Source organism: Paenibacillus sp. ATY16 (genome assembly GCF_003399985.2).
Taxonomy (GTDB): Bacteria; Bacillota; Bacilli; order Paenibacillales; family Paenibacillaceae; genus Pristimantibacillus; species Pristimantibacillus glycanilyticus.
Window position 1 is genome coordinate 1 of sequence record NZ_NMOK02000001.1, and the last position, 56,788, is coordinate 56,788.

A 56,788-nucleotide genomic window follows, 5' to 3' on the forward strand; every position below is an offset into this window, starting at 1 on the left:
TCATTATTTCGCATCCAGTTTTCAAGGCGCAAATCTTGAATACAAGGCCCGTTGGTCAAGGGGTTAAGACACCTCCCTTTCACGGAGGTAACAGGGGTTCGAATCCCCTACGGGTCACCAATATTTACCCTAGGGGTAAAAAAGTATGGAGGCTTAGCTCAGCTGGGAGAGCATCTGCCTTACAAGCAGAGGGTCGGGGGTTCGATCCCCTCAGCCTCCACCATACGAGTTTTGTAATGCCGCGAGGTGGAGCAGTCCGGTAGCTCGTCGGGCTCATAACCCGAAGGTCACAGGTTCAAATCCTGTCTTCGCAACCAATTTTTTTTTCGGATCTTATCCGAAAGTAGCATGGAGCTGTGGTGTAGAGGCCTAACATGCCTGCCTGTCACGCAGGAGACCGCGGGTTCGAATCCCGTCAGCTCCGCCATTTTCACAAAGTTTTATGCCGGTGTAGCTCAGTTGGTAGAGCAACTGACTTGTAATCAGTAGGTCGTGGGTTCGACTCCTATCGCCGGCACCATCTTTACAACACAATATGCATGCGGTCGTGGCGGAATTGGCAGACGCGCTAGATTCAGGTTCTAGTGGTGTAACAGCCGTGGAGGTTCGAGTCCTCTCGACCGCACCATATGCGGAAGTGGCTCAGCGGTAGAGCATCGCCTTGCCAAGGCGAGGGTCGCGGGTTCGATTCCCGTCTTCCGCTCCATAATTTTTTTGCGGCCTTAGCTCAGCTGGATAGAGCGTTTGACTACGAATCAAAAGGTCAGGAGTTCGAATCTCTTAGGCCGCGCCATTTTTTCTTAATTGAATAACGGGATGTAGCTCAGCTTGGTAGAGCACCTGGTTTGGGACCAGGGGGTCGCATGTTCAAATCGTGTCATCCCGACCATTTCAATTCATTGGAGTCAGCAGACGTACTTGGTACGTAGGGCGGGCTTTTTTTAGTTTATGGACAATTATGGACAACTTAAAGATGAAGAGGTGAATTCTTATGCTGCGTATTGGGATTATTGGCTCTAACTTTATTACGGAAACGTTTATGAATGCAGCACGCCAGGTAGATAAGGTTGAAGTAACGGCGCTATATTCGCGTACGGAGGAGCGTGCAAAGGCTTATGCGGATGCACAGGGCATTCCTCATACCTTCACGGATCTGGAAGAGATGGCGCAAAGCAATCTGATTGACGCAATTTACATAGCAAGCCCGAATTCGCTTCATGCCGAGTATGCAATTACATTTATGAAGCATGGGAAGCATGTGCTTTGCGAGAAACCTCTAGCATCAAATGCTGCTGAAGTGCAAGCCATGTTCGAAGCGGCGCGGGAGAATAAGGTGCTGCTGATGGAAGCCATGAAGTCGACAGTGATGCCTAACTTTGAAGCGGTTCGCGAGAACCTCCACAAGATTGGCAAGGTACGTACTTTCTTTGCTTTGTTCTGCCAGTACTCTTCCCGCTATGACAAATACAAAGCAGGAGAAGTGCTTAATGCTTTCCTGCCGGAATTGTCGAACGGCTCCTTGATGGATATCGGAACATATTGTATATACCCGCTTGTCGTGCTGTTTGGCAAGCCGGATAGCGTCAAGGCTAGTGCGGTTATGCTGGAGTCCGGGGTGGACGGCAAGGGCAGTCTGATCCTGAATTACGGGGATATGGAAGCCGTCCTGCTGCACTCGAAGATCTCGAATTCGAATATGCCTGCTGAAATTCAGGGCGAAGAAGGCAATATGGTTATCGAGAGAATCAGTCAGCCGGCCAGCGTTCGGATCCAATACCGTGACGGGCGTCCTGAAGAAAACATCAGCAGACAGCAAGCGGATAATTCCATGGTATACGAGATTCAAGCTTTTGCCGAGCTTATTGAACGCGGCAAGCTTGAATCGCCGGTTAACTCCTATGCCAACTCTCTTGTTGTCATGGAGATTATGGACGAGGCACGCCGCCAGATCGGGCTTGCATACCCTGCGGACAAGAAGTAAGCTCATAAAAAAAGCAGGCTGTTCCGGATGAAAAGTCCGAAACAGCCTGTTCGATTATGGAGCAACCGCTTCCGGGGTCGGCTCGTTTTGCTCCAGCTGCTGCATAAGGAAGCCGGAAAGCTCCTGATAACGCTTGGTGATCGTAGCAGCGGATACTTCATATTTTTCGGCAAGATCGTTTTTGCTCTTACCGGATTCGGTAACCTCACAGACCATATATTCCAACGCCGCACAGAATGCGCCGGATTTGCGATACGATGGTTTCGTCATATTCGTGAAATCATGCCAGATCATAACCGCCATTGCGATATGGTTAGGCTTGTAATCCTGTTTCATGGAAGCAATAAGTTCATGCGCCAGTTCTGCATATTGCGGATTAGCCCACGTGGATTCGTGGTCAACCAAGTGAACCAGTTCAGCTTCTGTAAAATGACGAATTGCATTGGAGGCTTTGCTTGTTCTAGCCGATTGTTCGTCCTTCGACATGCAGCACTTTTTATATTTCAAGCCGCTGCCGCAGTGACATTGTTCATTTCTACCTAGTTTAGACATAAGAGCTCCTTCGTGCGAAAATCTTTTATGCAAGAGTACATTCCTATATAATAACATAAAAAGAGATATGGAAAAACGAAAAACCTTCATTTTCCATTCTTTTCGTCCGGGGTAATAATTTTCATACGCCCGGGACAAGAAGCAAAGAATAGTCATTATACATATTTAGAAAGGTGTGAATGAGCGATGACAAACGTTGCATTCGTTAACAATTTAACCAAGTACGCTGAACTAATCGTACGAGTAGGCGTTAATGTACAAAAGAACCAGGAGGTATTTATTACAGGGGCTATCGATCAAGCTGACCTTGTACGGCTTGTCGCCGAGCAGGCCTATTTGGCCGGAGCAAGCAATGTCCATGTCGATTGGACGGATGACAGCTTGTCGCGCCTCAAATACGAGAAGGCTGCCGATGAGGTATTTACCCGTTTCCCGGAATGGGAGACCGCCAAACGGAATTCCTTCGTTGAGCGTAATGCCGTATTTATCTCCATCGTTTCTTCCAGCCCGGATCTGCTGTCGGGCATTGACTCGCAGCGAATTGCCAACTTCCAAAAGGCTGCTGGCCAAGGTCTGCAAGCATTCCGCAGAGCGGTTCAATCCGATAAAGTGAGCTGGACCGTTGTAGCCGCGGCCGGTAAAGCATGGGCTTCCAAAGTATTCCCGAGCGTTAACGAAGAAGAAGCTGTCAACCAGCTGTGGGAAGCGATCTTCAAGGCGGTTCGTCTCCACTCGGAAGACCCGGTGAAAGCATGGGAAGAGCATAACGCTACGCTTCATTCCAAAGCGCAGGCGCTCGATGAGAATCGTTTTGTAAAGCTGCATTATACGGCTCCTGGTACGGATATGACGATCGAGCTTTCGGATAAGCATATTTGGGTTGCCGCAGGCAGCGAAAACCAGAACCATGTTTCCTTCATGGCTAACATGCCGACGGAGGAAGTATTTACGGTACCGCAAAAGACCGGGGTTAACGGTTATGTGTCCAGCACGAAACCACTCAGCTACGGCGGCAATATTATCGATAACTTCAAGATTACGTTTGAAGCCGGCCGGATCGTGAAGGTAGAAGCAGAGCAAGGCCAGGAAACTCTTCAAAAGCTTGTTGATACAGACGAAGGCTCGCATTACTTGGGCGAAGTTGCGCTTGTGCCGCATGAGTCGCCGATTTCGCAATCGAATATTCTGTTCTATAATACTTTGTTTGACGAGAATGCATCGAACCATCTGGCAATTGGCAGCGGTTATGCGTTTAATATCGACGGCGGGAAACAAATGTCTCCGGAAGAGCTGGCCGAGAACGGCGTAAATGCCAGCATCACGCATGTTGATTTTATGATCGGATCCGCTGAGATGGATATTGACGGCATCAAAGCCGATGGAACAATCGTGCCGATCTTCCGCAAAGGGAACTGGGCATTTTAAGAACGGTAGGTGAGGATGAAATGGCGAAGAAGAAAAGAACGGCACCTGCAGCGAGCCACAGGGCGAATACAAGCCCTCAGCAGGAGCAGGGGACAACGTTAAAGGATATGCTTAGCGCAGACGTACTGCAGAAGCTTAAAGCCCAATCTGACGAGATGAAGGCGGCTGAGGAGCAGCGGAAGCAGAAAGCGCGGACGGAAGCCGAGGAGGCCCGCAAGAAGGAACAGAAGCGCCTGGAGAGCGATATGGGCTATCTGCTGGAGAACAGCAAGCTGGATTGGCGAAAATATAAATAAGAGCAGGGAAGAGGCCTCTAAGCCGCGAGACATCGCGGTTTAGGGGCCTTTTCTTTTTTTGGGTAAGGCAGAATCGTGCTTGTCATCATATAACTATTAATAATAATATACAACTCCTTTCGCATAGGCATGGTATAGAAGATCGGGATTTTGGCGATTGCTGAGAGAAAGGGCTGAAATGTACATTGTACAGGTGACGACGATGAGAAAAAATTTATCGGGTAACAAGCTCCTTCTTCCGGAAGAGCTGCGGTTCCAGAACGTGACGGAGAGCAGGCTTACGATTCATGAGGTGTACGATCGCATATTGAATTTTATGGCGAGTGATCCAAGGGCGGCTTATCATTTTGTCATTGGGACAGACAGCCAAGGTTTTAACGGATATACGAAGTTCGTAACAGGCATCATTATCCGGCGGATGGGGAAGGGCGCTTGGGCTTGTTACAGGCAGGTTGTTGTCCCGCGGGAGCTGACCTCCCTGAAGGAGAAGCTGACGATGGAAACGGCTTTGTCCCAGGAGGTTGCCTATTATTTCGTGGATGGCGCTATCCAGCGGATGGAAGAAGTGCTGCTACCATTCGTTTACCAGGGAGCTTCGCTTGATTTATTTATCGATATCGACGCAGGCACGGAGCCAACCGTTAATAAGACATCGCTTTATGTAGAAGAGATGATCGACCGGGTAAAAGGGATGGGAACGTATCTGGCAAGGGTGAAGCCGGATTCCTACGCTGCATCGGCTTATGCCAACCGCCATACGAAGAAGCCTGTCCGATTCAAAAAGCGCCAGGGTCTTGTGTAAGTAGACGGCGTTTCTTTTTTTGCAACAATAATGAACAAGGTTTAGCTTAATTCATAGCAGGACAAGTTCTTAAGCAGCCGCAGGCCTTATGGCCTGCGGCTTTTTTGCGTTTCGGAAGGTTTTTTTTCGATAGCTGTAGAATGAAATACGTATAGGGGAAGGATGGGATGTCATGGGAAAGGAAAGGACGCTAGTCATTAGCGATATTCATGGTTGTTACGATGCTTTTAACCGGCTGCTCGAGCGGGTTAATTACGAGCCGGTAAAAGATCAGCTCATATTGCTAGGAGATTTCGTCAGCAAGGGGCCGGACAGCAAGATGGTTGTTGAACAATCGGCTAGCCTGGTCCGGGAGCATGGTGCCATTGCGGTTCAAGGCAATCACGACGAGCGCTTCGTGGATATTGTCCGCAACAAAACCAAAGAGGCAAGGGAGAAGTTCTTCCGCCATGGCGGCCGTCAGACCGTGTACAGCTATCTGAAGGGAAGCGATATGACGGGCAGCGAGGAGGATCTGCTGAACAGGCTCAGAGAGACGGTTCTCGAGCGTTATCCTTACCACGCGGATTTCCTCGAGCAGCTTCCTTATTACTACGAGGATAAGCATTTCATCTATGTGCATGCGGGACTGAATCCGAAGTACCCGAACTGGAAGGAACAGCCGAAGAGGGATTTCTTATACATTAAGGATTCGTTCCACAGGGCGGATACGGTCGTTGATAAAGTAGTCGTGTTCGGCCATACGAAAACCGTTGATCTGCATGGCAGAGCGGATGTCTGGTACGGCAAAGGCAAGATTGGAATCGACGGAGGCTGTGCCAGCGGCCTTCAATTGAACGCGCTTGAGATTATCGGCGAAGAGGTACGGTCATTCTCGGTGCCTGCAAGAAAAGCAGCGATATCATAGTAACAATCTGGAGCGGATATTCCGCTCCTTTTATTTTTAAGATTTTTAATATATAAGAGAAAGGTGAAGGATATAATCGAAAAATGTCGAACTTATGAGTAATAAGAACTATTTTCCAATATTTGAGGTGTAAAGATGAAGGCCATTCTGAAGTATACGATTTTCATTTTATTATCTATAGCAGTCATCACTTCAATAAGCCCCACGATCACCTTTGCGAATACAGAAGAATCAGCGTCGAAAATACGAATTACAGAGTGGCAGCTTCATCCGGGGAATGATGAGGATAACAAGATACCGCCTGCCGATGGCTGGATTACCGTGAAGGAAAACGAGAAGGAGCCGGTGTTGCCGAAAGGGACAAGTTCCATGTGGGTTAAAATTCAGCTGCCAGCTGAATTCGATTCACATGCAGGGCTGCTTGTTAATAAAGCTTATGCGCAAAATGTTTTTGCTTATATAAATGGATCGATGGTTTATGAATCGATCAGAGATCACTACTATGATGTAAATAAATTTGTAATTCCTTTGGATGGCCCAACAAATGAAACCCTTTACATCCATTTGGTAAACGAAACGGGGAACATAGGAATTAACGGTTTTGTTTTTGGCGATTATACGAATTTATATCGTAATATGGTTTTACAAGATTTACCTGATATTATTTTAGGAGCGGCATTTATTTTTGTAGCTGCCATTATGTTCTTTTGCATGATTTTTTTAAAAAAGGTTCATGTATCAGGATGGAAATCACTTAGCCTAATTATTTTATCCTTAGGCTGCTTACTGATTCTATATTCACCATTTTTATATTCAGTTTATGAGGAATATGGTTTTCTGTTTGCAACAGGAACCGACTTGTCCATTAATGTTTTATTTCCAGCCCTATTCTTCTTTTTGGAAACGATTTTTGGAAAAGGGAAATTCGCACTTGTACGTATTATAAAGTATTACGCAATGAGTCTTATTACCTTATCAACTATTGGGCTAGGTATAAATATTGCTACCGATAATGCTTACTATTCGATTTATTATTTAGTAACAACAACTTTATTTGCAATCGGAGTAATTGGTGGAGGTATTATTTTTGTCGGTTTGCTTGTCATTCATAGTTTAAAGAAACAGAAAGATGCAATTATTGTTTCTATTGGTTTTGGCATATTCATATTACTTGCGGTATTTGATATGTTCAAATATTATGCGGCTTCAAGAAACTATGAGTTTCTTTATTGGAAGTGGGGCATTGTATGCTTCATACTTTCTTTAGTTATCACGCTTGGGAGGCAGATTGTATTAAGTTTTGAGAAGGTCGTCACCTATTCAAAACAGCTAGAGATTTTTAATAATGAGCTTCAGCGCTCAGAGAAAATGGATATGATAAGTCAGCTTGCAGCTTCAGTAGCACATGAAGTTCGAAATCCCTTACAAGTAACACGTGGTTTTTTACAGCTTCTTGAGGAAAAAAGTATAAGCAACAAAGAAAAAAATTATATGGTCCTAGCTATTAATGAACTAGATCGTGCTTCTGAAATTATCACCGATTTTCTTACATTTGCGAAACCTCAGCTAGAACATGTTACATTACTTAATATAGCGAATGAGTTTAAGCATATAGGCAGTATGCTAATACCTTTGGCGAATTTACAAGGTGGAAAGCTTAAATTGAATATTCCAGATCATCTACAGATACAAGGGAATTCATCGAAATTTAAGCAAGCTTTTATTAACATGATTAAAAATAGTATTGAAGCATTAGAGGGTGATGGAGAAATCGAAATAAAAGGATACCGAGAAGATAATAGGGTTGTTGTTCAAATAAAAGACAATGGAATTGGGATGACCGAAAGCGAGCTTGCAAAGTTAGGTGAGCCTTATTATTCAAATAAAACTAAAGGTACTGGGCTAGGTCTTATGGTGACTTTTAGTATTATTGAAGTAATGCAAGGAAATATTGTATTTAAAAGCAGCAAAGGCATTGGAACTGAAGTTTATATTTCTTTTCCAGCAGCATAATAGAAGAACCCCTCCAAACTTTCGGAGGGGTTCTCTTGTATGTTCAATTACCAAGTGGGAATCTCTTCATTTGAAGCAGCTTTCATCATAGAAGGTTTCGGAGGGAGGACAAGATAGAAATGCTCTGGCGATTCTTCTACTACACTGATTTCAAAATTTTCTGGAATCTCAACGCCAAAGACATCTTTGATAGCTGCTTTAGGATCTGTCAACAACTGCTGTTTAAAAGCGTCGTCTTCCCAAGCCTTTTGAATAATTTGATCGCGAGTAACCTGATTCGACAAAATAACCCCTCCAAAATATGTAGTAATACCACTTTAGTACTAGAATTATAACATAATAGTTAGATAAATTATACTGAAATTTGTGAATTTTCGACAAAATATAATAAAATATGACTAGTCTATTAGACTGTGTTGTTAATTGATTAAATAACTGCTACTGAGTGGGAAAACAAAAAAGGAGCCAACATCAAAATTCGATGTTGGCTCCTTTTTGTTTATAAATTACCAGCTTGGAAATTCTTTAACGTCTTGTTGTTTCATTTCGGATGGCTTAGGCGGGATAACGAAGAAATATTCGTCGGACGATTCCTCTACTACTTTGATTTGCGCAGTAGTAGGAAGTTCGATACCAAATGCTTCTTTAACAGCAAGCTTAGGGTTAGCTATGAATTGTTGTTTGAAAGCTTCGTCCTCCCAGACCTTTTGAATGATTTGGTTACGAATAGCTTGAGGAGAAGTAGTGCGTGTATTAGGCGTCTCGAATTTGTCGAACAGTACAAATGGAGCAGGTGTTTGTTTCAATGCGATGTTTTTCATTTCTAAATCCCTCCATAATATATGTAATAATTTATATGTTCAAATAAATTATATCATATAAAATAGGCACATTATACTATTATCTAGGTATTATTCGACAGAATATAGTCGAATCCGCCAGACAACAATGCGGTTTTTGTCTCATCTACTTGTTTGGCAAAATGATAAAGATCTTCATAGATGGAGTAACTAAAGTGCAGTAGATGCTTTAATTGCAGGGTGTGATTGGCTATGAAACTGATATGTTCATGACAACTATTTGTATAGTCGAGCAAGATACTTCGATCGTAGATATAGGATTCAACTTCCAACACTTCGAGTGGCGCTTCTTGTTTTTTTATGGCTTTAATCATAGACAAGAGACAATTATAGTTATTATCTTGCAAATCTTCCTTCCAGTCTGCCAAATCATCTGCGAGCTGTAGGAGAACAAGACTATGGTCAACAAGCTGCTCCACTTCTTCGATTTTCTCCGGTTGATTTGCTAATAACAGGGCTCCTGTACTAGCTAGCTTAAGAGGAGAAGCTTTTTTGGCGATCATTAGATTATCCGACATGAAGTAGTCTTCTTTATTTTCGTTTACAACAGTTACTGCCCACTCGTTAACGTATTTCTGCCGATAGTTCCAGAATGGAGATGCTGCTTCAAACATTTCACGAAGAATAAACTCGAACTCGGAATGGAGAAGCTGCGCAAGAGCAAGTTGTTCTTTCCATGCGATAGGAGTCTCATCCATTACGTCGTCTTGCAGGAAGTAATAAAGCATATTGAATACGTTCGCCAATGAAAACTTACGACATTGTTCAACGGTTATGTTAGTGATCTCATTCATCCAATAGGGCAGCAGATAACATATATAGTTTTTTGCACTTTCCTTTTGAAAAACATCAAACTTGTCCAGATATACTAATCCCTTTTGATTAAATGGAGAAGGAAACTTATTGATTCTTACACGAGCTTCGGAAAAGACTTCTAATAATTCTTCCTTGAATGAATCTAAGTAGTTCCTAGTCATGATGCCCTCCATTAGTTAGTTCATTATTCATCACGCTTCATAACCTCCATCAAAGCAACAATCTTGACGGAGTTGAACTCCTCCGGAGAAAGGCGCGAGAGAAGAGTTTCCTTAATGGACTGCTTCTCTTCCGGCGTCAGGCCGTCCTTTGCTTTATCGGCGAGTCCGGTTAATTCCTTCATGGAGAACTTGCTGAGCAGAAGCTGGGCCGCTTCATCCTTATTCTTCACAACAAGCTGTCCGCCTGTGGACGGCTTGTCCGCCGGCTTTGTATCTTCCTTACCGCCGCTTGCCGCATTGCCAGAACTAGAACCTGATTTATCCGGCTTTTCCTCACTTGTACCTTCGGCTTTACCGCCGTTGCCGGCATCGGTAGAGATAGAGCCTTGCAGGGCTTCTACAGCCTTTTTATCGAAATATTTGGAGTTATCGGCAATGATCTGCTGAACGGCGGGATCCTTCTTGAACGACTCGATTTCATCGGTGGTCAGGATTTGATCGGCCATTTCATTCATCATTTTGTTGGATAAGTAGTGGAGCCCGATCTTGTAACCGGCAAATCCGACGACGCCAACGATGACGATCACGGTCAGCAGTCTGGTCCATATAACCGTGCTTTTCTTTAATGGCTTTCGGGAGCCGCCGGGATACTTGATCCAGGCTCTGCCGTCCTTGCTTTTGTACTTTTGAATACCTACGAGACGGAGGGGCGTATTCACCTTTTTGAATTCCATTTGTATCGAAATCTCCTTTTGTATCCCAGCTGTAATATGGCTTATTATACCATATATAAGTAGATTACTAGAAACCGATCTAGTCCCAATTCCTCACCTGCTCATTCGAAAGAACTAGCGGTAAACTAATTTACACTTTCCTGACTATTTGTTAAGTTTTGATTGAGAAATACTAATACTTCCATTAAGATAAGAGAAACGCTAGGTAAATTTTCCAGAACAGGACCAAGGTCGTGGATAGGACTGTACCTCAGCAGGTTAATGAAACCATGGCTCCTGCATTAAAGTTAGATGAGAAGCGTTACTTCTTTAATGTGGAGGTTGTCGGGCATGACAAGAGAGCTGGAGGTTTACGTTGTCTTAACGGACACGGGAACATTATTTACGAGAACGATTAAGTGGTTTACGAAGGATCCGCTTAATCATGCGTCGATCGCGTTTGACAGCGGGCTAAACGAAGTGTACAGCTTCGGCCGGAAAAACCCGCAGAATCCGTTCTTCGCCGGCTTTGTGAGGGAGAATATGCGCGGGCAGTTATTCGCCGAAGCCAGATGCGCCTTGTACCGCTGCCGCATACAACCGGCTGCTTACGCCAAGATGCGCGGCGTTATTGCGGAGATGGAACGGAATAGGGAGCTGTACCGGTATAATCTGATCGGGGTTATCGGACTGCTGTTTAACACTAGGATCATTAAGAGGGATTACGCCTATTTTTGCTCGGAATTTGTGGCATCGGTATTTGAGAAGAGTGGGGTCCATCTTGTAAATAAATCTTCGTTTCTTGTAACGCCGGGGGATCTAGAGAATACATCGAAGCTGGAGCTTGTGTACGAGGGCAGGCTGCAGGACTTATTAGATAAATGCATAAACGAGGAAGCTGGAAAACGCCTTGCGTAATAGACGCAAGGCGTTTTTGCTTTTTTTAACCGTTTACAACTTCGCCGCCGTTAATGTGGATGAATTGGCCGGTCACATAGCTGGAATCCTGGGAGGCCAGATATACGTAAGCCGGGGCAAGCTCATACGGCTGTCCGGCCCGTTTCATTGGCGTATCCGATCCAAAGGTGGATACGGATTGCTCATCGAAGGTGGACGGGATAAGCGGAGTCCAGATTGGACCGGGAGCAATGCCGTTGATCCTTATGCCGCGTCCGGCCAGGTTGGTTGCAAGCGCTCTTGTAAAAGAGACGATGGCGCCTTTGGTAGCGGAATAATCAATTAAGGTCGGATTGCCTTTATAGGCGGTGATCGATGCCGTATTAATGACGGATGCGCCTTGCTTCAGATGAGGAAGGGCGGCTCTCGTCATAAAGAACATGCCAAACACGTTAGTCCGGAACGTCTTCTCAAGCTGCTTCGCCGTAATATCTTCAAGCCGCTGCTGCACATGCTGCTCGGCTGCATTATTCACAAGAATGTCCAGCTTGCCAAAGGTCATCACCGTCTGCTCAACGGCATTCCGGCAAAATGCTTCATCCCCGATATCTCCGGGAATTAACAGGCAGCGTCTTCCGGCTTGCTCGATCTCCTGTTGAACAAGCTTGGCGTCTTCATGCTCATTGTAGTACACGATGCTTACGTCGCAGCCTTCGAGGGCGAACGCCACCGCAACCGCACGGCCGATACCGCTGTCTCCACCGGTAATAATGGCAGCTTTATTCTCAAGCTTGTTTGCCGCTTTATATTGATCGGTTTTATAGACTGGAAGCGGGTTCATCTCGGATTCTATGCCTGGCTGATGATTCTGATGCTGGGGCGGGAAAACCGCGGTCTTGTTGCTTGATGATTGTGACACAGGGTAAAGCCTCCTTTTCTGGATATCCGTTCTTGTCTATTAGTGTGGGAAGTTGGAAGGCCTGCTATACACTATGCTTGAGCGGAGGCGGAGGAATAGGCGAAAGCCTGTCTATATGCGACAAGTGTCTAATAAAGGGTTAGTGCTAAAAATGCTAATTGACAATGATTATCATTGTGAATATACTCATTGGTAGTTCATTACGGAATTATATATTAAATGGATGAGGGGTTAAGGATTCATGAAAATCAAGGTAGCTGCGGTAGTGCTGGCAAGCGCGGTCGTATTTGCGGGATGCGGCTCGAACAATAACAATGCGGATAATGCTAAAGAGGCTGCCGCGAATACTACAACAAATACAGAACAATCGGCGGCGCCGAAGGTGGAGAACTGGGATGAGATTACCGGCCAATACCGCCAGTATGCTCTCGATCAAACCGATAAGCTGGTTGCCGAAACCGATAAATTCGTTCAAGCGGTGAAGTCCGGCGATGTAGAGACGGCGAAGTCGCTGTACGCGCCAACCCGGATGTATTACGAGAGAATCGAGCCTATCGCGGAAGCTCTTGGCGATCTGGACCCTAATATCGATGCACGCGAAAATGATGTGGAGGAGAAAGACTGGCGCGGTTTCCACCGCATCGAGCAGGCGCTTTGGGTGAACAACGCAACTGCAGGCGCGGAAGATTATGCTTCCCGGTTACTTGACGATACGAAGACGCTTCGTGCCTTGATCGAAACGGTAGACGTAGAACCTAGCCTGCTCGTAACGGGAGCGGTTGAGCTGCTAAACGAGGTATCCTCTTCGAAGGTAACCGGCGAGGAAGAGCGCTATTCGCATACGGACCTGTATGATTTTGCGGCTAACGTGGAAGGCGCGAAAAAAATCTACGAGCTGCTGAAAGCCGAGCTGAACAAGCAGGACGCTGAATTGGAAGCGCAAATCGGCACAAGCTTTGACAACCTGGAGCAAGCACTCGCAGCGTATAAGAGCGGGGACGGATACGTTTCCTATACCGATCTGAAAGAGGAAGATACCAAGAAGTTGAGCCAATTGCTTGACGCATTAGCTGAACCGTTGTCCCATATGGGAACGATTCTGGGAGCGTAATGAGATGACAACAGACAACAAGAATAATCAAGCTGGAGACAGCATCTTGGAGAAACCGATCAGCCGCCGGGATATATTGCGGCTGGCCGGTGTTGGAGGCGCCGGGCTATTGCTTGGCGCTTCAGGCGTTGGAGCGATTTTCGGAGCAAAAGGCAGCTCCGCCTCGGTTGCGGCCAAGGCAAGCAGCGAGGGCAGGATAGAATTTTACGGCAAGCATCAGGCCGGCATAACGACACCCGCGCAGGATTTTCTGATGTTCGCTGCCTTTGATCTGACAACGAATTCGATTGATGACGTGCGCAAGCTGTTCAAGGCTTGGACGGAAGCTTCCGCATCCATGGCAAAGGGCGAAATGATTGGGGAGGTCAATGATAATCCGAATCTTCCTCCTGCCGATACGGGCGAAGCCGCGGGATTGAATCCTTCAAAAACAACGATTACGTTCGGCGTAGGACCGTCCTTCTTTGACGCGAGATTTGGGCTTGCCTCCAAACGGCCGGCTGCGCTTGTGGATTTGCCGGCCTTTGGCGGCGATGAGCTGCGCGAGGAATGGTGCGGCGGCGACATTGGGGTTCAGGTGAATGCCAACGACATGCAGACGGCCTTCCATGCGATCCGCAATCTGGCCCGCATCGCAAGGGGCAAGGCGGTGCTGCGCTGGACGCAGGAGGGGTTCCAGCGGACCGGCGGCGCCGATCCGAAGGGAGCAACTCCGCGAAACCTAATGGGCTTTAAGGACGGTACCGGCAATCCGGATACGAAGGACGAAGCGTTGATGAACGACGTCGTATGGGCGCAGAGCGGTGACGGCACGCCTTGGATGGCAGGCGGCAGCTATATGGTTGTCCGCCGCATCCGGATTCGGGTGGAAGTATGGGACCGTTCAACCCTTGGCGATCAGGAAGCGACATTTGGCCGGCATCGCGACAGCGGTGCGCCAATCGGCTCCAAGAACGAGTTCGATTCGGTGGACCTCGCCAAGAAGGATGAGAAAGGGAAGCCGCTTATCCCGGTAAATTCCCATGTTGCGCTGGCGCGGGGGAACGGCTCGGTCAAAATCCTCCGGCGATCCTATTCCTATTCGAGCGGCATGGATAACCGGACAGGGCAGTTTGATGCAGGACTCTTATTTATTTGTTATAACCGCGATACAAGAAAGCAGTTTATTCCGATGCAGCAGAAGCTTGGACAGATGGATGCCCTGAATGAATATATCGTTCACAACGGCAGCGCCGTATTTGCCTGCTTCCCTGGCGTACGCGAAGGCGGTTATATCGGCGATACGTTATTGTAGAAGGGAGAATGACTTGACATGACCGGGCAACATCAACCTAAAGCTTTAATCTCCCGAGTATTGCTGGTTCTAGTTGCGGTGTGGATCGGGACGTTTGCCGCAGCTTCAACGATTAGCCTCGGCAACACCGCTTATGCTGCGGATGCGTCGTCATCCGAACAGCTCGACAAGCTGCTGCCGCTTGTTGGCGGCGCTCTTGCCGCGGCGGGCGAAGGTGATTGGCAGGATGCCAAGGATCATATCCGGCAGGCGAACGAGAGCTGGGAGCAGCTAAAGACCGGGGCGAAGGCAGACTCTGCCGATGTATCCTCGGCCATTGCTCACGCCACGGAAGCGTTGGATCAGGCGGCTGATAAGCCGGATGAGGCGAAGGCGGCTTTATCGGCGTTAGCGAAAGCGATCAATACGTTTGTGAAGAGCGAGAAAGCAGCCGAAGTGCCGGCGCTGTCCGGGAAAGACGCTGCAGTAAGCCTGCTGCCTCTGGCGGAGAAGCTGCTCGGCAGCATTGAGGCCGGACAATGGGAGCAGGCGAATGCCGCATACAAGCAAATCAACGACGGTTGGCCGCCGATTGAGCAATCCATCCGCAGCGAGAATTTTACCGTGTATGGCAAGCTGGAGACGAGCATGAGCATGATCCGGATTGCCCTGCAGGCTGAACCTCCTCGTGCCGAGGATGCCAAGACTTATACAACAAACCTGATTACTCTTATCAACGACTATAAAGACGGGAAAATCGCAGCTGCAAGCACGGATTCGGAAGGCCTGACCATTGCGGATTTAATCGCGATATTAAATCAGGCATCGAAGGATATTGCAGCGAACCATTATGCCGAAGCAAACGGTCAAATGCAATCCTTCATCAGCAGCTGGCCTGCCGTTGAGGGCCAGGTGTCAATTCGGTCCGCCGCGGTTTATCAGAACATCGAGATCAAGATGACCGATGTGTCCAAATATCTGCTGGCCGCAAATCCGGTACCGGATAAGGCGGAGGCGGTTATCCAAGAGATCCGCGGTCAGCTCGAACCGATGACGTCGGAGGCCAAATATACGGCATGGGATGCCGGAATGATTTTGCTGCGGGAAGGACTCGAGGCGATTCTTGTTCTTGCGGCATTGCTTGCTTATTTGAAACGCACGGACAATCAGTCCAAAAATGTCTGGGTATGGTCGGGCGTATGGACGGGATTGCTCTTGAGTATTGCCTTGGCCGTACTGTTGACTACGGTCATTGCGGAAGCAACCGCGGGCAGCGCGCGGGAAGCGATGGAAGGGATTACGGGACTTGTATCCGTGCTTCTGATGCTTTCCGTGGGCAACTGGCTGCATAAGAAATCGAATCTGCAGGCTTGGAACAAATTTATCGATGACCGGATGGGCAATGCGCTTGCCAAGGGAAGCTTGTGGTCCCTATTTATCGTTTCGGGTCTCGCGATTTTGCGGGAAGGCGCGGAGACGACAATCTTCTATATCGGCATGGCGGGCTCCATCGATCCCGTTCAGATGATCCTCGGAATCGGAGTCACGCTCCTCCTGCTCTTGATTATCGGCTTTGCGATCATCCGCTTTAGCGCGAAGCTGCCGATCCGTCCGTTTTTCCTAACGGCTTCGGCTCTCATCTATTACCTGGTAGTCCGTTTCCTGGGGGAAAGCATTCATTCGCTTCAGGTCGCTTCATGGCTTCCGGCCCATTCTTCGGGATCTCTTGCCACCATTGGTTTCCTGGGCGTATACCCGACATGGGAGACAACGATTCCGCAGTTGTTCGTTCTTGCGGTTATATTAACAAGAATCGGAATTGTGCAACTTCGCAAAGTCCCGGCCAGGGGGCTTGCCGATTGACGTTTCACTTGATATGCTGAGTACATTAAAGTGAGGTGATCATATGTCCGCCAATGAACATAATGAGGTTCAAGCTGAGGCGCCAGCGCAAGCTAAGCCGCTTACACAAGCTGAACGCGCGAAGCAGCTTCTTGCTCAGAAGAAGCAAGGGCAAAACGGAGCAGCCGGTCAGAAGCATCAATCGACTTCCACGCAGGCTATGAAGAGCCAGAATACGAAGAAAGTAAACAACCAGCGCAAAAAAATGGGTGTTTAATAAAAACATGCAGGGGCTGTCTTTAACTAGTCTATTCGGGACTAGGCAAAGGCAGCCTTTTTTCATAGCGATAGCCCCGCCCGAATACGTATAAATGCCGCCTCTTTGCCTCATCCTTGGAATAGAGAAGAGGAGGAGGTTCCCCTGCTGAGCTATTGGTTAACGCATCGCCGCAAGCTGCCCGGCCTGATGCTCGTCTGCGCTCTCATCGTCATGCTGGAAGGGGCGGAAAGCGCTGCTAGAAAACAACATCCGCTTGCTAATCCAAGCACCTATGCGGCTGCCGTTCAAGTGGAAGAGGCACGTTATTCGGAGTGGACCATTCATGTCTCATCCTCGCATCCGAATTATCGGCTGGCGAAAGCCGAGCCGGTGTCCGGAGCCTATCTAGGTGCCTATGTGCTGCAGAACTCAACCATCCATAATAGCATGGCGGAGTTCAATAACTTAGCAGGGAAGCAGCATGCCAGCTTTTTTAAATATGTCGGTTACGGAGAGCCGTTCCCGTCCGAGTGGGTGTCTGAAGTAAAGGAAGCGGGCGCATTCCCCCACATTGCATGGGAGCCTAACGACGGGCTGGCCAAGGTGAAGGACGATGCTTACCTGCGGACATTTGCCGATGCGGCGCGCAAGGCCGATGTGCCCATTTTTCTGCGTTTCGCATCCGAAATGAACGGAACCTGGACGAATTACAGCGGAGACCCGGATCTCTATATCAAGACCTGGAGAATGGTTCATGACGTATTCGAGAAAATAGCCCCGAAAACGGCCATGGTCTGGACCGTGCTTAATGTGCCGGAGCGTCCGATTGAAGCCTATTATCCGGGTGACAATTACGTAGATTGGGTAGGAATCAACGTCTATAACGTAAGATATCATAACGGAGATATCCGGCAGCCTTCCGATTTCGAAGATCCGCTTCAGATGCTTGATTACGTGTATAACCGGTTCAGCAGGACAAAGCCGATTCAGCTGTCGGAGTATGGCGTTACCCATTATACGGTGACCGACGGTGTGAAGGATAACGCATTTGCCATTGCGAAAATCAACCGTCTGTATTCCAACCTTCCCCGGCTTTATCCAAGGGTTAAGGCTGTCTTTTATTTTGATGTGAACAATCTTGCGGAATATAATGAGGTACGGCGTATTAATGATTACTCCATCACGAATGAACCCCGGATCCTTGAAGCCTACAGACGGGCCACAGCCAGTCCTTATTATTTGAGCCGTTTAGAGGAGGACTTTGGAAGCGGGACTTCCGCAATCGTAAACCAGTCGTTTACCTACCGCGGTCATATATTCAAGTTGGACGGAGAACTGTATGCGGACGAGGAATTCTTCAGCCGGATCCTTCTGGCGGACGTAAAGACGATGGAGGACGGGACGACCCAGCTAATCCGATGGGACAACGGAATACCTAGAATGGCGCAGGTTCCGTTCGTTTCGCATAAAATATGGAGCGGTTACAAATTGAACGGCGTCACACCGTTATGGAGGGACATAAAAGCTCTCCCCCTTGTTCTGGCAGCCAAGGAGCTTGGCTACCGGATCAGCTGGAATGGAATTCACATCTACATGGAGGAATGAAACCGCTTATCCCCCCGCATAATGAAAGTACACAATTCCATTAACACAGCATGAACGGAGGGATGAATCATGACAGCGATCAGCGGCTCGCCTATACGGATTTACTTGCTGGCTGGCGTTGCTACAACCAAAGGCTATTTTGACGAATGCAGGAATCAGCTTGACCGGATATTTCGGGCGGATGGCCGCGAGCCAATCATTCATATTCTGCACCCGTATGGAGATGTAAGTCGTAATCTGTACCGGCAAATTGTTGAAGTCGGCACGGATCTTACCAACCGCTTGTCCATTGGCCGGATCGGCGGGCGTGCGGCATTCCAGCAAGTGAAGGAAACGATGAAGAGCGAGGAGGAGCCGATCCTTTTTATCGGACATAGCGGGGGGGGGGCAGCAGCCTATCAGGCGGGGAAAATGCTGCATCAGCAGCGTCTGAACCGGAATTTCCGGATTGTTCAGGTGGGCTCGCCTCGCATTCCGATTCATCCGGAGCTGCGGGATAAAGTATGCTTTCTTCACTCCGTTGATACGGAAGGAAAACTCACCGATCCGATCAGCCGGATCGGTACTTGGGGAGGATGGTCGGCGGAAGGGGCATCGGTGCCTCGCTGGAACCGGTTCAAATATTCCCCGTCTATTGTGGAAGGGATTCCGTTAATCGGCGGACATGCTCATTATTTCTGTCATCAGACTCCTTACGTGGATCAGAATTCGGTATGCAATTTGGATAAGACCATTAACCGGGTACGGAACTGGCTCCTTCAATCCTGGACCTGAAAACGATAAAAAAACTCCGCAGCTTTGCGGAGTTTTTTGTTCAAGTTAGCGGGCACCAGCCCGGCGGCTCCGAGCAAATCGCTTCGGCGAACTGCGGCTCCTCGCCGCATAAGTCGGCAAAATAGCTGCTCAGAATATGATTGCCGGAGACCGAGCCCATCCGGAAGGCGCGTTTTACCTCGCCTTTGACATGCATATAGAAATACGTTTTCTTCGTATCCGGAGACTGATAAACAAGCGGAGGCAGATGGGGAACGATATCGTATTCGTTTTGGAGGCGCCAATGCGTCTCTACCGTATTGTTGTATAGCTTGACGAAGCGAGTATCCCCGACTCTTGGAGCGCCAAAGGTATAGACGATGGGCGCGGTAAACGGCGTATTGACGGCGATATCGAGGGCAGCTAAGGTAGCCAACGCTCCGCCTAAACTATGGCCGGTAATAAATAACGGTTTTTCTACCGGCAGCTGCTCGATCAGATCAAGCACCTGCGAGCGGGTGGATGTATAAATGTCGGTAAAGCCTTTGTGGGTTTGGCCGGCATTTTTAACGGGACGGTATGTCGTCTGTTGGGCAATAAAATCCGATACCCAGTCCACGGCTGAACCGGAGCCCCGGAAGGCCAGAACGGAAGAACGGTCCGATTGCAAAACAAAGCCAAAGCGTTCCTCGGTATCATCATAAGCTTTGGCAGAGAAAGCCCCCACTAGTTCATACCCTCGGGGGACAAGGAAAAGGCCGTCCTTATTCTCGAATTGTGAGTAAGTCTGTCCAGCAATACCGGCAAGAAACAGGGCGATGCGGAGATCAAATGGCTGCGGCTGGCCTTGTCTCATTGGCCTTGGCAACGCCGTCGTCGTATTAGAATTGGACCTTCTCGTTGTTTTTGCCATATACGGATCCCTCCGCTCTTATCTTGGGCTGGTTATGTATACTATGTCTGGGCGCTTGTATGGGGAACTGATTCCTCTTGACTTTTTGAAATAAAACATTGTAACATAATAGAAATTTCATACGAAGGCCATGACCAAAGACATGATCTCCTTCCCTATATCCGCCCAGAGAGAGAAGCCCCGGCTGAAAGCTTCTTCGGTGAAAGATCGGGATTACCGCTTTGCAGCCGTCACCTGGAACCCGCAATTGCGACAGTACACGTAACCGACTGATCCCCGTTAACGGATTCCAATGAGCATCGTCGCGCCGATTACGCGCGGGATGGAATTAGGGTGGAACCACGAGCTGAACGCACTCGTCCCTTGCAGGGAGAGCTGCGTTTTTTTGCGTTCAAAAAATAAGGAAGAATTGGAGGAGCAAAAATGGAGATTCAAGCTGTTTGGCCAGACGGAAGCATAAGGAGGGTATTGCAAGGCACGACCATTGCGCAGGTAGCGGAATCAATGGATGCCGATTGGAAGAAAACGATAATAGCGGGGGCAATCGACGGCACGATGACCGATCTTGATGAGCCGTTTGGCGATGGCAGCCGAATCGACATGATTGCTCTGGACAGCCCGGAAGGGCTTTATATTTCCCGGCATAGCACCGCGCATGTGCTTGCGCAGGCGATCAAACGGCTGTACGGCAGCGAAGCGGTAAAGCTGGGCATCGGACCGGTAATCGAGGACGGCTTTTATTACGATGTAGACCTTGCCCATACGCTTTCGACCAAGGATCTGGAAGCCATAGAAAAGGAAATGCGGAGCATCGTCAAGGAAAACTTGCCGATCAGGCGGAGGGTTGTATCGCGGAAGGAAGCGCTGGCTCTTTTCGAAGAAAGAGGGGAGCCGCTCAAGCTGGAGCTGATCCGGGATTTGCCGGAAGGCGAAGTAATCCGTATTTACGAGCAAGGGGAGTTTGCTGACCTGTGCCGCGGGCCTCATTTGCCTTCAACCGGGCGCATCAAAGCCTTCAAGCTGCTTCACGTGGCAGGCGCTTATTGGAGGGGCAATTCCGACAATAAGATGCTTCAGCGCATCTATGGTACAGCATTCCTCAACAAGACGGAGCTAGCCGACTATTTGTACCAGCTGGAGGAAGCGAAGAAGCGGGACCACCGCAAGCTGGGCAAAGAGCTGGAGCTGTTCATGTTCTCGGAGGAAGCGCCGGGGATGCCGTTTTACCTGCCCAAGGGAATGGCGATAAGGACTGCGCTGGAAAGCTTCTCCCGGGAGCTGCTTAACCAGAACGATTATGAAGAGGTCCGCACGCCGTTTATGATGAACAAGCGGATGTGGGAGCAGTCGGGACATTGGGATCATTACAAGGACAACATGTATTTCACTAAAGTTGACGAGTCCGAATTCGCGTTAAAGCCAATGAACTGCCCGGGGCATATGCTGATCTTCAAGAACAGCTTGCGCTCCTATCGGGAGCTCCCGGTACGACTGGCGGAGTTCGGCCAGGTACACCGGCATGAGCTGTCGGGGGCATTAGGCGGCATGATGAGGGTACGCACGTTCTGCCAGGATGATGCCCATCTGTTTGTCCGTCCGGATCAGATTGAAGCGGAAATCGGCAAGGTCATGCATTTGATCGGTGAGGTGTACAAGGTATTCGGGTTTGCTTATACCGTCGAGCTGTCGACCCGGCCTGCCGATTATATGGGCTCGGATGAGCTGTGGGATGAAGCCGAGCAGTCTCTAAAGAATGTGTTGGATGCACAGGGAGTGAACTATCGCGTTAATGAAGGAGACGGTGCCTTTTACGGACCGAAAATCGACTTTCATATCGTGGACGCCCTGAAGAGAAGCTGGCAGTGCGGAACCATCCAGCTTGATTTCCAGATGCCGGAGAAATTTGATCTGTCTTATATCGGCGAAGACAATAAGAAGCAGCGGCCGGTTGTTATCCACCGCGCGGTTTACGGCTCTCTCGACCGGTTCATCGGTATTCTGATCGAGCATTACAGCGGGGCATTCCCGATCTGGCTGGCCCCGGTGCAGGCCAAGGTAATACCGGTATCGGAGCATGAGCTGGATTACGCGCTTCAAATCAAATCGCAGCTTATTCAAGCGGGAATTCGGGTAGAAGTGGACGCCCGCAGCGAAAAGCTCGGCAATAAAATAAGGAAGGCCCAGCTTGAGAAGGTTCCTTATATGCTTGTCGTCGGGAAAAACGAGCGTCTAAGCGGAAGCGTATCGGTCCGCAAACGAGGCGAGGCGGAAGGATCCGTGCAGCAGCCGGAAGAGATCGCCGGAGCGATTATAGAGGAACTCCACAGCCGGAGATAGGCATGCAAAAAAGGCGCTTCCCGACGATTTTAGATCGTCTTGGAGCGCCTTTTGCGTGACAGCTGGGACAGGTTCGGTTCCGTCTCCATGCTTTCGCTTCTATCGGTTAACTGTTCTTCGAGCATCACGGCCTGCTTTTTACTTTTCTTGTTTTTATTGGAATCCCGTCCCGTGAGCAAATCGCCGGTCCAGCCCTTTTGCCATAACCAGACATAAATCAGGATGGTGATTACAAGGATAACGACGCACATCCCCGCAAAGCCCAATTGATGAGTATCCCAAGGAAGCGGTTTGAAGTTTGTTCCCCATAGGGCACCTATAACGGTAGCAGGCGTAAAGATAACGGTGAAGATGGTCAGCGTCTTCATAATATCGTTGCCGCGGAAGCTGGAGAGCGCGTCATCCATCGAAATCAGCGTATCGATCTCGAGCGCGTAATGCTTCAGCAGAGAATCAATCCGGTCCAGCTTGTAGGTGGTGCGTTTGAATACTTCCGTCTCGGTAAGCGTGTCCATAAAAGCCTCCTGGGCAGCACCGTACAGCTCGCGGATAGGGATAAAAAGATGGCTCCAATGCAATAAATCATAGCGGCGTTCAAAGATAACGTCGAGGAGCCCCGTTCTATTCGAGATCCGCATGGCCTGCTCAAGCTCGCCCAGCCTTTTTTCAAACCCGTCAAGTCCCGTATGGAACGGTCCAAGCAGCTGCCCCAGCATAATAAAAAACGCTTCGGGAGCGGATGCGCAGTCTTTGAGCCTGGAAGTAACCGAATCATCCTGCAATCGAATCATGAGTCGCAGGTCCGTATGCAGGGTAACAAGCTTATCCACGGTAAGCCAGAAGTGAAAAGGCTGCACATCGGTCATTTCCTCCGACGCCTGCAGCATCAAGGTGCCAGATACGATTGTACCGTGATCGGCATAATGCGCCACGGTAACCTTATTGACCTGTCTGCCCCAGCACTCGTCCAGCCAGCTTGAGCATTCGGGAAGGAGGCGCTTGCATGCCAATTGTTCTTCCATGTCGTCGTCTGTTACAGGAGGTGCTGTAAATGTCATAGATGCCTTAGACGTTTCCGTTTTTTTTCGATTGTCTTTGCGCTTTGGCAGTTCCTCGGTCGTCTCCATAGGAGGCCGTTCCAGCTGAAGCACATGCCATTCCCAGTCGTCGGGATAGCGAAGCATCCGGTGAATCATTTTTTACCTCCTGTTCGTTCCTGTCTAAATTCCGATTTCCATGTCGCTTACTCTTCATCATAACCTGAACGGCTTTCTTGCACAACCTTCCTATAACCGAGATTAAACGAGATTGATTGCGGGTGAAACAGGGTATAACTACCTTGAAGGAAGAAGAGGAGGATGATGGACAATGGCTAAAATAATTGGATCATTCGCTACACAGCAGCAGGTAATCGATACTATTCATTCCCTTGAGCAAGCCGGTTTCGTCCAAGGGGAAATGAAGATCCTCGCAAAGGATAGCGAGCATTCCCGGCGAATTGAAGCCGAGAGCGACATCCACGTCGACGAATTGACGGAGCTGGCGCAGACGGCAAACGAAGCGGAGAGGGACGAAAGCCGCGGAAGGGCTTGGACGGGAGCAGCTTTTATCCCGGCCATCGGTCTGACGGGAGGCGGCTCATGGAACCCGGGATTTGCGGCTGCGGGGCTGACGGCGATGGGCAATACGCTGACCGGCGATTATATTTTCGGCGATGAGGATCATATCGAAGGGGCTATGATGGCGCTTGGACTCGAGGAGCAGGAAGCGGCCTCCTGCCGCGATTCCATTCGGGAAGGCGCAACCTTAGTCATAATCGAGACGGAAGAGAGCAAATCCTTGCTGGATAAGGATGGCGGCCCGGATTTGTCGCGTCTGGGCATTGCGGAAGGCATTTACAGGGAGCACGGAGCGAAACGGATTTTCCACGGCTCCTGACCTCTCTCCGGATATAGAAGAAGGGATTCGGCTCTTGGCTGAATCCCTTTTTGCGTGCTGCTGCGTCGCAACCGACTTATGCTTGAAGGGTTGACCGCTTCAGCCCTACGATATCGACGAGCGGATGATGCCCCTCTTTGATGAGAGCAAGCAGGATATTAGAAGCCATCATGCTGTACACCGTACCGTTTCCGCCGTACCCCAGGCAATAATAAACACCGGGCATAGCGGGATCCTCCCCTATAAAAGGCAGATTATCGACCGATTCTCCGAAGGTCGCGCTCCATTCGTATTCGAACGGGGCATCCAGCATCGGGAAGTGTGCGGTCAGCTTGTCATACAGCTTATCGATACGCTTGCTGCGCTCTTGCTCGCCGTCAATGGGATGCTCGGTCGGTTCATCCAGTCCTCCAATGATCACTCGTCCGTCCATAGTCGTTCTCATATATAAGTAAGGTCTGTCGGTTTCCCAGATCAGCATCTGTTTATGCCAATGAAGCAGCTTGTTCTTGTCTTGCACGGCAGTTACGGCGGCAAAGGAACGGTTCAAGACGGGCTTGACTAGCTGCCCCCGCAGCTCCTCGGGTTCATATCCAACGGCGTATACGACTTTGTCCGCCACAACGACATGTCCGCTGGCGGTTGCAAGCCGATGCTTGCCGTCTGCTGTACTCTCATGAGACACCACATCCGTATGCTCGAATATGCGCGCGCCGTTTGCCGTTGCGGCTTCTGCCATTCCGTGAACGAACCGGAACGGATTAATTTCGGCATCGCCGTTCGTAATAATTGCTCCGGAGCGGCGGAAGGGGAAATGCTTCGAAATCGTATCCGCTTCCCAAAAATCGACATCAAAGCCGTTCTGCCTCAGGGTCTCGTACTCCTTCCGAAGCTTCGGAAGATCCTGCTCCGAGCTGGCGTAATAAAGGCTGCTTCGCGGCACGAAATGGGGATTGGCAGACAGCTTGCCCGAAATTTTGCCAATCTGCGCAACGGCATCCTTGCAGGCAGCATAGAAGCTTACGGCAGCTTGTTTTCCGATCTGCCCGATCAATTCGCATAGCATAATGTCATTGGAAAATTGCAATAATCCCGTATTGGCGGAAGTGCTTCCGCCCGCAATCGTCTCTCTCTCCATAATGGCGACGTTGATGCCGCTATTCTGCAACGCATAGGCACACATGGACCCGGACATTCCGCCCCCGATAATGGCTACCTGCACTTGTATGTCTTCCGACAGGGCGGAATATTCCTTGTATTGCTCCTCGGTTGTCGGCCAGAACAACCGTCCGCTGTGCAGCTCCTTCATAAAGATCACCTCGCCCGTTAATATACCCAATTATGGGCTAACCTTGAATACCCGTTACGACTTCATTTGACGCATGGATTCGCGGTAGGCCGAGGGGGATAAGCCGTAGAATCGGCGGAATTGCTTGGAGAAATACAAGGAGTCCTGAAGCCCGACGGACGCCGCTATCTGCTCGATAGTAAGTCCTTCGCGTTCCCGGATCATTTGCCGGGCCTTGTCGATCCGGAGCTTGAGCAGGAACGTAATCGGCGATTCGCCTGTATAACGTTTGAATACCCGAGAAAGATAAGCGCGGTTATAGCCGAAGGACTCGGCCATCTGCTCGATCGATACGGGCTGGGCGTATTGGGTTGATAAATAATGAATCATTTGCTGGATCAGCTTATCGGTGTCATCTACATCCGTCATAGCTCCGTTATCTTCAGCCAATTGATGAACCGTGCAGAATTCAGCCAGCAGCAGCTGCAAATAACCGGCGGCTTTCAGATGGGCTGCAGGATCGTTTTTGCGAAAAATACTGAAAATGTGGTTGTACAGGACGCCTAGGCGCCTTATCCCAGCCGTCCCGGCGACGGGATTGGCCACGGAGAAGCCAGCCGCCTGCACAAGCTCCGCTGCCTGCGGGCCGTTAAAGGCGACCCAGCGGTAAAGCCAAGGCTCGTTGGCATCGGACACATAGCTGACAAGCGCCTCGGGTTCGATCAGGAAGGTATCCCCAGCCCGAAGAAGATAGCTTTTTCCTCCGCAGGTGAATTCTCCTTTCCCTTCAAGCACCGTATGCATGAGGTAAAAATCATATACTTTAGGTCCCCGCTGATGAGACGGTTTGGTTTGGCTCTCGCCTGCAAACAATACATTCATGTGCTCGTTGTACGTAATGACGGGATTGGAGGCTACCTTATAAGTATCTTGCCTCATCTTTAACGGCACCTGCCTTCCGGTGTTGGATTTACAATAATCCCATATTATCATGCCAAGAAGCTTGCTAAAAGTCACATAAATCCATGTAAAAAGCACTTTGCGCCATTTTGCTCGGGCAATCGCTTGCGTTATACTGAAAACAGAACAAAGGCTTCAAAAATTATACAAAAAAGGACTGTTGCAAGCATATGGCCTCTATCGAGCAGCTTACACAACAATTTATACAGCAATTCGGCGGAGAAGCCGCTGAGATCAAAGCTTTTCACGCACCGGGACGCGTTAATCTGATTGGCGAGCATACCGACTATAACGGCGGTTACGTATTCCCGGCAGCACTTACGTTCGGCACAACCTTGCTGATCCGCAAGCGCGATGACCGTCAGCTTGGACTCGCGACGACAAATTTCCCTTCCTCCAAATCGCTTGACATCGACAACATCGCATACGACGAAGCGGATGACTGGATGAACTATCCGAAAGGGATCGTTTACGAACTGGAGCAAAAGGGTATCAAATTCAGCAACGGTTACGATCTGCTTTTCCACGGCGAGATTCCAAACGGCGCGGGCTTGTCCTCTTCCGCATCGATTGAAGTCGTAACGGCTTACGCTTTGCTTACGTTGGAAGGCCAGCCTACGGATACGGTTCAAATTGCCCTTCTGTCCCAGAAATCGGAGAACGAATTCAACGGCGTGCAATGCGGCATCATGGACCAATTCGCCGTAGCTAACGGCAAGAAGGACCATGCGATTCTGCTGATGTGCGATACGCTGGAGTACGAACTCGTTCCGTTCCAATCCGGCGCTTACAAGCTTGTCATCGGCAACACGAACAAACGCCGCGGCCTGGTAGATTCCGCGTACAACGAACGCCGCGCTCAATGCGAGCAGGCCGTTGTTGACCTGCAGGCGGCATTCCCTGAGCTGAAGCTTCTGGGCCAAATCAACCTGGAGCAGTTCAACGCAAACAAACATCTGATCAAGGATGAGATTGTCCGCAACCGTGCACAGCACGTAGTCGAAGAGATCGACCGCGTTCTTCGCTCGATGGATGCCCTGAAAGCCAATGATCTCGAAGCGTTTGGCCAATACATGAACGGCTCGCATGATTCGCTCCGCGATTTGTACGAAGTGACGGGTCCCGAGCTTGACGCGATGGTTGCGGCTGCACGCCAGGTTCCGGGTGTGCTTGGCTCCCGCATGACGGGCGCGGGCTTCGGCGGCTGTACCGTATCGCTTGTTCACGAAGACAGCATCGAACGCTTCAAGGAAGAAGTAGGACGCAAATATACGGAAGCAACGGGACTAACTCCGGACTTCTACGTTTGCAGCATCGGCAATGGTGTAGAACAGCTTCAATAATATAAAACATAGAGAAAGTGGGATGAGGAGTATGGCAGTATTGGTAACCGGAGGAGCGGGCTATATCGGTTCGCACGCCGTGGCTGCTCTTGCAGAACGCGGAGAAGAAATCGTGGTAGTCGATAATCTGCAGCAAGGCCACCGCGAGGCGGTTGTTGGAGGCAAGCTGTACGTAGGCGACCTTCGCGATGCGGAATTTATGGATACGGTGTTTAAAGAAAACAAGATTGACGCGGTTATTCACTTCGCGGCAAACTCGCTGGTTGGCGAGAGCATGACAAACCCTGCGAAATATTATCATAACAATGTATACGGTACGCTCTGTCTGCTGGAAAAAATGATCGAGCATGACGTAAAGAAAATCGTCTTCTCTTCGACGGCGGCCACTTACGGCGAGCCCGAGAATGTGCCGATCGACGAATTCGACCGCACGCTTCCAACGAACACTTACGGCGAAACGAAGCTGGCGATGGAAAAAATGATGAAGTGGTTCGATGTCGCTCATGGCCTCAAATACGTATCGCTTCGTTACTTCAACGCGGCGGGCGCTCACGCCAGCGGCAAAATCGGCGAAGATCATAGCCCGGAAACCCATCTGATTCCGATCGTGCTCCAGGCTGCGCTTGGCCAACGTCCTCATATCTCGGTATTCGGCGATGATTACGCAACTCCGGACGGCACTTGCATCCGCGACTATATCCATGTGAGCGACCTCGCCGACGCCCATGTCCTTGCCGTAGATAAGCTTCGTCAAGGCTCGGACAGCGCGATTTACAACCTTGGCAACGGCCAAGGCTTTTCCGTCAAAGAAGTGATTGAGATTGCCCGCAAGGTAACCGAGCGCGAGATCAAAGCGGTTATCGAGCCTCGCCGCGCAGGCGACCCGGCTACGCTTGTTGCATCTTCCGCACGTGCCCGCAAGGAGCTGGGCTGGAACCCATCCCGCGCAAATCTCGAGGACATTATTCGCAGCGCCTGGAACTGGCACGTCAATCACCCTAACGGCTACAGCAACTAAGCAGCCGCTTAGGAACGGAAAGGAGCTTTTTACATCATGACAGTCAAAGAAAACACGACCGTTACCGCAGCGGAAGCGCTTGTCCTGATCGACAGGCTTGTCCAATTTGCCCTTCGCCAAGGGATGATTGAGCCGCTTGACGTAAACTATTCCCGTAATGCGCTGCTGGATCTGTTCAAGTTCACGGAGCCGCATGAAGGCGAGATTCCGGAGGAAGAGCTGGACAGCCCGGTATCTCTGCTGGAGCCTTTGCTCGATTACGGTTATTCCGTCGGCCTGATCGAAGACAACATTTTGACTTACCGCGATTTGCTGGATGCCCGCATTATGGGGCTGCTTATGCCGCGCCCTTCCGAGGCTGCGGCTGCGTTCCGCAAGACAACGGCAGAGGCCGGCATCAAGGCGGCAACGGACGCTTTTTACAAGCTGAGCATCGATTCCAACTATATCCGGATGGACCGCATCCGGAAAAATAAATACTGGCTGCACGAAACCGAATACGGCGAACTGGAAATTACGATCAATCTGTCGAAGCCGGAGAAGGATCCGAAGGAAATTGCGCTGCTCAAAACCTTGCCGCAGGCGCATTACCCGAAATGCCTGCTCTGCGAGCAGAACGTTGGGTACGCCGGCCGCGCGGATCATCCGGCACGCCAGAACCTGCGCGTGCTGCCGCTGACGCTGGATAACCAGCAGTGGTACTTCCAGTATTCGCCGTACGTGTACTATAACGAGCACAGCATCGTATTCAAAGGCGCCCATGAGCCTATGGTAATCTCGCATGGCACCTTCAAGCGCCTGCTGGACTTCGTGGAGCAGTTCTCGCACTATTTCATCGGCTCCAATGCCGATCTGCCGATCGTTGGCGGCTCGATCCTAAGCCATGACCACTTCCAGGCTGGACGCCATACCTTCCCGATGGAGAAGGCTAAGCCGGTAGCTTCGTTTACCGATCCGTCCTTGCCGGGCGTACGCTTCAGCATCGTGAATTGGCCGATGTCGGTTGTCCGCGTAAACGGCGCTTCCAAGGACGATGTCCTGCAGGCAGCCTGCCGGATGCTCGATACATGGCGCGGCTACAGCGACGAAGCGGTCGACGTGCTTGCTTTTACGGCTAACGGCGACGGATCGCTTACTCCGCATAATACGATTACTCCGATTGCAAGGCTGCTTGATGACGGTGCTTACGAGATTGATCTCGTGCTCCGCAACAACCGGACCAGCGAAGAGCATCCGATGGGGATTTTCCATCCGCATCAGCACTTGCATCATATCAAGAAGGAAAATATCGGCCTGATTGAGGTTATGGGTCTAGCCGTGCTTCCCGGCCGCCTGAAGGCTGAGCTTGAACAGATTGCCGGTTATCTGACCGGCAAGACCAAAGCGCTCCATAGCGAGCTGCACAGCGCGGACCATCCGCTCCGTCTTCACGCGGAATGGATTGAATCGCTGGTAGCCCGCTATGGGACTTCCAATACGGATGAACAGGCGCAAGCTATCGTGGAAGGCGAGACAGGCGCCAAATTCTCCGAAGTATTGAAGGACGCTGGCGTGTTTAAGCAAACCGAAGAAGGCCATGCCGCATTCCAGCGTTTCCTCGCTGCATTCGGCCTGAAACAAGCCTAATATTGTAGGTCTAAAGCCGTCGTATTGCCCTTGGGACATATACGACGGTTTTTTCATATGAGGAATGTGCAATAATACAAATCTGTAAAGAAATTAATTTGTAAATCGAAAAAAATTATGGTATTTTTTATATGAAAATATAAACTATTCGCATTGTTATATTTTTATGAAAGATACGTGTTCTTTTTTGATAAAGGGGAAAGTCAACGCTTATCTGAGCATTTATTTCAGGTTAACGGAGGGGTCAAAATGCCGGAAGCAATTATGCCTTTAGATGATTTCTTGCAGCTGAACGCCGAGGAGCAGATCGAAAAGCTGAAGCGCTGGAAGATGGATTATACGCTTAAGGATATTCGGGAAGCTTGGAATTTCAAGCATTCGGCGCAATATTATATGCTGCTCAAGAAGCTGCGGATTTACGAGCGTGTGGTGAATAAATCAGATAAGTTTTACCCGATGCAGGACCAGCTGCTGGTTCAACAGGGCGGAGCGAAGGAACGCGCCTGGAGAGGTCGCAGCACTTATGCCCAGCAGGACGAACAGCCGGCAGACCATTTCAACTACCAGTTGAATACAACGCTTACAGGCACGGAGCTGGCGGAAAAGCTCGAGCGTCTGGCGTTCTTCCTGAAGGGGGAGCAGAAGCCGGTGCAGATCAGCTTGACCATCGAATCGGCTGAGGCGGGGGCTTCTATGGTAGCCGAGGAAACAAACGAATAAGAGACAGCAAAAAGGGGAGCTCCGATTGGGATAGGAGCTCCCCTTTTTTTATCTACAATTGGTTATTGAACATCTGTCTAAAAAAATCTAGTTAATGGCTGTTAGTGGTAAAGATTGTAATAAATAATGTTACTTTCAGAGTACGGCTAACATAAAGCTAGGCCATAAGACTTCGTTCCGAAGTCTTATGGGTAAAGGAAAGCACCGACAGGTGTTGAACGCCTGCCGGTGCTTTCTTTAATGACGCTATTTGCCGCGCAGCTTGCCCAGCTCCGATACCAGAGCTTCAACCTCGCTGATGCTGAATTTCTCCTTCGAAGCAACAACTTCGTACAAATCGCGGATATCCTCGTATTGATCAATGCTGAAGTGGGAAGCCTGCATCGCTGCCGCTGTCGCCATTCTTAGCTTTGTTTTGATGGTCTCGATCATAAATTCCACGTTCTGCTGGGTTTGTTCTTCCAGATTCACCATGATTAGTCCCCTTTCCGTACAACTTGTCATTATTCTCGCCATTGTAACATATTTCACGCATCTCATGCCTGTAAATTGAACCATACCGCGTAATTCGGGTACAATGAAAGAAACTACCATTTGTACGAACAACATAAAGCAGGTGTATTCATGTCAGGGAAGACAATCGTTCAAGCGGATAACGGGGTGGAGGGTCTTCAGGCATTTCTGGCTCATGTTGCGGAAAGGCATCCCGACCGCAGCCGGGTCGTATTCCTATGTATCGGTACGGACCGCTCCACCGGAGACAGCTTTGGCCCATTGGTAGGCACCAAGCTGGAAGAGCGGGGTTGGCAACATGTCTTCGGAACATTAAAGCAGCCCTGTGACGCAAAACGGTTCGCGGAAGCGCTGGAACAATCGGCAGAGCGGGAGAATGCCGTGATTATTGCGGTTGATGCCTGTCTTGGCAAGCCGCTGTCCGTTGGAAAGTATATTACGGCGGAAGGACCGCTCACGCCCGGTCAAGCAACGGGGGCCAGGCTGCCGGCCGTTGGCGATTACAGCATTGCGGGTGTCGTTAATGCCAGCAGCCATAAGCCGTATATGACGCTTCAAACGACCTCGCTGTATACCGTCATGCAAATGGCTGAGACGGTTGCGGAGCTGGTGGATCAGGCCTGGAAGCAAGCTTCCGGCTAGGCTGGACAAATAACTTTGTTGAAGGAGTAGACGAATGACTCAACTTACCATCGCCAATCACACGATCACGCTGCCAAGCGGCATCTCGTTAGCTTATTACGATTCTCAGACGGATGAAAAGCCGGTTGTGGTGCTGCTGCACGGCTATTGCGGAAGCTCCGCCTATTGGGAGCGGGTTGCAGAGCCGCTTGCCCGCCAAGCCCGCATTATTGCGCTCGATCTTCGCGGACATGGACGCTCATCCGCAGAGACAGGACCGGAAGAGACGAATTCTATGGAATTGTATGCGGACGATCTGGCAGCCATGCTGGAGCAATTGAAAATAAACAAGGCATGCGTTCTCGGCCATTCGCTTGGAGGATATATTACGCTTGCGTTTGCCGAGCGCTTTGAAGAGAAGCTGTCCGCTTTCGGGCTGGTTCATTCCACTCCGCTGCCCGACGGCGATGCGGCGAAGGAAAACAGGGATAATGCCGTAGCCGCGATTAAAAAGGACGGCGTAAGCGCATTTGTGGAGGGACTTGTTCCGAAGCTTTATTCCCCGGACAATAAATCGGCGATGCCGGATCAGGTAGAACGTTCCATCGCCATTGGCAGAGGCACAAGCGCGGCTGGCGCGATTGGCGCGGCCAAAGGGATGAAAGATCGTCCCGACCGAACGGAGGTGCTGAAGCGGACAACGCTTCCGGTGCTGCTGCTCGCTGGCGAGCAGGATCAAATTATTCCCGCGGAACGCACCTTTGTTGTCGACGGGGCTAACGTTACCCGCGAGAAGCTTGCGGATGCCGGACATATGGGCATGGTGGAGCGCCCTGAAGCTTTCGCGGAAGCCGTGCTGCGTTTCATAAATAAGCTTAATTAGCCATTAGGGGAGGGGAACAGGTTGTTTCGTCGCGACTACTTAATGAACATGATCGAACAGATGACGGAGGCCGTCGGGCAAATCTTGCAGTTGAAGCGGGAGCTTAAGCATCAGGACGCCTTGCTCGTGATCGATGAGCTGCTGGATAAACGGTTTGGACTTAGCGGCAAGCTGATCCGTTCCTTGTCCGACAAGGATTTGATGGCGGTGCTGACTACAAACGGCGTTATGGAGACGGACAAAATACAGGCGATAGCCGTAACCTTGAAGCAGGAGTCGGAGCTGCATGCCGAGCTCGGCAACGAAGATGCCAGCTTTGCGTCCGGTTTAAAGGCGCTGCAGCTCTTTATGAGGCTGTCGTTAGTTGACGCCGAGCCTACGCTTGCGAACCCGTCGAAGGAAGCGGGAGAGCTGCTTGAGCAGTTAAAAGCGTATGAGCTTCCGGACCATGTCAAGCAGCTGCAAGCCGAATGGCTGGAGGGGGAAGGACAGTTCGCGGGGGCAGAGGATGTCCTGTATGAGCTAATGGAAGATGGAGCAGTAACCGGCGAAGAGGTCGAAGCCTTCTACCGCCGCTTGTTATATTGCGATGACGAGAAGCTGGAAGCCGGCGGATTGCCCCGCGAGGAAGTTCAATACGGGCTTGATTCGTTAGCGGCAAATAAATAAAAGCAAAGATCCATAGGAGTGACTTTTCAATATGACAGAAGAATGGCAGCAGTCCATACAAAAAATCGTAGAAGCAGGAGAACTGCTGCAGGGAACGCTAAGCCAGTTGCGCCGCAAGGATGGCGCGGCTGCTCCCAAAACGGTGGTGAGGCCGGTTCAATTGAAGAACGGGCTCCATCTGCAGTTCGAATACCATTACAGCAATAAAGTAACCCATGATAACGTAAAGCCGGAGCTGGCGGGCGCCAGAATCGTCGAGCTGCTCGAAGGCGATTACAAGCAGGCATTGTTCAAGACGCCAACGGAGGATCTCCAGCTGCTGTTCAGCAAGAAAGGAAAGGCAACGATTCTCAGCAAGCCGCCGACCGGAACGGTAAAGGCTTCGGCAGAGCTGCAGCATAACCGCCAGAAAAACCGGATTCTGGCCGAAGGAACCGCCGCGCCTTTTCTCGTGGAGCTTGGCATTATGTCGAAGGACGGAGCCGTGCATGCAAAGAAACAGGACAAGTACAGACAGATCAACCGTTTCCTGGAGATGGTGACGGATGTGCTGCCCAGCCTTCCGGCGGACAAGCCGCTTACGATTGTCGATTTTGGCTGCGGCAAATCGTATCTGACCTTTGCCTTGTACCACTTGCTGGCTGTCGAGCAGAAGCGGGAGATTTCGATAATCGGCCTGGACCTGAAGGCGGACGTGATCGCTTTTTGCCAGGAGCTTGCGGACCGGCTTCACTATGACAAGCTGAAGTTTCTGGTAGGGGACATCGCTGATTACGAGGAGCTAAACGAGGCCGACATGGTCGTTACTCTGCATGCCTGCGATACGGCCACGGATGCCGCGCTTGCCAAGGCAGTTAAATGGGGAGCTTCGGTCATTATGTCCGTGCCATGCTGCCAGCATGAGTTGTTCAGGCAGGTGGAGAGCGACGCGTTGTCTCCGATTCTGTCGCAGGGACTTCTGAAGGAGCGCTTCTCGGCTCTTGCTACGGACGCGGCCAGGGGTACCTTGCTGGAGGTGCTTGGCTACAAAGTACAGATGCTGGAGTTTGTAGATCCGGAGCATACCCCTAAAAATCTGCTCATTCGAGCTGTCCGCAGCGGGCAGAAAGGGTCGGCGGAAAAATGGGAGCAGTACGAGCGCTTCCGCAGCTTCCTGCACATTTCTCCGTCTTTGGAACATATGCTGGCGGACCTTTGGCCTACCTATTCCGGAAAATAATACGTAGGAAGTCCTATGGAAAGAATTGTCGATTGAAATAACATTTGCTACAATGGCAATAGATGGATAGACAATGGATGGGTGAACCGTATTGGAATCGATGATGTGGCTGGATTTTAGCATGTTCCTCGTACTGCTCGGTTTGTTTTTCTACGTGTTTGCTGTCGGTACCATTACCGTGCTGCACAAAATTTATTTCGCGCTGCATTTGGTGTTGATGGTTTGGCCGCTTACTCAATTTATTGCTCAAACGATGCCTGGTTCTCCATACAGGCTTTTTTATCTTTTGGCTTCATACTCCGGATTGTCCTTGGTAGGCGTAGGGTGGTTTATCTTTGTTGTTTTTATGACGGGACAAGCCCAGTTGATACGTACGCGGCGGCTTATTATGCTGTCGGTCCCGGCGCTGATCTCCGTTGCGTTTGTCGTCGTAAATCCGGATCGGCTGTTCCTCTCCATTAACGAACAGTTGACGGACAAGCAGCTTCAGAGCGGACCGTTATACTGGTATATGATCGTTCAGCTGTTCTCTTATATTCTCGTTTCCCTGGTGATCATAGGTTATACGCTCCGCCGCGGCGTGTCCGTCCGGCAGCAAATGCTTGTCCGAACGGCTATGAACGGGGTATTCGTGCTTGTTTTGTTCGGATTAGGCGATTTTTTCGTCAATATTGTCCTTATTAACTATTTTTCCTCTTATTTCTCGATCTTCTCCGTAGGGATTACTTTGTCCGCGGTGTATCTTGTGCACGCGATTACGAGACACCGGGTCTTCGACATCATTCAAATCGTACAGCGCGATGTGATGAACACGATCTCGACTGGTATCATCGTCCTGGATGAGAGCGGGGTCGTGCTGGAGTTTAACAAGGCGATGAAGCCGATCTTGAAGCTGAAGATTGGCGAGCGGTTTTCTCCGGAGGCGCTTGCGGTCCATCTTCCCAAGTCGCTTCGGAAGCAGTTCAACCAGTTCCTGCAGGAGCAGAAGCTGTGGCCGATGGAACGTCAGGAGCTGGAGATCTCGCTGCATAATAACGGCCATTACCGTTATATCGTTGTGCAGGCCGCCCCTATTCTGAGCCAGAAGAAGAAGGAGCTGCTCGGCCGCCTTTTGACCTTCCACGACGTGACGGAGCTGCGTCTGCTGGTGGATGAGACCAATACGCAGAACGAGCTGCTTCAGGACAGGAACCGCGAGCTGCTAATCATGCAGGACGAGCTGTTCCAAGCCAACAAGAAGCTGGAGCATATGGCGATTACGGACGGATTAACCGGCTGCTATAACCGGAGATATTTGCTGCAGCAGCTGGAGCATGAGATTGCGGTAAACGTGCAATACGGCATTCCTTTTTCGATCTTCCTCTTCGATATCGATTTATTCAAGGCTATTAACGATCAATATGGCCATCTAGTAGGAGACGAAGTGATCTGCTCGACGGTCGAAGCGGTGAAAAACACGCTGCGTTCCGCCGATATTCTCGCCAGGTACGGCGGTGAAGAATTCACGGTCTACCTGCCTCATACGACCCGCGACCAGGCGGATATTATCGCCGACATGGTTAAGGAATCGGTAGAGCAGAATGTCGTCAGGACGGGCCTAGGCAGTCAGTCGGTCAGAGTAACAATCAGTATGGGAGTCGTTTCGGTAGAGCAGTTTGACAAGCGGGCTTTGGACGATCCGAAGGCGTTCCTGAGAGAATTGCTTGCCCAGGCTGACGCGGCATTATACGAAGCGAAATACAGCGGTCGCAACCGTATCGTCAAGCGTAAGCTGGCTTGATGGCAGACTCGGCAAACTAAGGGGTAACAGACCTGGTATGCCGAGTTTTTTGTCATTATTTTAAGAATCAATGATAGATATCCTTCCATGATGGTCAGCCCAACGTATATCTGATAAAATAGCTTCGTACTGTTGATTGAGTATGGATCGAAAGAGGTATGAGCGATGAGAAAAGTGCAAATTGGATCGGTCAAACCTGGGGACAAGCTTGCAAAACCGATATTTCAAGATAATGGACGGGTTCTGCTTGGCGAAGGCGTAGAGCTGAATGATCGTTATATAAATCGGCTTCAAAATTTAGGCGTGGATATTGTTTATATTGAAGACGGCATGACAGAGGATCTTATTCCCGAGGATACGCTCAGGGACGAGACCCGCCGGCAGGCGGTGGAAGCGATCTATAAGACGATGAATTCCTTCAAGGACCAGTCGGTTGTAATGAAGGGCAGGGCTATTGCCCCGGATTTGGGACGTACCTTTCGCAACGTGTTTGGCCAGATTATGACGGATTTGACGGCTAGGCCCAACATGATGGTCAATCTGACGAATATTCATGTCGCCGACGCTTATTTGTTCCATCATTCGGTGAATGTCGCAATGCTTGCCGGAGTGATGGGAATTGCGAAGGGTTATAACCGCAACCAGCTGGAGGAGCTTGGCATCGGCGCGCTCCTGTTCGATATCGGAATGACCAAGATCCCGCAAAAGCTGATTGAGAAGGTAGGACCACTGACAGCCGAAGAACGGGTAGTGATGGAGAGTCATACCAAGGAAGGCTTTGATATTTTACGCAAATATCATGACATCTCGGTCGTATCGGCGCATTGCGCGCTTCAGCATCACGAACGTTATGACGGCTCCGGATATCCGCGCCGACTGAAGCGGGACGAGATTCATATGTATGCACAGATCGTGGGAATTGCGGATGTCTATGATGCGCTAACCTCGCCGCGGCCTCACCGCAAGCGGTATACACCTTCCGAGGCGATTGAATTCCTGTTTGCCGCAGGCAATACTTACTTTGATTTTGATCTGATCAAGCTGTTCTGCAAGCATATATCCATATATCCGGTATCAACGACGGTACTGCTCAGCTCGGGACAGGTTGGGGTTGTGTCTCTTAACAGCGAGCTTGCCCTGCATCGGCCAAGAGTCCGGATTATCCGGGAAGCGGACGGCAAGGAACCCGCTTCGCCGTATGATCTGGAATTGAAGGACGAGCTGCATCTGACAATCATCAAGGAATTGTAATTTTGGACGGACGTGCATAGGATTCTATCCATACCAAGCTATCACTCTCTGAATATCCTAATAAAGAATTAGGAGGGAGGGTGACAAATGGCTGCTAGAATAAGACCGACTTTAAAAAGTCCTTCCAAAGGCAAGGGAAAAGTAATTAAAAGAACGGCCCAATTAGCACCTCAGCAATCAGGCCCGATTTTTAGCAGATTGACAATCGTTTGGGTAAACGAGGAAGGGATTCCGTTTAACACTACCGGCTTTTTTGCTAGATTATCCAGAGGGAACACGGTTGTTTCCACCGCGAATTTCGACCGCTTTGGCGTAATTCGCTTCAATAATATTACGACTCTAACAAATGCAACGTTTACGCTCCGGATCTTCCGAAGCGCCGACGGAGCCTTATTCCGTACTAGAACGATTCCATCCGGCGTAGAGACATTTGCCGTTATCGGTTAATTCAATGAACTAGATTCAAAGCGGCTGTGCTAGTTATAACGTGCACAGCCGCTTTTTTATTTCTAATAGGTTAATGTGGCGACCGGAAACATTCAATTAAACATTCAAATGCGTGGTTTGCTTCTTAACCTGACATCCTATGGGACAAGTTTCGAGGTGGATTGCTATATTCTGCGCAGGCCGGTCTTTGAATATCTTGTTTATTAAGGTAAAATAATCGTAATTAGCGAGTTCGGGGGGAGGAACAAGCTACATATGACGGGACATGCACAGCACTTAAAGCTGCCTAAGCTGGAGCTGCTTCGCAGGATTTTGTTTATCACGCTGGGAGCGGCTCTTGTTTCAGTAGGATTGGAGATTTTTTTGGTCCCCAATCACATTATTGACGGCGGGATCGTCGGGATATCGATTATCGTATCCCACCTGACGGGACTGCCCCTGGGTATTTTCCTATTCCTTCTTAACCTGCCTTTTTTGGTGCTTGGCTACAAGCAGATTGGCAAAACGTTCGCGATGTCGACCCTGTACGGGGTAAGCGTGATGTCGCTTGGCACCTTCCTGCTTCATCCCGTTCCGCCTTTGACGGAGGAATATTTTCTTGCCTCGATATTTGGCGGCGTGATTCTGGGGATTGGAGTCGGTATCGTTATCCGTTTCGGCGGATCGCTCGACGGCACGGAGATTATCGCTATTTTGTTTAACAAGCGTCTGCCTTTTTCGGTTGGCGAGATTGTGATGTTTTTTAATTTGTTTATTCTCGGAAGCGCGGGCTTTGTGTTTGGCTGGGACCGCGCGATGTATTCGCTCGTCGCCTATTACATTGCCTACAAGATGATTGATATTACGATGGAAGGCTTCGAAGAATCCAAAGCGGTCTGGATCATCAGCGATGAGGCCAGAGAGATTGGCTCGGCCGTTATGGACCGACTTGGGCGCGGCGTGACGTATCTGCATGGGGAAGGCGGTTTTTCCGGCGGGCAGAAGCGGATTATTTTCTGCGTCATAACCCGTCTGGAGGAAGCGAAGATGAAGTCCATCGTGCAAGAGCTGGATCCTTCGGCGTTTCTTGCGGTTGGCAATATTCACGATGTGAAGGGCGGCAGATTCAAGAAGCGGGATATTCACTAAAGGATAGTTGGGAGAAAAGGGCAGTGGACGAATTTGCAAGCATCCGCCATTGGACTTCGGGGCGGCAAAGCGACAGCTGGCAGCGGGAACGCGGAGTCCGGCTTGGCATTGGAGACGATGCGGCGCTTGTTGACCCTGCCGCTCCGATTGCCGGCGTAGCTTCGCCGTATGAATTCATCATGGCGATGGATACGATGGTAGAGACGGTGCATTTTAACGAGGTAACGATGTCCTGCGAGGATATCGGCTATAAAGCGCTCGCTTCCAACGTGAGCGATATAGCTGCCATGGGCGGCGTGCCGCTTCAGGCGCTTGTTTCGGTAAGCGTGCCGAGGCAGCTAGGGCCGGAGCAGATGCGCCGGCTCTATGATGGATTGTACGCTTGCGCCGAGCAATATGGCGTAGCGGTGATTGGCGGCGATACCACCTCGTCGCCGCAGCATCTTGTTGTCGCGGTGACGGTGATAGGCGCCGTCGAAGCGGGCAAAGCGCTGCGCCGGTCGGGTGCAAAGCCCGGCGACGCGGTTGTATTGACCGGGCCCGTCGGCAAGTCGGCGGCCGGGCTGCATTTCCTGCTCGCGCAGCATGAACGCGGCGCGGACACGCTTGCGGGTGAACGCGCGGCCCAGCTTGTGCAGGCGCACCGCCGCCCGTCTCCGTCGGTACGGGCGGGACGTTTGCTGCTGGCGCGGGGTACTTGCCATTCGCTTAACGACGTAAGCGACGGTCTTGCCAGCGAGGCTTGGGAGATCGCTGAAGCGTCGGGGCTTGCCGTATCTTTATTCGAGCGGCAGTTGCCTCGAAGCGGCAGTATGGCCGCTTATGCAGGCGCGGCTGGCATCGATCCGCTGGAATGGATGCTGTACGGCGGAGAGGATTATGTGCTGCTCGGGACGATGGAGTATGGCGATGCGGCAGCGGCACAGGCGGCTTTCCATTCGGAAGGGCTGCCCTTTTACATCATTGGGGAGACGTCGGCAGGAGAGCCGGCGGTCGAATTAATCCGCGCGACGGACAGAGGCGAGCTGAGGCAGCCGCTGGTTAAACGGGGCTATAATCATTTTGAGCAATAAGCAGGTGAAGAAGATGACGATCGAAGGACAAGTTGTGCTTAACGTATGGAGCGAGCAGGAAACGGCCTTGCTTGCGCAGCGGATTGCGGGGCTTGCGAAACCGGGCACGGTGCTTGCGTTGGACGGAGACCTTGGAGCCGGCAAGACAACCTTTTCGCAAAAATTCGCGAAAGCCATAGGCGTAACGGATATCGTAAACAGTCCGACGTTTACGATTATTAAAGAATACGAGGGGGCTGCGATGCCCTTTTATCATATGGATGTGTACCGTTTGTCTCTGGAAGAGGCCGACGAGCTGGGGCTGGACGATTATTTCTTCGGCGACGGGGTTACGATCGTGGAATGGGCAAGCTTGATTGAAGAGCTGCTGCCGCCGGAGCGACTGGAAATATATATTGCGCATAAGGGCGGCGAGGAGCGCCAGTTCCGGATCTCCGGAATCGGCGAGCCGTATGCCTCTTGGAGCGATGCGTTTTCGAATGAGATGGGAGCAGGGAATAACGATGACTGAACGAATGGATGGACCGGTATTAGCGTTTGATACTTCAACCGCTGCTTTTGCTGCAGCGATCTTGGATAAAGGCCGTATTTTGGGGGATATGCAGTCGCTTGCGGAAAGAAACCATTCCGTGCACGTCATTACCCATATCAAGCAGCTGATGGAACAATGCGGCGTAACGTCCAAGGATGTAGCCGCAATCGCGGTTGGCAGCGGGCCGGGGTCTTATACGGGGATGCGGATTGCGGTTGCTGCGGCAAAAACGCTCGCTTGGGTATGGGGCAAGCCTTTGATCGGCGTATCCAGCCTTGAGGCGATCGCCTACGGTGGCTGGCATCAAGCGTCAGGCAGTCCGCTTGGTGCAGCTTCTGCTTCCGGAGCCGGCACAGGCGAAGACTGGGTACTTCCGATTATGGATGCCCGGCGCGGACAAGTCTACACGGGCGGCTACGCGATGTCGGCAGATGGCGAGTGGAGCGGCTTTGCGGCGGACGGCGTAAGACTCATGCATGACTGGGTGGACCGGATTGCCGGAGAAGCGGCACGGCAGCAGGGGCAAATAAAACAGATTTGGGTGATTGGCGATCTGGCGCTGCACCGGGAAGAAGCAGAACGGCTTCAGGCATTATGCGTGGCAAATCAGTCCGGAACGGAAGTGCATCTGCTGCCGTATGAACTGGAAGGCCGCGCGGTAGCCTGGCTTGGCCGGGAGCGTCTGCTAAAAGGAGAGATTGCGGATACGCATGGATTGACGCCTAACTATACCCAGCTGGCTGAAGCGGAAGTAAATCTTCGCGCCAAGCAGCAGGGGGAGGCGAAGTCCTGATGCTGTCCGAACTTGTTTTTCGTTCCATGACGGTGGCGGATATCCCGTCTATCGTTGCGATTGAACATGAGGCGTTTGCCACTCCGTGGACGCCGGAAGCGTTCAAAAACGAGCTGACGAGCAATATGTTTGCGCGTTATATGGTGATGGAGCATGACGGCCAAATTATCGGCTACGGCGGGATGTGGGTTATTGTGGACGAGGCGCATGTCACTAACATTGCCGTGCGCGCCGATCATAGGGGCCAAGGGCTTGGAGAGCGGCTTTTAACCGAGCTGCAGCGGACGGCGGCTTTTTTCGGCGCCAACAAAATGACGCTGGAAGTACGCGTGTCCAACGAGATTGCGCAGGGCTTGTACCGGAAGCTGGGCTTTAAGCCTTCCGGCATCCGTCCGGCTTATTATTCCGATAATAACGAGGACGCGTTAATTATGTGGGCGGATCTCAATTCCTATCAGCCTGCAACAGAGGAGCAAGAATGGTGAGCACAACAAATCAGGATGCCGTCATACTGGCGATCGAAACAAGCTGTGACGAAACTTCGGTCGCTGTCGTACGCGGCGGTAAACATATACTATCCAACGTGATCTCGAGCCAGATCGAGATTCATAAACAATTCGGCGGCGTTGTCCCCGAGATCGCATCGCGCAAGCATGTCGAAGTCATTACGCTTATGATCGAGCAGGCTATAGAGGAGTCCGGCCTTACGCTTCAGGATATTTCAGCGGTAGCCGTCACGCAGGGTCCGGGGCTTGTAGGGGCTTTGCTGGTTGGGATCGTTGCGGCCAAAAGCCTTGCGATGGCGCTGGACGTGCCTTTTATCGGGACGCATCATATCGCGGGTCATATTTATGCCAATCAGCTTGTTCATGAGCTGGAATACCCGTGTATGGCGCTTGTCGTTTCCGGCGGGCATACGGAGCTTGTTCTGCTGGAGAGCGAAGGCAGCTTCCGCATGATTGGCCGTACCCGCGACGATGCGGTTGGCGAGGCTTACGACAAAGTAGCAAGAGCTTTGAAATTTCCATATCCCGGCGGACCTCATATCGACAGGCTTGCTTCGGAAGCGGAGGCGGTCATTGAGCTGCCGCGCGCATGGCTGGAGCCAGATTCTTATGATTTCAGCTTCAGCGGCTTGAAGTCTGCCGTCCTTGCGGTTATCAATCAGACGAACATGAAGGGCGAAACGCTGGATGCCGGCGCTCTTGCACGCGGATTCCAGGAGTCGGTGACCGAGGTGCTCGTCGAAAAAGCGCTTCGCGCCGTCCGCGCCTTTGGCGTCAAGCAGCTGCTCTTATGCGGCGGCGTAGCGGCGAATAAAGGGCTGCGCACAGCACTCGCTTCGCGCTGCGACAAGGAAGGCGTGCCGCTCTTGGTTCCGCCGCACAAGCTCTGCACGGACAATGCGGCCATGATTGGCGCCGCGGCCTTTTTGAAATGGCAGAAGGGTGAATTCACTTCGCTGGATATGAAGGCGGAGCCTAATTTCTCGCTGGAGGGCTGGGCTAAGCCATCCGTCTCTTAATAAATATTTTTGTTTTTATTTTAATTCTTGGAATTGACAGAATATTTGTTGGAGAATATAATGGGTACCAATAGTTCAAACTTCATACTGTGCAAACGCTAAGAACAGGAGTAGTAAGGCTAATCCGGGTTTAGAGAGCTGCGGGAAGGTGCAACGCAGTCGAAGGATACCTGAAACTCGCCTGGGAGCGGAGCAGCGGATAAGCGCGGCCGGCCATGGATAGCCCGCAAGTACGTTGCTACGGTTAACCCCCGTAACAGGGTGCGCATTCGTCAACATCCGGAGTTGGCAATGTGCCTAAGGTGGACATTCAAAGCTGTTTAACTTTGCAGCAGTAGATGTCAACAAGGGTGGTACCGCGCAGGTTAATGATAGCCTGTCGTCTCTTGATTTCAAGAGGCGACAGGCTTTTTGGTGTCTTTGAACTAGGATTGGGAAGTTTTCAAGTTACGCACAGACGAATAAACATACGCTATTTCATATACAAAACGCTGGGAACAGGATCAGTAAAGCAATAGAGCGGGTACACAGCGCAATTGAGGAATCAGGCAGAGCCTGATCGAAGCAATTGCCGCTGCAGAGAGCTGCGGGGTGGTGCGACGCAGTCGAAGCTTAAGCTTGAACTCGCCTGGGAGCGGAATGATGGAGGCCGGCCGGCTGCTTAATAGCAGCAAGAGCTTATGGCGAGTACATCGTTACGGTAAACCTCCGTCATCGGGTGTTCAAGCGGGTCGGACCCGCATGAAGCTTAAGTTTAGCCAGCACGGCTCGGCTGCTTCATGAAGGTTCCGGCCAATGAGAGTGGTACCACGGCAGCTCAATTACGGGCCTGTCGTCTCTTACACAGAGACGGCAGGCTTTTTTTGTTCCCCAAAAAACACATAACGGAGGGTATTCCCATGAAAAAAATTCAAATCTTCGATACAACTTTACGCGATGGCGAGCAGTCGCCTGGAGCTTCTATTGAGCCTGAACGCAAAATCATTATCGCCCGCCAGCTGGCGAAGCTGGGCGTTGATATTATCGAGCCGGGCTTTGCGATCTCCAGCCCCGGGGAATTTGCGGCTATCCAGCAAATTTCCCGCGAACTGCAAAACGTAGAGATCTGCGGCTTTGCTCGCGCGGTGAAGGTCGACATCGATGCCGCCGTCAAGGCGACGCAGGATGCGGTTAAGCGGCGCCTGCATCTGTTCATCTCTTCCTCGGATATCCATCTGAGCCATCAGATCCGCAAGACGCGGTCGGAAGTCGTTCAGATTGCAAGGGATATGATTTCTTATGCGAAGCAGTTTGTTGACGAGATTCAATTTGCCGCAATGGACTCCACCCGTTCGGACCGTGATTTCGTCATTGAGCTGGTCGAAGCGGCAATTGAATCGGGAGCTACGATTATTAACCTGCCCGACACGCTCGGTTATGCTCTGCCAAATGAAATGGTCGATCTGTTCACGTCGGTACGCCGGCAGGCGCGAGGCGGAGACAAGGTTCGCTACAGCACGCATAATCATAACGATCTGGGCATGGCGGTCGCGAACAGCCTGGCAGCCGTGCAAGCGGGGGCAACGCAGGTTGAGGTTACCGTAAACGGCGTTGGCGAACGGGCCGGCAACTGCTCGCTGGAAGAGCTGGCGATGCTGATCGAGACGCGCAAATCGGCGCTGCAGATCGAGACCAATATCGAGCAAAGCGAGATTTATACGACCTCTCATATGGTCAGCCGCGCGATGCATTATCCGATCGCCTATAATAAACCGATTGTTGGCCGCAACGCCTTCCAGCATGAATCCGGCATTCACCAGGACGGCTTGCTGAAGGACCGCAGCACCTACGAGATCATGGATCCGGAAGCCATGGGAATCTCCCGCAGCATGATCATTCTGGGCCGCCATTCCGGCCGCCATGCCATCAAGCACCGTTTGTCGGAATACGGCATTGCGGTAGCGGACAACGAATTGAACGATGTGTATAACAAATTCAAACAAGTTGCCGACGAGAAAAAGATCGTCACCGATGACGAGCTGATCCGCATTGCAGGCGAAGCGACCGAGACGCAGCCGGATCCATACAAGCTGATGGACCTGCAGGTATTGGCCGGCAGCCAGAAGTCCCGCATTGCTTCGGTTACTATTCGGGACGGAGAGGACGGCCAGGAGCGTTCCTACTCCGGTATGGGCGAAGGGCCATTGGAGGCGGTAATCCACTGTATCCAGCAGGCGATTCCCGTAGCCGCCCAATTCGAGGACCTGGAGCTGCATTCGTTATCGACGGGAGAGGATGCCCACGGCGAAGCGGTTGTAAGCATTATTATCGAAGGCGAACGCTTCCGTGGCACGTCCATTCATAAGGACATCATTTACGCGGCTGCCCAAGCTTATGTCGCGGCCTGCAATCAGGCGGTTATGACAAGCAGAAAACAGGTCATAGAAGAAAATGTCGGTTAATTGGAATAGTTATCCACAAAATCGCGACTGTTGTGCATAAGAGGAAAAAAACGGATAAATACAACGTTTTTCCTGTGCATAAAATTGCGTGCAAGTCGTGGATAGTTTTTACACAGCCTGCCTGTGGATAATGTGTATAACGTGGATAGTCGCAGGGATAAGGAAGCTTTTGTAAGTAATTAGTGACATTAACCTTTACAAATCACGCTTTGTTATCGACAGAATTAACTAACAATTCACGTTTTATTGTGGATAAACCTGTGGAAAAGGTGGACATTTCCCCGAAAGCACGAATTTTGTGCTCTCGGGGCTTTTTTTGTCCATTGCGCCCCCGCAAACCATGCCGCAAAAAAATTGCGTGAATCTGCAGCATGGTTTTCGGTGAAAACACTTTCAGATTCAGGTAAGGTTAAATTACTAGATCACGTTACGGCGAGTAGGTATTCCGGCCTGAATGGAGGAGAACTGCAGTGAACTTAGAGACGGTCATTCAAGTAAACTCGATTTGCAAATGCTATGGTCCGTACAACGCTTTAAATGAAGTCTCCTTTGAAGTAAACAGAGGCGAGCTGTTCGGCATTATCGGGACAAGCGGGGCAGGCAAAACAACCCTGCTGGAGATGCTCATGGGACTTCGCCGACCTGATCAGGGAACGATTGAAGTACTTGGCATGGATGCCATTATGGAAGCCAAGCAGCTGAAGGAATATATCGGAATGCATATGTACAGCAATTCGCTCGTAGACAACCTAACGGTTCGCGAAGCGCTGGAATTGTTTCAATCGTTTTATATCAAACAAAATGACATCGATCGGATTATTGCGGATCTGGAGCTGGAGCCGTACGTGAACAAGCCGGTGAAACGGCTGTCCGGCGGCTGGCAGCAGCGCATCGCGCTTGCTTTCGCGCTGGTGAACGATCCTGAAATCATATTTCTCGATGAGCCGACAACCGGGCTTGATAAGCAGGCGAGAGCCGATTACTGGGCACTGCTTATGAAGCTGAAGAGTCAAGGCAAAACGATCGTTATGGCATCCCATGACATGGGGGAAATGCAAAGGAATTGCGATCGCATTGCGGTGCTGCGCAAAGGAGATATTGTCAGATGCGATTCTCCGCAGCAGCTCATCTCCCAAATTCCAGAGGGCTGTTTTTCGATGGAAGGCGTATACGTTCATTTCGCTTACGCGGGAATGTAGCCTTGCCTAGATGATCCGGCCTAGTTTGAAGGAGGACTTTTGCGCATATGGAGCCTAGAAACGACACCAACGAAAGTCCGTCCGTTCATCGAAGCCAGGTGATAGAGAAGCGCATGGAGATGATTGCCGTGCTGCTCGATAAATTAAATGGGGAGGAGATCGTCCAACAATCCAAAACCAAGAAGCAACCTCAAAAGCGAAAGGGGCGAAATAACGACAAGCTGATGCAAATAGTTGGCGGCATATTCTTTCATCGTATAAGATAAGGATGACACTACCGTGACGGAGGTCAGAGGATGGAAGAACTAGTGCCTATGATCGGGCATGAGATGCTGCGGATTTCCGATAAGTATTTCACTACGGAGCCGCTTCGCGGATATGCCCGTGCTTTTATACGGGAAAAGCAGGCCGAATCGATGAGATTCGGTCTTTTGACCGTGCTTCATTACCGGATGTTCGGAGGGGATTCGGGGCAAATCTATCAGGCGGCCGCGGCTGTGGAACTATTTATTCTTGCTTCGGATATTCTGGATGATTTGCAGGATGGGGACGCGCCGCATCAAGCTTGGTCCCAGGTGCCGCCGGCGGCTGCGATGCAGGCGGCGGCCTCCTTCTTGGTGCTTTCGCAGCAGGCGATGCTGGAGCTGGAGTTCGATCAAGTCTTGCTGCTCCGGGTGGCCCGTATGATGAACGGCCAATTGCTGAAGGCGGCAAACGGGCAAATGCTGGATTTGATAAATGCCGTGACGGACGAGGATTCCTATCTCGCCATGGTTCAGCATAAATCGGCGGCGCTTATCGTATTCGCCTGCATGGCGGGGGTCATGCTGGCAGGCCGGGAATGGCATCCCGTCGTTGCGGAATATGCCGAGGAAGTAGGAATGGCGGCCCAAATTAAAAATGATATTAAGGACCTGCTTCGCTGGGATGACAAGAATGATTTCATTTTGCGCAAAAAGACCCTTCTTACCCTGTTCCTTTTGGAGGAACTGGCAGAAGGGGATCGATGGATTTTGGACTATTTCGAAGGCAGGCTGCAGTCGGAGGATGTCGCAGGCAGGCAGCAAATGCTGGAAGAAGCGTGCGACCGGACAGGGGCGGCATTATACGGCTCGGTGCGCATGAGGATGCATTTTAACCGGTTCCAGGAACTGCTCGAAGAGGTACCGGAGACCGCCTCGGCTAAGGACAAGCTCCTAGAGATTTTCTCCAGCTAGAGCCTTTCTTCACAAACCGCAATGACGATTGCGGAAAATACGGGACATGTTGGCGTTTGCTGTCGAAAGATTTCCTGCTATAGTAGAATCAGAATTTGATTCTACTATAGCAGAGGAGGAATTTTAAATGTTGAAAGATGCTATTCGTTCGCTTGCTGCAAGCAAAGAGAAAATGTCGATGGTGATGGGTGGACAGCTGCAATTGGCTGGCGTATCCGCAGCTGAGCACAAAGCACTCCAAGATGCGCTGAAGAATCAAGACGAGAAAAAAGGTAATTACACGCTGGCTGTTTGGGGCTAATATAGTCATAAAACGACTTCATGCGAGTGCAGGAGGAGATACGATGTTTAGACCAACTCTTAGAATTTCAGCACCTCTCTTCCTGATTACATTCCTCGTCATTTTGCTCTATTTGACCCTTACGATCATCAAGGAGCCTTTTATAGGCGTCGAGCTAGTGCAAGGTTCAAAGGGAGATTATTTCGTGAAAGCTCTCGAGCCTGCCGGACAAGCGATTAGCAAAGGCATCTTGGTCGGCGATAAAATTATTTCCGTGAACGACGCGCCGGCAGGTCAATATAGTAATGTGAAGAAGTTTTTCTCCATTGAGAAATCAGATTCCGTGCTGGTCGAGCACAGTAATAAGGAACAGCAGTTAATAGAGTTTAACCGGGGCTGGTATGGGGATCATTCCAGTTGGGAATGGTTCATTCAGCTGTACATACCGCTTATTTCGCTGATCCTGTTCGCAGGGTTTTCTTCTTTTCTGTATTCGAAAAGGAAAAATGACAGCGCGGCATTGATGCTTATGCTGTTTTTTGCCACGATTGGGTTATGCTATTACTCCTCGGCGGCATCCTATCGAAGCGATCCTGTCGGATTTTCGATTATCTATTTCGTACTCCCTTCAGTGCCGATTATTTTCCTGCAGTTTATGAATCAGTACATGAAGCGGTATAATGTCGTCTTCATCAGCAAAGCCGGATTAATCGGAATGCTGAGCACGTTTGGCGCAGTCGAGTTGGGCATGCTGCTGTATGTCTGGACGGACCTGGTGTCGAACGGCGCGTTTGTCTACATACGGATGTTGTATTACGGTACCTTGCTTATCGGGAATTTCATCTGCATCTATCAGCTCGTTAGAAAGTTTCTGCAGTACCGCAAGACGAAGTTTAATTCGTTATTCAAAATCACGCTGGTATCGCATATCGTGGCGTTTACGCCGTTTACGGCAATGAACCTGCTGCCGCTCTTTATAGGCGGGGGACAGATTTTGCCGGCTGCTTTTACTTCGTTATTTTTGTTTGTGCTGCCGATCGTTTATTTCTATCTGCTCACATCCAATCAGCTCTTTGACATTGACTTTATCCTGACAAGGTTTAAATATTATACGCTTCTGTCCGCACTGCCGGCTCTTCTGCTGACGCTTGCGATTATCGGAGTGCTAAACGGAAAGGCAGACGTATCCTGGATTGGTTACATTCAAATTTTCTTGACTACTTATGTTGTGATGACTCTCTTCTTGTACGTGAAGGAGCAGATCGATCATAAGTTCCGGCCGAAGCTGTTCAAAGCCATGTACAGCTATCAGGACAGCCTGGACCGATTCTCCCGCAAGGTTGCAACCGTGATGAAGAGAGCGGATTTGGAGGCTGTGCTGAAGCAAGAGATCAGCGACCTGCTTCCGGTTAACCGGATTGATTTTGTCCTTGTGGATCAGGCAGACGGCTCCGTGCACAAGCTGGGTGAATCCGACGAGGAAAAAGGAACGTCCTTGTTTCTGCTTCAGGTGGCGGAGTCGCTGCAGGTTGGCGAAATGGTGGAGCTGCCGCATGGCATAGGGCTTGTAATCGGCCGTCAGCGTTCCAAGTACCATGTCGTCTGGATCGGTTCGAAGACGAACCATACCCGGTTCAACTCGGACGAGCTGCGCTGGTTAAAGACGCTCGCGAATTATTCCAGTATTGTCTTTGAGAATCTATACCTGATCGAAGGCCTGATTGAGGACCTGGAATCGGAAGTGCGCAAGGAGCAGACTACCGCCCCTTGGGTTCTGCGGTTGTTGTTCTGTCTGTCGGAGAACGAACGCAGGAAGCTGGCGGCCGATCTTCACGATTCCGCGCTGCAGGACCAGTTAATCTGGTACCGCAAGCTGGAAGGATTGATGAACGATTATCCCATCTCGGACAATCTCAGCGATGAGCTGAACGAGATCAAGGAAGGCTTGCTGGACGTTATTCACCAGATCCGGGAGACCTGCAATGAACTGCGGCCGCCGCTTCTGAAAGAGATGGGCGTCATTGAAGCGGTTGAATCCATCGTGGAGCACTCGCAGATGCGCGATAATTTCGCCGTTGATTTCAGGCCGAAGCCGTTTGCCCATCCGCTTAACGAAGAGCAAATTACAGCCATTTACCGGATCGTGCAGGAATTGCTCAGGAACGCTGCCAAGCATGCGCAGGCGAACCGGGTTACCCTGGAGCTTGAACAGCGGAAAGGAAAAATCTACTTCCGCTACAAGGATGACGGTATCGGGATGGATGTTGATTATATGAAAGCCTCCTTTGAGCATATGGGGCTGTCCGGCATTAAAGAGCGGGTAGCGAGCCTTGAAGGGGAGATTACGTTCCGGTCGAAACGCGGCAGCGGGCTGGAGGTTGTAATCAACTTGCCGGAGACAATGACAACCGGTCGTTCGGAAAGGGGATTATTGCGTGATTCGTATCTTATTAGTTGATGATCATCCTTCCGTTGGCGAAGGAACTAAAACCATGATCGAACAGGATCCTGAAATGAAGGTAACCGTCGTGCTATCCGCCATGGAAGCGCTCGATGCCGTCAATCATGACCCCTTTGATATTATATTGTGTGACCTGAATATGCCGGGAATCAGCGGTCTTGAGCTTACGAAGCGGCTCATTCAGCAAGATCCCGACCGCCGGGTTCTTATCTATACCGGCTATGAGATCAGAACCCATTACAACCTGCTGATTGAATGCGGAGTCTCCGGGTTTATATCCAAGACGGTATCGAGGGAGCAGCTTCATAACAACATCCGCTGCGCGATGCGGGGGGAAGCGGTTATTCCGATAACCCTGCTGAAGCAGCTGCGGCGTAATGAAGTGAAAATTACCCGCGCGGAGAAAGCGATCGAAGAGGTCTCGATTAATGAACGGGACCAGGATATTTTGCAGGAAGTGGCTAACGGCAGCAGCAATAAGGATATCGCTGCCAAGCTTCATATGAGCCAGCGGACGGTAGAGTACAACTTAACCCGTATTTTCGAGAAGCTGAGCGTGCGTTCAAGATCCGAAGCGATCGTAGAAGCCAAACGGCTTGGCCTCATTCGCATGGAGCAATTTTTAACCTAATTGATGCTTACCCCGACTTCTCGCGATTCACCGCCGGTGAGCGTGAAAGTCTTCCTATATGGGATAGCTGCGGCGGAAGCTGCGGAAACGTATCCCCATGATTTGTCTATGTAAGACCACCCTAACTTTTGGTTTCCCTCTCAATGCTTACGCCTATATGGCGTAAGCATCTTTTTTATATAAAACAAAGTATAATTGTATCCATAAGGATTGCAGCGTACATATGAGTGCAGGGTGGAGGCAAAGCAATGAAATATATATGGTTATGGGTGGTCTATATTATCCTCTTTACGATGGCTGCTATCGGTCTGGAACTATGGGAGGGAAACAAGATTACGACGACGGAATATTACGGGCTGCGCAACATGGGCAGCATCTTCGTTATGTTTTGCTTGCTTAGCAGCATTATTCTATACGCGGTGACTTTCTTTCCGTTAACTTTGCTTCTTACGAGGTTCGTAAAGCTGTTACCTGCGAGAATCGTCTTATATTCCATTGCCGGAGGGATAGTCGGAATATGGGTGTTTGATCAATTTTATGATTTGGGCGACGACTATTACGTGAAGGGATACGGTCTTAACGTAAATAGTGCCCTTATTCTGTTTGGGCTGGCAGGATTCCTCTACTCCATCATGGACAAGCTTTTGGAGAGAAAAAAGATATAAAAAAACCTCCTCAGCGCCATCACGGGGATGCGCGGGGAGGTCTTGGCGCTTATTCGCTTAATTGTTCCCACTGCTCATAAGCGGCGTTAAGCGATGTGCGTTTCCCTTCAATTTTGGCTTGAATCTCTTGGATGGCCATATAGTCGTTAAAGATAGCCGGATCGGTTAATTGAACCTCGTATTCGGCTATCTGCTCCTCCAGCGAAGCGATCTCCTGCTCAAGCTGCTCCAGCTTGCGAAGGCGGCTCCGCTCTTCCCGTTTGGCTTGCTTATCCATTTCGTAGGAAGTTGGAGCTTCCGCAATAGGCTGGTTGGACTTGCTGGCCAGCTTTGCCGCTGCTTCGAGGCGGGCTTCTTCCAGCTCGGCTTTCTTCTCGATCATGTCATCATAATTTCCTAGGAAATGCTCGGTTCCTGTCGGAGTCAGTTCGACGATACGTTCCGCCATTTTGTTAAGAAAATAACGGTCATGGGAGATAAAGAGCAAGGTTCCCTCGTAATCGAGCAAGGCGGACTCAAGCACCTCTTTGCTGAACAGGTCCAGATGGTTGGTAGGTTCGTCCAGAATGAGGACGTTTGCCTGCTCCAGCATCAGCTTGGCAAGCGAGACGCGCGCCTTTTCCCCGCCGCTGAGGGAGGAAATGCGCTTTAGGACATCCTCGCCGCTGAACAGGAAGTTGCCAAGCACGGTACGCACGCGGGCTTCCTCCATATGCGGGTATGTGCCCCACACTTCCTCTAGCACCGTATTGGACGGTGTTAGCCCGGTCTGCTCCTGGTCATAGTAACCAAGCTTGACGTTTGAGCCCCAACGGACGGTGCCTGTCTGCGGCTGTCTTTGTCCAACCAATACCTTTAGCAGCGTTGACTTGCCAATCCCGTTTGGTCCGATGAGGGCAACCGTTTCGCTGCGGGACAGCTTGAAGGATACGTGCTGGAACAGCTGGCGGTCCTTCTCCGGAAACTTGACGGACAGGTCGGCGACATCCAATACGTCTTTGCCCGTCTGGCGCTCGATCTCGAACGTAAAGCGGGCTTTCTTCAAGTCGCCAAGCGGCTTGTCGAGCACATCCATTTTATCGAGCGCTTTACGTCGGCTTTGAGCCCGCTTGGTTGTGGAAGCGCGGACGATATTGCGCTGAATGAACTGCTCCATCTTGGAGATTTCTTCCTGCTGCTTCTCGTATTGCTTCATGTCGGCCTCGTATTCGGCAGCCTTCAGCTCTATGTACCGGCTGTAGTTGCCCGTGTAGCGTCTGGCGGCATGCCGTTCGATCTCTACGATGGTCGTAACAAGGGCATCGAGGAAGTAACGGTCATGGGAGACGACCAGAATAGCGCCGGAATAGCCTCGGAGATAACCCTCGAGCCAGGTCAGCGTAGGAATGTCCAGATAGTTGGTAGGCTCGTCGAGCATGAGCAGATCCGGTGCCTGCAGCAGAATGCGGGCAAGCGCAAGACGGGTCTTCTGACCGCCGCTTAAAGTGCTGATCAGCGTGTCCGGCGGGAAGCTTCCGAACCCCATCCCGTGAAGGACGCTGTTAATGCGGGTGTTGATCTCGAAGCCGCCTTGCTCGCGGAACCAGTCGGACTTGCGGGAATAACGGTCGAGGACATCCTCGTAACGCTTGGGATTGTCGTGAAGAGCCGGGTCAGCGATTTGCTGCTCCAGCTCGCGAAGCTCTTGTTCAGCTTCGATCAGATGGGAGAATACGGCGCGCATTTCCTCAATGATCGTGCGGTTCGATTGAAGACCGCTGTTCTGGGCCAGATAGCCGATCCGCGTTTCCTTGGCTTTATGAATGGCACCGGAGTCGTAGGAGAGCTCGCCCGCGATAATTTTGAGCAGAGTCGATTTGCCGGCGCCGTTTACGCCTACAAGTCCTACCCGTTCGCGTTCCAGGACTTGCATCGATATATCGGATAAGATGACGTCTATGCCATAATTTTTACTGATATTGGATAATTGAAGCAGCATGAATAATACCTCCAACAAATAATGACAGGCTTTTCCGTTCCATTATATATTACCAGTCGCCATTGGCGAAAGTTGCATAACAATGGTAAACTACAATTAAACAAAAAGCATGTATGGGAAGGCTGAGCCGGGGAACGATGAATGAACAATCAAACGGGATGCCGATGGACAAAGCGGCGCTGCGAAAGGCTATCACAAAGCTGCGTGACGGCATTCCCCTTGAAGAGCGTATCATCCGGTCGGAGGCGGCATGCCGGTATTTAGCGAATTGGATGATGGATCGCGGAGTGACAAGATTTATGTGTTATGTGCCATTCCGTTCCGAACTGAATACCCGTTCATTGATTGAGTGGGGCTGGAAGACGGGAGCGGAGGTTGTTGTTCCGAAATGTTATCCGGCGGACCGGTCAATGACTTTGCATAAACTAAGCAATTGGAGCGGTCTTAAGGCAGGAGCCTACGGTATTCTGGAGCCCGACCCGGATAAGTGTCCGGCGCTGCCGGATACCTACGTTCCCGGTCTTGTCGTTACGCCCGGGATCGCTTTCGATCCAAAAGGCGGGCGTCTCGGATACGGCGGCGGATATTATGACCGTTTTGCCGAGCGGCTGGCTCGCGAGCAGGCGGATGTAACGTGGCTTGGCATCGCGTTCGAAGATCAGCTGGTCGACGATATTCCAATGCAAGCCCATGACAGGCGAATGGACGGTATTGTAACGGAGCTTTCAGCAAGAGTTTGGAGTGAACGCTAATGGAAATGACGCATTTTAACGAGCAAGGACGGGCGCGGATGGTTGACGTCAGCGATAAGGAAGTAACGGCGAGAACGGCAACCGCGCGCACGCAAGTGAAGATGAACCCGGGTACGCTGGCCCGCATTAAGGAAGGCAGCATCGGCAAAGGGGATGTGCTTGCCGTGTCGCAGGTAGCTGCGATTATGGCCGCGAAGAAAACATCGGATTGGATTCCGATGTGCCATCCGCTTCCGCTTACGGGCGTAAATGTTACCTTCGGGGATAACGGACAAGATGAGCTGTATATTGAAGCAACGGTCAAGACAACCGGCAAGACAGGCGTAGAGATGGAAGCTTTAACAGCTGTCTCTGCCGCCGCGCTTACCGTGTACGATATGTGCAAGGCGCTGCAGAAGGATATGGTCATCGGTCCCACGTGCCTGATTGAGAAAACCGGGGGCAAAAACGGAGACTATCGGATTTGACAACCCATGAACGGATAAGGGATGGGAGGAATAATAGATGCGGTGGAAAGTAGCGATATTGACGGCAAGTGACAAAGGCTCGCGCGGTGAACGCGAAGATACTAGCGCACAGGTTATTCGCGAGCTGGTAGAGGAAGAACTGGGCGGAGAGATTGTCGATTACCGGATCGTGCCCGACGAGCAAGACGAGATTATCGCGGCCATGATCGAGATGACCGAATATTATCAAGCGGATCTGGTCTTAACGACGGGCGGAACTGGTCTGGCGCAAAGGGATGTAACGCCTGAAGCAACGCTTAAGGTGGTTGACCGCCTCGTACCCGGTATTTCGGAAGCCATGCGGATGGGCGCCTTGCAGAAGACCCGCCGCGCAATGCTCTCCCGCGGGGTATGCGGCATTCGCGGACAAGCTCTGATCATTAATCTGCCCGGCAGCCCAAAAGGCGTCCATGAGAGCCTGATGGCGATTATGGATCAGCTGCCGCATGCCTTGGAGATCGTCACCGGCACGCATGGAGATCACGAATGAGCGGAACGGATACGATACTGAAGGAGGTTCCGGTTCGGGAAGCGGTTGGTCTCCGGCTTGCCCATGATCTTACGCAGATTATTCCCGGACAGTTCAAAGGACGTTTGTTCAAAAAAGGTCATGTCATTACGGAAGCGGATATTCCAAGCCTGCTGGATATCGGCAAAGAGCATATTTATATTATGGAGTTGGGCGAGAGCGAGCTGCATGAGGATGATGCGGCCATCCGGATGGCGATGGCGCTTGCCGGAGAAGGAATTGCGCTGTCCGATCCTCATGAGGGCAAGGTCAGCTTGAAGGCTGCTATGCAAGGTCTTGCATTAGTAGACCAGATTCTCGTGGAAGCGATTAATGAGCTTGGAGAGGTTGCCTTGGCGACGGTGAAGACGAACAGCGTCGTACAAGA

General features: G+C 50.7%; 56 protein-coding genes and 9 tRNA genes (1 of these 65 cut by a window edge). 53 read left to right on the forward strand and 12 right to left on the reverse strand.

The annotated features are described in order from the left end of the window. Positions 1-45: 45 nt before the first annotated feature. From CFI03_RS00005 to CFI03_RS00050, 10 genes are all read left to right on the forward strand, one after another. A tRNA-Glu gene (locus CFI03_RS00005) sits at positions 46-120 on the forward strand. A gap of 27 nt (positions 121-147) precedes the next feature. Continuing rightward, positions 148-223 (forward strand) — tRNA-Val (locus CFI03_RS00010). Positions 224-240: 17 nt separating this feature from the next. Further along, positions 241-317 (forward strand) — tRNA-Met (locus CFI03_RS00015). 33 nt (positions 318-350) lie between these two features. Further along, a tRNA-Asp gene (locus CFI03_RS00020) sits at positions 351-427 on the forward strand. Positions 428-444: 17 nt separating this feature from the next. Next, a tRNA-Thr gene (locus tag CFI03_RS00025) sits at positions 445-520 on the forward strand. A 21-nt stretch (positions 521-541) separates the two neighbouring features. Continuing rightward, positions 542-628 (forward strand) — tRNA-Leu (locus CFI03_RS00030). 3 nt (positions 629-631) lie between these two features. Next, positions 632-706, forward strand: a tRNA-Gly gene (locus CFI03_RS00035). Between the two features lie 10 nt (positions 707-716). After that, a tRNA-Arg gene (locus CFI03_RS00040) sits at positions 717-793 on the forward strand. A 19-nt stretch (positions 794-812) separates the two neighbouring features. Next, a tRNA-Pro gene (locus CFI03_RS00045) sits at positions 813-889 on the forward strand. Between the two features lie 102 nt (positions 890-991). Continuing rightward, on the forward strand, positions 992-1,981 hold the full coding sequence (locus tag CFI03_RS00050; RefSeq protein WP_116393611.1) for a Gfo/Idh/MocA family protein: 990 nt from the start codon (positions 992-994) through the stop codon (positions 1,979-1,981). 54 nt (positions 1,982-2,035) lie between these two features. On the opposite strand, the gene CFI03_RS00055 is transcribed toward CFI03_RS00050, so the two are convergent. Next, positions 2,036-2,533 carry an SEC-C metal-binding domain-containing protein gene (locus CFI03_RS00055; protein WP_205411922.1) on the reverse strand — a complete coding sequence of 166 codons (498 nt, stop codon included), beginning with the start codon at positions 2,531-2,533 and terminating at the stop codon, positions 2,036-2,038. A gap of 186 nt (positions 2,534-2,719) precedes the next feature. Here CFI03_RS00055 and CFI03_RS00060 point away from each other — a divergent pair, with 186 nt between their 5' ends. The 5 genes from CFI03_RS00060 (at position 2,720) to CFI03_RS00080 (ending at position 7,976) form a co-directional block, all read left to right on the forward strand. Then, on the forward strand, positions 2,720-3,958 hold the full coding sequence (locus CFI03_RS00060; RefSeq protein WP_116393612.1) for an aminopeptidase: 1,239 nt from the start codon (positions 2,720-2,722) through the stop codon (positions 3,956-3,958). A gap of 20 nt (positions 3,959-3,978) precedes the next feature. Further along, complete coding sequence (locus CFI03_RS00065; protein WP_116393613.1) at positions 3,979-4,254, forward strand: YqkE family protein; 276 nt, start codon at positions 3,979-3,981, stop codon at positions 4,252-4,254. Positions 4,255-4,432: 178 nt separating this feature from the next. Further along, complete coding sequence (locus CFI03_RS00070; protein WP_116393614.1) at positions 4,433-5,056, forward strand: ribonuclease H-like YkuK family protein; 624 nt, start codon at positions 4,433-4,435, stop codon at positions 5,054-5,056. 172 nt (positions 5,057-5,228) lie between these two features. Continuing rightward, a complete protein-coding gene (locus CFI03_RS00075; RefSeq protein ID WP_116393615.1) occupies positions 5,229-5,963 on the forward strand; it encodes a metallophosphoesterase in 735 nt (244 codons plus the stop codon). A 135-nt stretch (positions 5,964-6,098) separates the two neighbouring features. Then, positions 6,099-7,976, forward strand: coding sequence for a sensor histidine kinase (locus tag CFI03_RS00080; RefSeq protein ID WP_116393616.1), 1,878 nt, complete (start codon positions 6,099-6,101; stop codon positions 7,974-7,976). 47 nt (positions 7,977-8,023) lie between these two features. Here CFI03_RS00080 and CFI03_RS00085 read toward each other — a convergent pair whose 3' ends face one another. From CFI03_RS00085 to CFI03_RS00100, 4 genes are all read right to left on the reverse strand, one after another. Continuing rightward, complete coding sequence (locus CFI03_RS00085; protein WP_205411923.1) at positions 8,024-8,260, reverse strand: NHLP leader peptide family RiPP precursor; 237 nt, start codon at positions 8,258-8,260, stop codon at positions 8,024-8,026. Between the two features lie 222 nt (positions 8,261-8,482). Continuing rightward, a complete protein-coding gene (locus CFI03_RS00090) occupies positions 8,483-8,797 on the reverse strand; it encodes an NHLP leader peptide family RiPP precursor (protein ID WP_116393618.1) in 315 nt (104 codons plus the stop codon). An 83-nt stretch (positions 8,798-8,880) separates the two neighbouring features. Next, positions 8,881-9,813 (reverse strand): class 1 isoprenoid biosynthesis enzyme, encoded by a 933-nt coding sequence (locus tag CFI03_RS00095; protein ID WP_162862739.1) that lies wholly within the window; start codon positions 9,811-9,813, stop codon positions 8,881-8,883. 23 nt (positions 9,814-9,836) lie between these two features. Then, entirely contained in the window at positions 9,837-10,547 is a 711-nt protein-coding gene (locus CFI03_RS00100) for a hypothetical protein (protein WP_116393620.1), read from the reverse strand. 330 nt (positions 10,548-10,877) lie between these two features. Between CFI03_RS00100 and CFI03_RS00105 the strand changes: the two genes are divergently transcribed. Beyond that, on the forward strand, positions 10,878-11,444 hold the full coding sequence (locus CFI03_RS00105) for a hypothetical protein (protein WP_116393621.1): 567 nt from the start codon (positions 10,878-10,880) through the stop codon (positions 11,442-11,444). Positions 11,445-11,469: 25 nt separating this feature from the next. Here the strand turns inward: CFI03_RS00105 and CFI03_RS00110 are convergent, their stop codons facing one another. Continuing rightward, positions 11,470-12,342 carry an SDR family oxidoreductase gene (locus tag CFI03_RS00110; protein WP_116393622.1) on the reverse strand — a complete coding sequence of 291 codons (873 nt, stop codon included), beginning with the start codon at positions 12,340-12,342 and terminating at the stop codon, positions 11,470-11,472. Positions 12,343-12,583: 241 nt separating this feature from the next. Between CFI03_RS00110 and efeO the strand changes: the two genes are divergently transcribed. From efeO to CFI03_RS00140, 6 genes are all read left to right on the forward strand, one after another. Next, a complete protein-coding gene (gene efeO, locus CFI03_RS00115) occupies positions 12,584-13,453 on the forward strand; it encodes an iron uptake system protein EfeO (RefSeq protein ID WP_116393623.1) in 870 nt (289 codons plus the stop codon). A 4-nt stretch (positions 13,454-13,457) separates the two neighbouring features. Next, the gene (gene efeB, locus CFI03_RS00120; RefSeq protein ID WP_116393624.1) at positions 13,458-14,747 is read left to right on the forward strand and encodes an iron uptake transporter deferrochelatase/peroxidase subunit; all 1,290 of its coding nucleotides are present in this window, start codon (positions 13,458-13,460) and stop codon (positions 14,745-14,747) included. Positions 14,748-14,765: 18 nt separating this feature from the next. Next, positions 14,766-16,589 carry an FTR1 family iron permease gene (locus tag CFI03_RS00125; protein WP_116393625.1) on the forward strand — a complete coding sequence of 608 codons (1,824 nt, stop codon included), beginning with the start codon at positions 14,766-14,768 and terminating at the stop codon, positions 16,587-16,589. 43 nt (positions 16,590-16,632) lie between these two features. After that, positions 16,633-16,845, forward strand: coding sequence for a hypothetical protein (locus CFI03_RS00130; RefSeq protein ID WP_015842624.1), 213 nt, complete (start codon positions 16,633-16,635; stop codon positions 16,843-16,845). A gap of 105 nt (positions 16,846-16,950) precedes the next feature. Further along, positions 16,951-18,432, forward strand: a complete 1,482-nt coding sequence (locus CFI03_RS00135; RefSeq protein WP_116393626.1) for a glycoside hydrolase family 26 protein — start codon at positions 16,951-16,953, stop codon at positions 18,430-18,432. 69 nt (positions 18,433-18,501) lie between these two features. Then, positions 18,502-19,206 (forward strand): hypothetical protein, encoded by a 705-nt coding sequence (locus CFI03_RS00140; protein WP_116393627.1) that lies wholly within the window; start codon positions 18,502-18,504, stop codon positions 19,204-19,206. Positions 19,207-19,246: 40 nt separating this feature from the next. Here CFI03_RS00140 and CFI03_RS00145 read toward each other — a convergent pair whose 3' ends face one another. Next, complete coding sequence (locus tag CFI03_RS00145; protein ID WP_248756124.1) at positions 19,247-20,098, reverse strand: lipase family protein; 852 nt, start codon at positions 20,096-20,098, stop codon at positions 19,247-19,249. Between the two features lie 423 nt (positions 20,099-20,521). Here CFI03_RS00145 and thrS point away from each other — a divergent pair, with 423 nt between their 5' ends. Continuing rightward, a complete protein-coding gene (gene thrS / locus CFI03_RS00150; protein WP_116393628.1) occupies positions 20,522-22,435 on the forward strand; it encodes a threonine--tRNA ligase in 1,914 nt (637 codons plus the stop codon). Between the two features lie 29 nt (positions 22,436-22,464). On the opposite strand, the gene CFI03_RS00155 is transcribed toward thrS, so the two are convergent. Next, complete coding sequence (locus CFI03_RS00155) at positions 22,465-23,631, reverse strand: magnesium transporter CorA family protein (protein ID WP_116393629.1); 1,167 nt, start codon at positions 23,629-23,631, stop codon at positions 22,465-22,467. A gap of 172 nt (positions 23,632-23,803) precedes the next feature. On the opposite strand from CFI03_RS00155, the gene CFI03_RS00160 reads away from it, so the two are divergent. Next, positions 23,804-24,373: a general stress protein gene (locus tag CFI03_RS00160; RefSeq protein ID WP_116393630.1), complete on the forward strand. Its 570-nt coding sequence runs from the start codon at positions 23,804-23,806 to the stop codon at positions 24,371-24,373. 76 nt (positions 24,374-24,449) lie between these two features. Here the strand turns inward: CFI03_RS00160 and CFI03_RS00165 are convergent, their stop codons facing one another. Beyond that, on the reverse strand, positions 24,450-25,712 hold the full coding sequence (locus CFI03_RS00165) for an NAD(P)/FAD-dependent oxidoreductase (RefSeq protein WP_248756125.1): 1,263 nt from the start codon (positions 25,710-25,712) through the stop codon (positions 24,450-24,452). A gap of 24 nt (positions 25,713-25,736) precedes the next feature. Continuing rightward, complete coding sequence (locus tag CFI03_RS00170; RefSeq protein WP_116393632.1) at positions 25,737-26,600, reverse strand: AraC family transcriptional regulator; 864 nt, start codon at positions 26,598-26,600, stop codon at positions 25,737-25,739. Between the two features lie 191 nt (positions 26,601-26,791). On the opposite strand from CFI03_RS00170, the gene CFI03_RS00175 reads away from it, so the two are divergent. From CFI03_RS00175 to CFI03_RS00190, 4 genes are all read left to right on the forward strand, one after another. After that, positions 26,792-27,964, forward strand: a complete 1,173-nt coding sequence (locus CFI03_RS00175) for a galactokinase (protein ID WP_116393635.1) — start codon at positions 26,792-26,794, stop codon at positions 27,962-27,964. A 31-nt stretch (positions 27,965-27,995) separates the two neighbouring features. Continuing rightward, complete coding sequence (gene galE / locus CFI03_RS00180; protein WP_116393637.1) at positions 27,996-28,982, forward strand: UDP-glucose 4-epimerase GalE; 987 nt, start codon at positions 27,996-27,998, stop codon at positions 28,980-28,982. Between the two features lie 36 nt (positions 28,983-29,018). Then, positions 29,019-30,608 (forward strand): UDP-glucose--hexose-1-phosphate uridylyltransferase, encoded by a 1,590-nt coding sequence (locus tag CFI03_RS00185; RefSeq protein WP_116393638.1) that lies wholly within the window; start codon positions 29,019-29,021, stop codon positions 30,606-30,608. Positions 30,609-30,857: 249 nt separating this feature from the next. Beyond that, complete coding sequence (locus tag CFI03_RS00190; protein WP_116393640.1) at positions 30,858-31,328, forward strand: hypothetical protein; 471 nt, start codon at positions 30,858-30,860, stop codon at positions 31,326-31,328. Between the two features lie 246 nt (positions 31,329-31,574). Here the strand turns inward: CFI03_RS00190 and CFI03_RS00195 are convergent, their stop codons facing one another. Further along, positions 31,575-31,802 carry a DUF1128 domain-containing protein gene (locus CFI03_RS00195; RefSeq protein WP_283094360.1) on the reverse strand — a complete coding sequence of 76 codons (228 nt, stop codon included), beginning with the start codon at positions 31,800-31,802 and terminating at the stop codon, positions 31,575-31,577. 150 nt (positions 31,803-31,952) lie between these two features. Here CFI03_RS00195 and yyaC point away from each other — a divergent pair, with 150 nt between their 5' ends. The 21 genes from yyaC to CFI03_RS00300 all read left to right on the forward strand — a co-directional run bounded on the left by yyaC (position 31,953) and on the right by CFI03_RS00300 (position 52,656). Continuing rightward, entirely contained in the window at positions 31,953-32,483 is a 531-nt protein-coding gene (gene yyaC / locus CFI03_RS00200; protein WP_116393641.1) for a spore protease YyaC, read from the forward strand. Positions 32,484-32,517: 34 nt separating this feature from the next. Next, complete coding sequence (locus tag CFI03_RS00205) at positions 32,518-33,345, forward strand: alpha/beta fold hydrolase (RefSeq protein WP_116393643.1); 828 nt, start codon at positions 32,518-32,520, stop codon at positions 33,343-33,345. A gap of 21 nt (positions 33,346-33,366) precedes the next feature. Further along, complete coding sequence (locus CFI03_RS00210) at positions 33,367-34,014, forward strand: DUF6483 family protein (protein WP_116393645.1); 648 nt, start codon at positions 33,367-33,369, stop codon at positions 34,012-34,014. 31 nt (positions 34,015-34,045) lie between these two features. Continuing rightward, on the forward strand, positions 34,046-35,233 hold the full coding sequence (locus tag CFI03_RS00215; RefSeq protein ID WP_116393647.1) for a class I SAM-dependent methyltransferase: 1,188 nt from the start codon (positions 34,046-34,048) through the stop codon (positions 35,231-35,233). A gap of 100 nt (positions 35,234-35,333) precedes the next feature. Then, positions 35,334-37,013: a histidine kinase N-terminal 7TM domain-containing diguanylate cyclase gene (locus CFI03_RS00220; RefSeq protein WP_248756129.1), complete on the forward strand. Its 1,680-nt coding sequence runs from the start codon at positions 35,334-35,336 to the stop codon at positions 37,011-37,013. Between the two features lie 165 nt (positions 37,014-37,178). Continuing rightward, positions 37,179-38,264: an HD-GYP domain-containing protein gene (locus CFI03_RS00225; RefSeq protein ID WP_116393650.1), complete on the forward strand. Its 1,086-nt coding sequence runs from the start codon at positions 37,179-37,181 to the stop codon at positions 38,262-38,264. Positions 38,265-38,351: 87 nt separating this feature from the next. After that, a complete protein-coding gene (locus CFI03_RS00230; protein WP_116393652.1) occupies positions 38,352-38,711 on the forward strand; it encodes a hypothetical protein in 360 nt (119 codons plus the stop codon). A gap of 255 nt (positions 38,712-38,966) precedes the next feature. Then, the gene (locus CFI03_RS00235) at positions 38,967-39,839 is read left to right on the forward strand and encodes a YitT family protein (protein ID WP_116393654.1); all 873 of its coding nucleotides are present in this window, start codon (positions 38,967-38,969) and stop codon (positions 39,837-39,839) included. Positions 39,840-39,862: 23 nt separating this feature from the next. After that, positions 39,863-40,912, forward strand: a complete 1,050-nt coding sequence (gene thiL, locus CFI03_RS00240) for a thiamine-phosphate kinase (protein WP_116393655.1) — start codon at positions 39,863-39,865, stop codon at positions 40,910-40,912. Between the two features lie 13 nt (positions 40,913-40,925). Then, on the forward strand, positions 40,926-41,423 hold the full coding sequence (gene tsaE / locus CFI03_RS00245; protein WP_116393657.1) for a tRNA (adenosine(37)-N6)-threonylcarbamoyltransferase complex ATPase subunit type 1 TsaE: 498 nt from the start codon (positions 40,926-40,928) through the stop codon (positions 41,421-41,423). Continuing rightward, positions 41,416-42,237, forward strand: a complete 822-nt coding sequence (tsaB, locus tag CFI03_RS00250) for a tRNA (adenosine(37)-N6)-threonylcarbamoyltransferase complex dimerization subunit type 1 TsaB (protein ID WP_162862740.1) — start codon at positions 41,416-41,418, stop codon at positions 42,235-42,237. Before tsaE ends, tsaB begins: the two co-directional genes overlap by 8 nt. Beyond that, positions 42,237-42,722, forward strand: a complete 486-nt coding sequence (rimI, locus tag CFI03_RS00255) for a ribosomal protein S18-alanine N-acetyltransferase (protein ID WP_116393659.1) — start codon at positions 42,237-42,239, stop codon at positions 42,720-42,722. The genes tsaB and rimI overlap by 1 nt, the downstream gene beginning before the upstream one ends. Next, a complete protein-coding gene (gene tsaD / locus CFI03_RS00260) occupies positions 42,716-43,762 on the forward strand; it encodes a tRNA (adenosine(37)-N6)-threonylcarbamoyltransferase complex transferase subunit TsaD (protein WP_116393661.1) in 1,047 nt (348 codons plus the stop codon). The genes rimI and tsaD overlap by 7 nt, the downstream gene beginning before the upstream one ends. 899 nt (positions 43,763-44,661) lie before the next feature. Continuing rightward, positions 44,662-46,203: a 2-isopropylmalate synthase gene (locus CFI03_RS00265; RefSeq protein WP_116393662.1), complete on the forward strand. Its 1,542-nt coding sequence runs from the start codon at positions 44,662-44,664 to the stop codon at positions 46,201-46,203. Positions 46,204-46,673: 470 nt separating this feature from the next. Then, a complete protein-coding gene (locus CFI03_RS00270; protein ID WP_116393663.1) occupies positions 46,674-47,402 on the forward strand; it encodes an ABC transporter ATP-binding protein in 729 nt (242 codons plus the stop codon). A 47-nt stretch (positions 47,403-47,449) separates the two neighbouring features. Continuing rightward, positions 47,450-47,668, forward strand: coding sequence for a hypothetical protein (locus CFI03_RS00275; protein ID WP_116393664.1), 219 nt, complete (start codon positions 47,450-47,452; stop codon positions 47,666-47,668). A 30-nt stretch (positions 47,669-47,698) separates the two neighbouring features. Beyond that, positions 47,699-48,619 (forward strand): polyprenyl synthetase family protein, encoded by a 921-nt coding sequence (locus CFI03_RS00280; RefSeq protein ID WP_116393665.1) that lies wholly within the window; start codon positions 47,699-47,701, stop codon positions 48,617-48,619. Between the two features lie 127 nt (positions 48,620-48,746). Further along, entirely contained in the window at positions 48,747-48,920 is a 174-nt protein-coding gene (comX, locus tag CFI03_RS00285; RefSeq protein ID WP_015842656.1) for a competence pheromone ComX, read from the forward strand. 43 nt (positions 48,921-48,963) lie between these two features. Next, complete coding sequence (locus CFI03_RS00290) at positions 48,964-51,357, forward strand: ATP-binding protein (protein ID WP_116393666.1); 2,394 nt, start codon at positions 48,964-48,966, stop codon at positions 51,355-51,357. Next, on the forward strand, positions 51,335-51,991 hold the full coding sequence (locus CFI03_RS00295; protein WP_116393667.1) for a response regulator: 657 nt from the start codon (positions 51,335-51,337) through the stop codon (positions 51,989-51,991). The genes CFI03_RS00290 and CFI03_RS00295 overlap by 23 nt, the downstream gene beginning before the upstream one ends. A gap of 248 nt (positions 51,992-52,239) precedes the next feature. Beyond that, complete coding sequence (locus CFI03_RS00300) at positions 52,240-52,656, forward strand: hypothetical protein (RefSeq protein ID WP_116393668.1); 417 nt, start codon at positions 52,240-52,242, stop codon at positions 52,654-52,656. A gap of 49 nt (positions 52,657-52,705) precedes the next feature. Here the strand turns inward: CFI03_RS00300 and CFI03_RS00305 are convergent, their stop codons facing one another. Then, positions 52,706-54,634 (reverse strand): ABC-F family ATP-binding cassette domain-containing protein, encoded by a 1,929-nt coding sequence (locus CFI03_RS00305; protein ID WP_116393669.1) that lies wholly within the window; start codon positions 54,632-54,634, stop codon positions 52,706-52,708. Positions 54,635-54,771: 137 nt separating this feature from the next. On the opposite strand from CFI03_RS00305, the gene CFI03_RS00310 reads away from it, so the two are divergent. The 4 genes in view from CFI03_RS00310 to CFI03_RS00325 are tightly spaced (at most 37 nt apart) and all read left to right on the forward strand, a layout consistent with a single transcriptional unit that may run on beyond the window. Next, a complete protein-coding gene (locus CFI03_RS00310) occupies positions 54,772-55,386 on the forward strand; it encodes a 5-formyltetrahydrofolate cyclo-ligase (protein WP_116393670.1) in 615 nt (204 codons plus the stop codon). After that, the gene (gene moaC, locus CFI03_RS00315) at positions 55,386-55,853 is read left to right on the forward strand and encodes a cyclic pyranopterin monophosphate synthase MoaC (RefSeq protein WP_116393671.1); all 468 of its coding nucleotides are present in this window, start codon (positions 55,386-55,388) and stop codon (positions 55,851-55,853) included. The genes CFI03_RS00310 and moaC overlap by 1 nt, the downstream gene beginning before the upstream one ends. A gap of 37 nt (positions 55,854-55,890) precedes the next feature. After that, positions 55,891-56,382 carry a MogA/MoaB family molybdenum cofactor biosynthesis protein gene (locus CFI03_RS00320; protein ID WP_116393672.1) on the forward strand — a complete coding sequence of 164 codons (492 nt, stop codon included), beginning with the start codon at positions 55,891-55,893 and terminating at the stop codon, positions 56,380-56,382. After that, a protein-coding gene (locus tag CFI03_RS00325; RefSeq protein WP_116393673.1) for a molybdopterin-binding protein crosses the window boundary here: on the forward strand, positions 56,379-56,788 show its 5' end (the start). Its footprint extends 610 nt past the window's final position; 410 of the gene's 1,020 nt are visible here — the first part of the coding sequence; its start codon is at positions 56,379-56,381; its stop codon lies beyond the right edge, outside the window. Before CFI03_RS00320 ends, CFI03_RS00325 begins: the two co-directional genes overlap by 4 nt.

What these genes read in the sequence shown, in the direction of transcription:
- CFI03_RS00050 (WP_116393611.1), top strand. Translation starts at nt 992, where the DNA reads ATGCTGCGTATTGGGATTATTGGCTCTAACTTTATTACGGAAACGTTT.
- CFI03_RS00055 (WP_205411922.1), bottom strand. Translation starts at nt 2,533, where the DNA reads ATGTCTAAACTAGGTAGAAATGAACAATGTCACTGCGGCAGCGGCTTG.
- CFI03_RS00060 (WP_116393612.1), top strand. Translation starts at nt 2,720, where the DNA reads ATGACAAACGTTGCATTCGTTAACAATTTAACCAAGTACGCTGAACTA.
- CFI03_RS00065 (WP_116393613.1), top strand. Translation starts at nt 3,979, where the DNA reads ATGGCGAAGAAGAAAAGAACGGCACCTGCAGCGAGCCACAGGGCGAAT.
- CFI03_RS00070 (WP_116393614.1), top strand. Translation starts at nt 4,433, where the DNA reads ATGTACATTGTACAGGTGACGACGATGAGAAAAAATTTATCGGGTAAC.
- CFI03_RS00075 (WP_116393615.1), top strand. Translation starts at nt 5,229, where the DNA reads ATGGGAAAGGAAAGGACGCTAGTCATTAGCGATATTCATGGTTGTTAC.
- CFI03_RS00080 (WP_116393616.1), top strand. Translation starts at nt 6,099, where the DNA reads ATGAAGGCCATTCTGAAGTATACGATTTTCATTTTATTATCTATAGCA.
- CFI03_RS00090 (WP_116393618.1), bottom strand. Translation starts at nt 8,797, where the DNA reads ATGAAAAACATCGCATTGAAACAAACACCTGCTCCATTTGTACTGTTC.
- CFI03_RS00095 (WP_162862739.1), bottom strand. Translation starts at nt 9,813, where the DNA reads ATGACTAGGAACTACTTAGATTCATTCAAGGAAGAATTATTAGAAGTC.
- CFI03_RS00100 (WP_116393620.1), bottom strand. Translation starts at nt 10,547, where the DNA reads ATGGAATTCAAAAAGGTGAATACGCCCCTCCGTCTCGTAGGTATTCAA.
- CFI03_RS00105 (WP_116393621.1), top strand. Translation starts at nt 10,878, where the DNA reads ATGACAAGAGAGCTGGAGGTTTACGTTGTCTTAACGGACACGGGAACA.
- efeO (WP_116393623.1), top strand. Translation starts at nt 12,584, where the DNA reads ATGAAAATCAAGGTAGCTGCGGTAGTGCTGGCAAGCGCGGTCGTATTT.
- efeB (WP_116393624.1), top strand. Translation starts at nt 13,458, where the DNA reads ATGACAACAGACAACAAGAATAATCAAGCTGGAGACAGCATCTTGGAG.
- CFI03_RS00125 (WP_116393625.1), top strand. Translation starts at nt 14,766, where the DNA reads ATGACCGGGCAACATCAACCTAAAGCTTTAATCTCCCGAGTATTGCTG.
- CFI03_RS00130 (WP_015842624.1), top strand. Translation starts at nt 16,633, where the DNA reads ATGTCCGCCAATGAACATAATGAGGTTCAAGCTGAGGCGCCAGCGCAA.
- CFI03_RS00140 (WP_116393627.1), top strand. Translation starts at nt 18,502, where the DNA reads ATGACAGCGATCAGCGGCTCGCCTATACGGATTTACTTGCTGGCTGGC.
- CFI03_RS00145 (WP_248756124.1), bottom strand. Translation starts at nt 20,098, where the DNA reads ATGGCAAAAACAACGAGAAGGTCCAATTCTAATACGACGACGGCGTTG.
- thrS (WP_116393628.1), top strand. Translation starts at nt 20,522, where the DNA reads ATGGAGATTCAAGCTGTTTGGCCAGACGGAAGCATAAGGAGGGTATTG.
- CFI03_RS00155 (WP_116393629.1), bottom strand. Translation starts at nt 23,631, where the DNA reads ATGATTCACCGGATGCTTCGCTATCCCGACGACTGGGAATGGCATGTG.
- CFI03_RS00160 (WP_116393630.1), top strand. Translation starts at nt 23,804, where the DNA reads ATGGCTAAAATAATTGGATCATTCGCTACACAGCAGCAGGTAATCGAT.
- CFI03_RS00170 (WP_116393632.1), bottom strand. Translation starts at nt 26,600, where the DNA reads ATGAGGCAAGATACTTATAAGGTAGCCTCCAATCCCGTCATTACGTAC.
- CFI03_RS00175 (WP_116393635.1), top strand. Translation starts at nt 26,792, where the DNA reads ATGGCCTCTATCGAGCAGCTTACACAACAATTTATACAGCAATTCGGC.
- galE (WP_116393637.1), top strand. Translation starts at nt 27,996, where the DNA reads ATGGCAGTATTGGTAACCGGAGGAGCGGGCTATATCGGTTCGCACGCC.
- CFI03_RS00185 (WP_116393638.1), top strand. Translation starts at nt 29,019, where the DNA reads ATGACAGTCAAAGAAAACACGACCGTTACCGCAGCGGAAGCGCTTGTC.
- CFI03_RS00190 (WP_116393640.1), top strand. Translation starts at nt 30,858, where the DNA reads ATGCCGGAAGCAATTATGCCTTTAGATGATTTCTTGCAGCTGAACGCC.
- CFI03_RS00195 (WP_283094360.1), bottom strand. Translation starts at nt 31,802, where the DNA reads ATGGTGAATCTGGAAGAACAAACCCAGCAGAACGTGGAATTTATGATC.
- yyaC (WP_116393641.1), top strand. Translation starts at nt 31,953, where the DNA reads ATGTCAGGGAAGACAATCGTTCAAGCGGATAACGGGGTGGAGGGTCTT.
- CFI03_RS00205 (WP_116393643.1), top strand. Translation starts at nt 32,518, where the DNA reads ATGACTCAACTTACCATCGCCAATCACACGATCACGCTGCCAAGCGGC.
- CFI03_RS00215 (WP_116393647.1), top strand. Translation starts at nt 34,046, where the DNA reads ATGACAGAAGAATGGCAGCAGTCCATACAAAAAATCGTAGAAGCAGGA.
- CFI03_RS00220 (WP_248756129.1), top strand. Translation starts at nt 35,334, where the DNA reads ATGATGTGGCTGGATTTTAGCATGTTCCTCGTACTGCTCGGTTTGTTT.
- CFI03_RS00225 (WP_116393650.1), top strand. Translation starts at nt 37,179, where the DNA reads ATGAGAAAAGTGCAAATTGGATCGGTCAAACCTGGGGACAAGCTTGCA.
- CFI03_RS00230 (WP_116393652.1), top strand. Translation starts at nt 38,352, where the DNA reads ATGGCTGCTAGAATAAGACCGACTTTAAAAAGTCCTTCCAAAGGCAAG.
- CFI03_RS00235 (WP_116393654.1), top strand. Translation starts at nt 38,967, where the DNA reads ATGACGGGACATGCACAGCACTTAAAGCTGCCTAAGCTGGAGCTGCTT.
- tsaE (WP_116393657.1), top strand. Translation starts at nt 40,926, where the DNA reads ATGACGATCGAAGGACAAGTTGTGCTTAACGTATGGAGCGAGCAGGAA.
- tsaB (WP_162862740.1), top strand. Translation starts at nt 41,416, where the DNA reads ATGACTGAACGAATGGATGGACCGGTATTAGCGTTTGATACTTCAACC.
- rimI (WP_116393659.1), top strand. Translation starts at nt 42,237, where the DNA reads ATGCTGTCCGAACTTGTTTTTCGTTCCATGACGGTGGCGGATATCCCG.
- tsaD (WP_116393661.1), top strand. Translation starts at nt 42,716, where the DNA reads ATGGTGAGCACAACAAATCAGGATGCCGTCATACTGGCGATCGAAACA.
- CFI03_RS00265 (WP_116393662.1), top strand. Translation starts at nt 44,662, where the DNA reads ATGAAAAAAATTCAAATCTTCGATACAACTTTACGCGATGGCGAGCAG.
- CFI03_RS00275 (WP_116393664.1), top strand. Translation starts at nt 47,450, where the DNA reads ATGGAGCCTAGAAACGACACCAACGAAAGTCCGTCCGTTCATCGAAGC.
- CFI03_RS00280 (WP_116393665.1), top strand. Translation starts at nt 47,699, where the DNA reads ATGGAAGAACTAGTGCCTATGATCGGGCATGAGATGCTGCGGATTTCC.
- comX (WP_015842656.1), top strand. Translation starts at nt 48,747, where the DNA reads ATGTTGAAAGATGCTATTCGTTCGCTTGCTGCAAGCAAAGAGAAAATG.
- CFI03_RS00290 (WP_116393666.1), top strand. Translation starts at nt 48,964, where the DNA reads ATGTTTAGACCAACTCTTAGAATTTCAGCACCTCTCTTCCTGATTACA.
- CFI03_RS00300 (WP_116393668.1), top strand. Translation starts at nt 52,240, where the DNA reads ATGAAATATATATGGTTATGGGTGGTCTATATTATCCTCTTTACGATG.
- CFI03_RS00305 (WP_116393669.1), bottom strand. Translation starts at nt 54,634, where the DNA reads ATGCTGCTTCAATTATCCAATATCAGTAAAAATTATGGCATAGACGTC.
- CFI03_RS00310 (WP_116393670.1), top strand. Translation starts at nt 54,772, where the DNA reads ATGAATGAACAATCAAACGGGATGCCGATGGACAAAGCGGCGCTGCGA.
- moaC (WP_116393671.1), top strand. Translation starts at nt 55,386, where the DNA reads ATGGAAATGACGCATTTTAACGAGCAAGGACGGGCGCGGATGGTTGAC.
- CFI03_RS00320 (WP_116393672.1), top strand. Translation starts at nt 55,891, where the DNA reads ATGCGGTGGAAAGTAGCGATATTGACGGCAAGTGACAAAGGCTCGCGC.